The organism is Lysinibacillus sp. NPDC092081 (genome assembly GCF_044755845.1).
Taxonomy (GTDB): domain Bacteria; phylum Bacillota; class Bacilli; order Bacillales_A; family Planococcaceae; genus Lysinibacillus.
The window spans coordinates 460,402-518,072 of record NZ_JBIVRU010000001.1 but is presented as its reverse complement, the minus strand read 5'-3'; the positions used below and the strand labels follow the sequence as shown (position 1 = coordinate 518,072).

Annotated in this window: 56 protein-coding genes, 3 pseudogenes and 2 riboswitches (2 of these 61 only partly in view); of the genes and pseudogenes, 37 read left to right on the top strand and 22 right to left on the bottom strand. The window is 36.3% G+C overall.

From position 1 onward, the window contains the following. From resA to ACIQLB_RS02650, 9 genes are all read left to right on the top strand, one after another. A protein-coding gene (gene resA, locus ACIQLB_RS02690; RefSeq protein WP_400720529.1) for a thiol-disulfide oxidoreductase ResA crosses the window boundary here: on the top strand, positions 1–95 show its 3' end. Its footprint begins 439 nt before the window's first position; only the last 95 of its 534 coding nucleotides appear in the window; the start codon falls outside the window, past its left edge; the stop codon is at positions 93–95. A gap of 13 nt (positions 96–108) precedes the next feature. Further along, on the top strand, positions 109–1,785 hold the full coding sequence (resB, locus tag ACIQLB_RS02685) for a cytochrome c biogenesis protein ResB (protein WP_400720526.1): 1,677 nt from the start codon (positions 109–111) through the stop codon (positions 1,783–1,785). Further along, a complete protein-coding gene (gene ccsB / locus ACIQLB_RS02680) occupies positions 1,782–2,969 on the top strand; it encodes a c-type cytochrome biogenesis protein CcsB (RefSeq protein ID WP_400720523.1) in 1,188 nt (395 codons plus the stop codon). Before resB ends, ccsB begins: the two co-directional genes overlap by 4 nt. 157 nt (positions 2,970–3,126) lie before the next feature. Beyond that, a complete protein-coding gene (locus ACIQLB_RS02675; protein WP_049668637.1) occupies positions 3,127–3,843 on the top strand; it encodes a response regulator transcription factor in 717 nt (238 codons plus the stop codon). Further along, positions 3,836–5,611, top strand: coding sequence for an ATP-binding protein (locus ACIQLB_RS02670; protein ID WP_400720518.1), 1,776 nt, complete (start codon positions 3,836–3,838; stop codon positions 5,609–5,611). Before ACIQLB_RS02675 ends, ACIQLB_RS02670 begins: the two co-directional genes overlap by 8 nt. 83 nt (positions 5,612–5,694) lie before the next feature. Then, positions 5,695–6,228 carry an RNA polymerase sigma factor SigX gene (sigX, locus tag ACIQLB_RS02665; RefSeq protein ID WP_400720515.1) on the top strand — a complete coding sequence of 178 codons (534 nt, stop codon included), beginning with the start codon at positions 5,695–5,697 and terminating at the stop codon, positions 6,226–6,228. Then, complete coding sequence (locus ACIQLB_RS02660) at positions 6,225–7,529, top strand: RNA polymerase subunit sigma (RefSeq protein WP_400720512.1); 1,305 nt, start codon at positions 6,225–6,227, stop codon at positions 7,527–7,529. Before sigX ends, ACIQLB_RS02660 begins: the two co-directional genes overlap by 4 nt. Positions 7,530–7,844: 315 nt before the next feature. After that, a riboswitch (FMN riboswitch) is annotated at positions 7,845–8,042 on the top strand. A 221-nt stretch (positions 8,043–8,263) separates the two neighbouring features. Continuing rightward, positions 8,264–8,851: an ECF transporter S component gene (locus ACIQLB_RS02655; RefSeq protein ID WP_400720509.1), complete on the top strand. Its 588-nt coding sequence runs from the start codon at positions 8,264–8,266 to the stop codon at positions 8,849–8,851. A gap of 153 nt (positions 8,852–9,004) precedes the next feature. After that, on the top strand, positions 9,005–10,351 hold the full coding sequence (locus ACIQLB_RS02650; protein ID WP_400720506.1) for a sodium-dependent transporter: 1,347 nt from the start codon (positions 9,005–9,007) through the stop codon (positions 10,349–10,351). Between the two features lie 65 nt (positions 10,352–10,416). On the opposite strand, the gene ACIQLB_RS02645 is transcribed toward ACIQLB_RS02650, so the two are convergent. Genes ACIQLB_RS02645 through ACIQLB_RS02630 form a run of 4 tightly spaced genes read right to left on the bottom strand, consistent with a single transcriptional unit; the run spans position 10,417 to position 14,131 of the window. Continuing rightward, the gene (locus ACIQLB_RS02645; protein WP_387080283.1) at positions 10,417–10,803 is read right to left on the bottom strand and encodes an STAS domain-containing protein; all 387 of its coding nucleotides are present in this window, start codon (positions 10,801–10,803) and stop codon (positions 10,417–10,419) included. A 49-nt stretch (positions 10,804–10,852) separates the two neighbouring features. Beyond that, positions 10,853–12,547, bottom strand: a complete 1,695-nt coding sequence (locus ACIQLB_RS02640) for a methyl-accepting chemotaxis protein (RefSeq protein WP_400720503.1) — start codon at positions 12,545–12,547, stop codon at positions 10,853–10,855. Positions 12,548–12,574: 27 nt separating this feature from the next. Further along, positions 12,575–12,997: an ATP-binding protein gene (locus ACIQLB_RS02635; protein WP_400720501.1), complete on the bottom strand. Its 423-nt coding sequence runs from the start codon at positions 12,995–12,997 to the stop codon at positions 12,575–12,577. Between the two features lie 3 nt (positions 12,998–13,000). After that, a complete protein-coding gene (locus ACIQLB_RS02630; RefSeq protein WP_400720499.1) occupies positions 13,001–14,131 on the bottom strand; it encodes a SpoIIE family protein phosphatase in 1,131 nt (376 codons plus the stop codon). 457 nt (positions 14,132–14,588) lie between these two features. Between ACIQLB_RS02630 and glnA the strand changes: the two genes are divergently transcribed. Further along, positions 14,589–15,923 (top strand): type I glutamate--ammonia ligase, encoded by a 1,335-nt coding sequence (glnA, locus tag ACIQLB_RS02625; RefSeq protein WP_400720497.1) that lies wholly within the window; start codon positions 14,589–14,591, stop codon positions 15,921–15,923. Between the two features lie 111 nt (positions 15,924–16,034). On the opposite strand, the gene ACIQLB_RS02620 is transcribed toward glnA, so the two are convergent. Then, positions 16,035–17,156, bottom strand: coding sequence for a TolB-like translocation protein (locus ACIQLB_RS02620; RefSeq protein ID WP_400720494.1), 1,122 nt, complete (start codon positions 17,154–17,156; stop codon positions 16,035–16,037). Positions 17,157–17,511: 355 nt separating this feature from the next. On the opposite strand from ACIQLB_RS02620, the gene ACIQLB_RS02615 reads away from it, so the two are divergent. Both ACIQLB_RS02615 and ACIQLB_RS02610 read left to right on the top strand, forming a co-directional pair. Next, positions 17,512–17,688, top strand: a complete 177-nt coding sequence (locus tag ACIQLB_RS02615; RefSeq protein ID WP_400720491.1) for a sporulation protein Cse60 — start codon at positions 17,512–17,514, stop codon at positions 17,686–17,688. A gap of 22 nt (positions 17,689–17,710) precedes the next feature. Then, positions 17,711–17,920 carry a hypothetical protein gene (locus ACIQLB_RS02610; protein ID WP_400720488.1) on the top strand — a complete coding sequence of 70 codons (210 nt, stop codon included), beginning with the start codon at positions 17,711–17,713 and terminating at the stop codon, positions 17,918–17,920. 127 nt (positions 17,921–18,047) lie between these two features. On the opposite strand, the gene ACIQLB_RS02605 is transcribed toward ACIQLB_RS02610, so the two are convergent. Beyond that, a complete protein-coding gene (locus tag ACIQLB_RS02605; RefSeq protein ID WP_400720485.1) occupies positions 18,048–18,437 on the bottom strand; it encodes an NUDIX hydrolase in 390 nt (129 codons plus the stop codon). Between the two features lie 354 nt (positions 18,438–18,791). On the opposite strand from ACIQLB_RS02605, the gene ACIQLB_RS02600 reads away from it, so the two are divergent. Then, on the top strand, positions 18,792–19,655 hold the full coding sequence (locus tag ACIQLB_RS02600) for an AraC family transcriptional regulator (RefSeq protein ID WP_400720482.1): 864 nt from the start codon (positions 18,792–18,794) through the stop codon (positions 19,653–19,655). 179 nt (positions 19,656–19,834) lie between these two features. Further along, complete coding sequence (locus ACIQLB_RS02595) at positions 19,835–20,458, top strand: HAD family hydrolase (protein ID WP_400720480.1); 624 nt, start codon at positions 19,835–19,837, stop codon at positions 20,456–20,458. A gap of 231 nt (positions 20,459–20,689) precedes the next feature. Here ACIQLB_RS02595 and ACIQLB_RS02590 read toward each other — a convergent pair whose 3' ends face one another. Then, complete coding sequence (locus ACIQLB_RS02590; RefSeq protein ID WP_400720477.1) at positions 20,690–21,214, bottom strand: GNAT family N-acetyltransferase; 525 nt, start codon at positions 21,212–21,214, stop codon at positions 20,690–20,692. Between the two features lie 179 nt (positions 21,215–21,393). On the opposite strand from ACIQLB_RS02590, the gene ACIQLB_RS02585 reads away from it, so the two are divergent. After that, positions 21,394–22,164, top strand: a complete 771-nt coding sequence (locus tag ACIQLB_RS02585) for a GNAT family N-acetyltransferase (protein WP_400720474.1) — start codon at positions 21,394–21,396, stop codon at positions 22,162–22,164. A gap of 52 nt (positions 22,165–22,216) precedes the next feature. On the opposite strand, the gene ACIQLB_RS02580 is transcribed toward ACIQLB_RS02585, so the two are convergent. After that, positions 22,217–22,480, bottom strand: coding sequence for a phospholipase A2 family protein (locus ACIQLB_RS02580; RefSeq protein ID WP_400720471.1), 264 nt, complete (start codon positions 22,478–22,480; stop codon positions 22,217–22,219). Positions 22,481–22,701: 221 nt separating this feature from the next. Between ACIQLB_RS02580 and ACIQLB_RS02575 the strand changes: the two genes are divergently transcribed. After that, positions 22,702–23,748 carry a DUF418 domain-containing protein gene (locus tag ACIQLB_RS02575; RefSeq protein WP_400720468.1) on the top strand — a complete coding sequence of 349 codons (1,047 nt, stop codon included), beginning with the start codon at positions 22,702–22,704 and terminating at the stop codon, positions 23,746–23,748. A 591-nt stretch (positions 23,749–24,339) separates the two neighbouring features. Here the strand turns inward: ACIQLB_RS02575 and ACIQLB_RS02570 are convergent. Together ACIQLB_RS02570 and ACIQLB_RS02565 are read right to left on the bottom strand one after the other, a co-directional pair. After that, the gene (locus tag ACIQLB_RS02570) at positions 24,340–24,804 is read right to left on the bottom strand and encodes a hypothetical protein (RefSeq protein WP_400720465.1); all 465 of its coding nucleotides are present in this window, start codon (positions 24,802–24,804) and stop codon (positions 24,340–24,342) included. Positions 24,805–24,818: 14 nt separating this feature from the next. Next, a complete protein-coding gene (locus ACIQLB_RS02565; RefSeq protein WP_400720462.1) occupies positions 24,819–25,124 on the bottom strand; it encodes a hypothetical protein in 306 nt (101 codons plus the stop codon). A 1,199-nt stretch (positions 25,125–26,323) separates the two neighbouring features. Here ACIQLB_RS02565 and ACIQLB_RS02560 point away from each other — a divergent pair. From ACIQLB_RS02560 to ACIQLB_RS02540, 5 genes are all read left to right on the top strand, one after another. Then, positions 26,324–26,959 (top strand): hypothetical protein, encoded by a 636-nt coding sequence (locus tag ACIQLB_RS02560; RefSeq protein WP_400720459.1) that lies wholly within the window; start codon positions 26,324–26,326, stop codon positions 26,957–26,959. A 32-nt stretch (positions 26,960–26,991) separates the two neighbouring features. Then, on the top strand, positions 26,992–27,357 hold the full coding sequence (locus ACIQLB_RS02555) for an asparagine synthase-related protein (protein WP_483869697.1): 366 nt from the start codon (positions 26,992–26,994) through the stop codon (positions 27,355–27,357). 176 nt (positions 27,358–27,533) lie between these two features. Next, positions 27,534–28,133 (top strand): arylamine N-acetyltransferase family protein, encoded by a 600-nt coding sequence (locus ACIQLB_RS02550; protein ID WP_400721669.1) that lies wholly within the window; start codon positions 27,534–27,536, stop codon positions 28,131–28,133. 107 nt (positions 28,134–28,240) lie between these two features. Continuing rightward, the gene (locus ACIQLB_RS02545; RefSeq protein ID WP_400720456.1) at positions 28,241–28,621 is read left to right on the top strand and encodes a MerR family transcriptional regulator; all 381 of its coding nucleotides are present in this window, start codon (positions 28,241–28,243) and stop codon (positions 28,619–28,621) included. Then, complete coding sequence (locus tag ACIQLB_RS02540) at positions 28,622–29,821, top strand: MFS transporter (protein WP_400720453.1); 1,200 nt, start codon at positions 28,622–28,624, stop codon at positions 29,819–29,821. Between the two features lie 131 nt (positions 29,822–29,952). Here ACIQLB_RS02540 and ACIQLB_RS24620 read toward each other — a convergent pair. Both ACIQLB_RS24620 and ACIQLB_RS02525 read right to left on the bottom strand, forming a co-directional pair. After that, positions 29,953–30,366, bottom strand: a pseudogene (locus ACIQLB_RS24620) (IS66 family transposase); the annotation flags it as partial. A gap of 28 nt (positions 30,367–30,394) precedes the next feature. Then, positions 30,395–31,501: pseudogene (locus tag ACIQLB_RS02525) on the bottom strand (IS3 family transposase). Positions 31,502–32,303: 802 nt separating this feature from the next. Here ACIQLB_RS02525 and ACIQLB_RS02520 point away from each other — a divergent pair. The 6 genes and pseudogenes from ACIQLB_RS02520 to ACIQLB_RS02500 all read left to right on the top strand — a co-directional run bounded on the left by ACIQLB_RS02520 (position 32,304) and on the right by ACIQLB_RS02500 (position 36,688). Then, complete coding sequence (locus ACIQLB_RS02520; protein ID WP_400720450.1) at positions 32,304–33,218, top strand: metal ABC transporter solute-binding protein, Zn/Mn family; 915 nt, start codon at positions 32,304–32,306, stop codon at positions 33,216–33,218. A gap of 9 nt (positions 33,219–33,227) precedes the next feature. After that, on the top strand, positions 33,228–33,956 hold the full coding sequence (locus tag ACIQLB_RS02515; protein WP_400720448.1) for a metal ABC transporter ATP-binding protein: 729 nt from the start codon (positions 33,228–33,230) through the stop codon (positions 33,954–33,956). Between the two features lie 11 nt (positions 33,957–33,967). Next, entirely contained in the window at positions 33,968–34,840 is an 873-nt protein-coding gene (locus ACIQLB_RS02510) for a metal ABC transporter permease (RefSeq protein ID WP_400720446.1), read from the top strand. Then, entirely contained in the window at positions 34,837–35,706 is an 870-nt protein-coding gene (locus ACIQLB_RS02505) for a metal ABC transporter permease (protein ID WP_400720443.1), read from the top strand. Before ACIQLB_RS02510 ends, ACIQLB_RS02505 begins: the two co-directional genes overlap by 4 nt. 78 nt (positions 35,707–35,784) lie before the next feature. Further along, positions 35,785–36,203, top strand: a pseudogene (locus ACIQLB_RS24615) (IS30 family transposase); the annotation flags it as partial. A gap of 131 nt (positions 36,204–36,334) precedes the next feature. Continuing rightward, positions 36,335–36,688 carry a glutathionylspermidine synthase family protein gene (locus tag ACIQLB_RS02500; protein ID WP_400721663.1) on the top strand — a complete coding sequence of 118 codons (354 nt, stop codon included), beginning with the start codon at positions 36,335–36,337 and terminating at the stop codon, positions 36,686–36,688. A gap of 50 nt (positions 36,689–36,738) precedes the next feature. Here the strand turns inward: ACIQLB_RS02500 and ACIQLB_RS02495 are convergent, their stop codons facing one another. Continuing rightward, complete coding sequence (locus ACIQLB_RS02495; RefSeq protein ID WP_400720440.1) at positions 36,739–37,212, bottom strand: YbaK/EbsC family protein; 474 nt, start codon at positions 37,210–37,212, stop codon at positions 36,739–36,741. A gap of 329 nt (positions 37,213–37,541) precedes the next feature. On the opposite strand from ACIQLB_RS02495, the gene ACIQLB_RS02490 reads away from it, so the two are divergent. From ACIQLB_RS02490 to ACIQLB_RS02480, 3 genes are all read left to right on the top strand, one after another. Continuing rightward, a complete protein-coding gene (locus tag ACIQLB_RS02490) occupies positions 37,542–38,432 on the top strand; it encodes a PstS family phosphate ABC transporter substrate-binding protein (protein ID WP_400720437.1) in 891 nt (296 codons plus the stop codon). 31 nt (positions 38,433–38,463) lie between these two features. After that, a riboswitch (guanidine-I (ykkC/yxkD leader) is annotated at positions 38,464–38,559 on the top strand. A gap of 233 nt (positions 38,560–38,792) precedes the next feature. Continuing rightward, entirely contained in the window at positions 38,793–39,134 is a 342-nt protein-coding gene (locus ACIQLB_RS02485; RefSeq protein WP_400720434.1) for a DMT family transporter, read from the top strand. Next, positions 39,134–39,448, top strand: a complete 315-nt coding sequence (locus ACIQLB_RS02480; protein WP_400720431.1) for a DMT family transporter — start codon at positions 39,134–39,136, stop codon at positions 39,446–39,448. The genes ACIQLB_RS02485 and ACIQLB_RS02480 overlap by 1 nt, the downstream gene beginning before the upstream one ends. A gap of 163 nt (positions 39,449–39,611) precedes the next feature. On the opposite strand, the gene ACIQLB_RS02475 is transcribed toward ACIQLB_RS02480, so the two are convergent. From ACIQLB_RS02475 to ACIQLB_RS02460, 4 genes are all read right to left on the bottom strand, one after another. Next, complete coding sequence (locus ACIQLB_RS02475; RefSeq protein ID WP_400720428.1) at positions 39,612–40,487, bottom strand: glycine betaine ABC transporter substrate-binding protein; 876 nt, start codon at positions 40,485–40,487, stop codon at positions 39,612–39,614. A gap of 99 nt (positions 40,488–40,586) precedes the next feature. Further along, entirely contained in the window at positions 40,587–41,441 is an 855-nt protein-coding gene (locus ACIQLB_RS02470; RefSeq protein WP_400720425.1) for an ABC transporter permease, read from the bottom strand. Continuing rightward, complete coding sequence (locus tag ACIQLB_RS02465) at positions 41,434–42,633, bottom strand: quaternary amine ABC transporter ATP-binding protein (RefSeq protein ID WP_400720423.1); 1,200 nt, start codon at positions 42,631–42,633, stop codon at positions 41,434–41,436. Before ACIQLB_RS02465 ends, ACIQLB_RS02470 begins: the two co-directional genes overlap by 8 nt. A 283-nt stretch (positions 42,634–42,916) precedes the next feature. Further along, positions 42,917–43,552 carry a GntR family transcriptional regulator gene (locus tag ACIQLB_RS02460; RefSeq protein WP_400720420.1) on the bottom strand — a complete coding sequence of 212 codons (636 nt, stop codon included), beginning with the start codon at positions 43,550–43,552 and terminating at the stop codon, positions 42,917–42,919. Positions 43,553–43,823: 271 nt separating this feature from the next. Here ACIQLB_RS02460 and ACIQLB_RS02455 point away from each other — a divergent pair, with 271 nt between their 5' ends. From ACIQLB_RS02455 to ACIQLB_RS02440, 4 genes are read left to right on the top strand one after another with little or no spacing between them, the layout of a single operon-like run. Then, a complete protein-coding gene (locus tag ACIQLB_RS02455; protein ID WP_400720417.1) occupies positions 43,824–44,555 on the top strand; it encodes a GTP cyclohydrolase II in 732 nt (243 codons plus the stop codon). Positions 44,556–44,569: 14 nt separating this feature from the next. Further along, positions 44,570–45,679, top strand: coding sequence for a bifunctional diaminohydroxyphosphoribosylaminopyrimidine deaminase/5-amino-6-(5-phosphoribosylamino)uracil reductase RibD (ribD, locus tag ACIQLB_RS02450; protein WP_400720415.1), 1,110 nt, complete (start codon positions 44,570–44,572; stop codon positions 45,677–45,679). Then, positions 45,676–46,761 (top strand): FAD-dependent monooxygenase, encoded by a 1,086-nt coding sequence (locus tag ACIQLB_RS02445; RefSeq protein WP_400720412.1) that lies wholly within the window; start codon positions 45,676–45,678, stop codon positions 46,759–46,761. The genes ribD and ACIQLB_RS02445 overlap by 4 nt, the downstream gene beginning before the upstream one ends. 16 nt (positions 46,762–46,777) lie before the next feature. Next, positions 46,778–47,341: a 5' nucleotidase, NT5C type gene (locus tag ACIQLB_RS02440; protein WP_400720409.1), complete on the top strand. Its 564-nt coding sequence runs from the start codon at positions 46,778–46,780 to the stop codon at positions 47,339–47,341. Positions 47,342–47,793: 452 nt separating this feature from the next. Here the strand turns inward: ACIQLB_RS02440 and ACIQLB_RS02435 are convergent, their stop codons facing one another. The 5 genes from ACIQLB_RS02435 to ACIQLB_RS02415 form a co-directional block, all read right to left on the bottom strand. Beyond that, positions 47,794–48,561 (bottom strand): IclR family transcriptional regulator, encoded by a 768-nt coding sequence (locus ACIQLB_RS02435; protein ID WP_400720406.1) that lies wholly within the window; start codon positions 48,559–48,561, stop codon positions 47,794–47,796. Positions 48,562–48,641: 80 nt separating this feature from the next. Further along, positions 48,642–49,784: a CaiB/BaiF CoA transferase family protein gene (locus tag ACIQLB_RS02430; protein ID WP_400720403.1), complete on the bottom strand. Its 1,143-nt coding sequence runs from the start codon at positions 49,782–49,784 to the stop codon at positions 48,642–48,644. A 20-nt stretch (positions 49,785–49,804) separates the two neighbouring features. Beyond that, positions 49,805–50,611, bottom strand: a complete 807-nt coding sequence (locus ACIQLB_RS02425; protein WP_400720400.1) for an enoyl-CoA hydratase/isomerase family protein — start codon at positions 50,609–50,611, stop codon at positions 49,805–49,807. A gap of 54 nt (positions 50,612–50,665) precedes the next feature. Further along, complete coding sequence (locus ACIQLB_RS02420; RefSeq protein WP_400720397.1) at positions 50,666–51,742, bottom strand: acyl-CoA dehydrogenase family protein; 1,077 nt, start codon at positions 51,740–51,742, stop codon at positions 50,666–50,668. Continuing rightward, positions 51,739–52,893, bottom strand: a complete 1,155-nt coding sequence (locus tag ACIQLB_RS02415; RefSeq protein ID WP_400720394.1) for an acyl-CoA dehydrogenase family protein — start codon at positions 52,891–52,893, stop codon at positions 51,739–51,741. Before ACIQLB_RS02415 ends, ACIQLB_RS02420 begins: the two co-directional genes overlap by 4 nt. Positions 52,894–53,115: 222 nt before the next feature. Here ACIQLB_RS02415 and rpoN point away from each other — a divergent pair, with 222 nt between their 5' ends. From rpoN to ACIQLB_RS02400, 3 genes are all read left to right on the top strand, one after another. Continuing rightward, a complete protein-coding gene (gene rpoN, locus ACIQLB_RS02410; protein ID WP_400720391.1) occupies positions 53,116–54,456 on the top strand; it encodes an RNA polymerase factor sigma-54 in 1,341 nt (446 codons plus the stop codon). Between the two features lie 291 nt (positions 54,457–54,747). Then, entirely contained in the window at positions 54,748–56,163 is a 1,416-nt protein-coding gene (locus ACIQLB_RS02405) for an amino acid permease (RefSeq protein WP_400720388.1), read from the top strand. A 161-nt stretch (positions 56,164–56,324) separates the two neighbouring features. Continuing rightward, positions 56,325–57,671, top strand: partial view of a sigma-54 interaction domain-containing protein gene (locus tag ACIQLB_RS02400; RefSeq protein WP_400720385.1) — the 5' portion only. The gene runs 300 nt beyond the window's last position; the window shows 1,347 of its 1,647 coding nt (coding positions 1–1,347); the start codon lies at positions 56,325–56,327; its stop codon lies off the right edge, out of view.

The window sequence follows — 57,671 nt, the reverse complement described above, 5'->3', positions numbered from 1 at the left end:
TTATTGATCCAGATGGTAAAGTAGTCAAAATTACTACTGGTGAAATGACGGAGGAACAAATTGCTGAGTACATGGAGTTAGTGAAGCCAAAATAAGGAGTAAATGACTATGGAAAACATCATTTGTGCTTGTGGTCATAGTAACCCATATGGCACGAAGCTTTGTGAGAAATGTGGTCGTCCTTTAACTGAGGAAGGTAAACAAACAAAAGTTGTTGATATGCGCTACGATGGAATGGCTATTCGTTCAAAAACGTATAATAAAACAGCGATCGACAAAATTTGGAATTTCTTCTCGAATGTAAAAGTGGGGATTGCTCTCATTATTATAACGTTGGTCTCAGCGTCAATCGGAACGATACTACCGCAATCGATGTATGTAAATGCCCCTGAGCCTAGTAAAGCACAGTATTATGAGAAAGTGTATGGTTTCTTTGGCAAACTCTATAATAATTTAGGACTTTCTAATTTATATAGCACTTGGTGGTTCCAGATTTTAGTGGGCATGCTTGCGATATCCATTATTGTTGCGAGTTTAGACCGTGGTATACCATTGCATAAGTCTCTAAAAAATCAACGCGTTAAACGTCATGAAAGTTTCATGAAGCGTCAACGGATCGTTGCAGAAGGACGAGTGTCAAATCCTGATGAAACGCTAGATAAAGTTGAGCGAAAAATGACTGAATTAAAATATCATGTTCGTCGTGATGGAAGTGCATTGCTAGCAGAGCGCGGTCGTTTTGCTCGATATGGCCCATACATAAATCATGTCGGTCTCATTATCTTTTTAGCAGGTGTTATGTTGCGTTTAGTACCTGGTTTTTATGTGGATGAGACGATTTGGATACGTGAAGGTGAGACACGAGCTATACCAGGGATGGACGGCTATTTTATTAAAAATAATAAATTTATTTTAGAAACCCATGGCGATAAGCCGCAGGACGAGCAAATGAACCAAGGTGTCAATGCTATGGCGAAGAACTATCAAACAGACGTCACATTATACAAACAACCTGAGGGAGCTCTACCTGGAGATATAGACAATCTTGAAAAATTGAGAGATTACTCTATTCGTGTCAATCATCCGTTAAAAGAAAGCGGTTTTGCGCTGTATCAAATGAATTATCGTCTTAACGAGTTGAGACAGATGAATTTTAATTTAGTAGATAAAGCAACAGAAGAAGATTCGTTAGGCCAAATTGAAATTGATTTAACGAATCCTAAAAAAGAATATGATTTAGGAAATGGTTCTACAGTACAGATTCTTGTTTATACACCAGATTTTGATGGTTTTAAAAACGGTGAACCACAGACAAAATCATCAATACCAAATAATCCAGCATTTTTATTTAAAATGACAACACCAGAAACGCCAAAAGGTGAAGTAAGCTTTGTAGAAATCAGGAAGCCACCACTTGAACCACTTGGTGAAAACAAATATAGAATGAAATTCGCAGGAGCGGAGATGCGTAATTCATCAAACTTTATAATTCGTAAGGATAGTACGATACCGATTTTATTTGTCGGCGGTATTATTTTCATGATTGGTGTAGTAATTGGCTCGTATTGGAACCACCGACGTTTATGGTTACAGGTGGAGCCGGATGGTCGAGTGTTAATAGCTGCCCATGTGAATAAAAATATGTTCAGTATGAAAAAGGATTTAGATATAGTCACTACATTTGCTGGTCTACCGCCATATGAAGATCAGTTAGATAAGGCTGAAGATGTCAAGAAATCCACAAAGCCAGGCACTAAAGAAAAGGAAGGTGACAACACCTTATGAGTTTGATTGACATAAGTGGAAACCTATTATTTGTAGCATTCATAGCTTATTTAGTTGCAACTTTATTGTTTGGTGGTTCGATAAAGCAATCGAATGCAACAGGCAAAAATACCGAAAAATGGGGCAAAGCGGCAATTATTGTCACGATTATAGGTCTACTTTCGCAGCTTGGTTATTTTGTCACTCGTTGGATTTATGCAGGGCATGCACCTGTTAGTAATATGTTTGAATTTACGACTGCGTTCGGAATGTTCATTGTTGGGGCATTCATTCTGATTTATTTTATTTATCGCGTGCCAGCTCTAGGCTTAGTAGCATTACCAGTGGCGCTATTAATAATTGCCTATGCCGCGATGTTCCCGAAAGAGGTTAGTCCTTTAGTGCCGTCTTTACAAAGTTACTGGTTAACAATTCATGTTATTACAGCTGCTTTAGGGCAATCAATTTTAGCAATTAGTGCGGTAGCAGGACTAATTTATTTATTAAAAGTAGTTGATTTAAAGAAACCTTCTAAACAACGTTTCTGGTTAGAAGCGGTAATGTTCTTCCTTGTGGTAGTCGTGGGTTTCGTAGTTGCTACATCCGTATTTAATTTGATGGGTTACGATTCAACATATACTTATGTTGATAAAGAGGGAAATGAACGTCAAATTGAATACAAAATGCCGCCAGTATTTGGTATGAATGAATATAAGGCAGTGGAAGAACATGGCATGTCTCCGTTAGTAGAAATGCCTGCGCTCATTAATGCGAAGAAATTAACAACAGTTGTTTGGTCATTATTAGTAGGATCTGTATTATACTTATTAATTCGATTAATTGCACGACGTCGAATTAGTGCGATTTTCCAACCTTTTGTCAAACGAGTAAATTTACAATTAGTTGATGAAATTGGTTATCGCTCAGTGATAATTGGTTTCCCAGTATTTACGTTAGGTGCTTTAATCTTTGCAATGATTTGGGCACAACTTGCGTGGAGTCGTTTCTGGGGATGGGATCCGAAGGAAGTGTGGGCACTTATTACATGGTTATTCTATGCAGCATTCTTACACTTACGTTTATCGAAAGGCTGGGAAGGTGAAAAATCTGCATGGTTAGCTTTAATTGGTTTCGCAATTATATTATTTAACTTAATTGCTGTTAACTTGATTCTTGCAGGTTTACACTCATACGCATCAGCGTAAACTAAATTGATTTTGAGCACATATGAGATTTTTACGTCGCTAGTATTGGAAAGAAGAGCCTTCTTGCTGTGGCAAGAAGGCTTTCTTTTCTTTTCAATATGTGCTATACCATGTACAATGGTAGGTAGAGAAAGATTAGAAGAGAGGGATCGTGAAAGTGTCAGAAAATATTTCAGTATTAGTTGTAGATGACGAGGATCGTATTCGACGCTTATTAAAAATGTATTTGGAGCGAGAAGGGTACCTTGTTGACGAAGCAGAAAATGGTGAACAAGCGATCGAAAAATCTTTAGAAAAAGAGTATCACTGTATTTTATTAGATATTATGATGCCTGAAAAAGACGGGCTTGAAGTTTGTGCGGAAATCCGTGAACGAGCAGCAACACCGATTATTTTATTAACTGCAAAAGGCGAGGAAGCGAATCGCGTACAAGGCTTTGAGCTTGGAGCAGATGATTATATTGTAAAACCATTTAGTCCTCGTGAGGTTGTGTTACGTGTGAAGGCTATATTACGCCGTTCACAAGCATTCTCACCTTCGACAAATGCTTCTTCTTCAAAAGATTTAGTTGTGTTCCAACATCTAATGATCGATCATGATGCGCACCGTGTAACAGCAGAGGGTATTGAAGTTAATTTAACGCCTAAAGAGTATGAATTGCTTTATTTCCTAGCTAAATCACCAGACAAAGTATTTGACCGTGAACAATTACTAAAAGAAGTTTGGCATTATGATTTCTTTGGCGACTTACGTACAGTTGACACACATGTAAAACGTTTACGCGAAAAGCTCAACCGTGTCTCTGAAAACGCTGCAAAAATGATTGTTACTGTATGGGGCGTTGGCTACAAATTTGAGGTTGTCAATGAATAGAATATGGAACAGTGTTGTCGGGAAGCTATGGGTAACCATATTGCTTCTCGTTTCATTTGTATTATTTGTTTTCACGATTTTAATGCTTGAGTTTCTTCAGAATTACCATATGCAACAGGCAGAAAGCTCCTTGCGCCAAACTGCAGCAACAGTTGCGAGTATAGTAGATGATAAAGAAACAGCAGAGTCGACTTCGGAATTATTAAAAGATATTTTACCTGAAAGTACAAATGCGCTTATTGCTATTAACCATGACAGAGTTTCTTTTGCTATGCAGGAAGGTGTAAATAAAAAAGAAATTCAGGATATGATTTTAGCTAATAAATCGTTCCAAGAAGTTTTTCAATCAGATAAACCGATTATTAAGGAAATGATGATGCCGTCTTCCACAGACGAAGAAAAAATGGAATCGTATGTTGTGCTAGGTTTCCCACTAAATGTGGAAAATGCAGTGCACGGGGCTGTCTTTATTTATCAAAGTCCAGATGCGCTGCATAAAACATCGAAAGAGACAACGAAAATTGTCTTTTTATCTGCGTTCATTGCCTTTGTGCTGACGACATTTTTTGCGTTTTTCCTTTCATCACGTATTACATCACCATTACGTAAAATGCGAGAGTTGGCGTTTGAAATTTCTAAAGGGAATTTTGAAGCGAAGATGCCGACTACACAAAATGATGAAATTGGCCAGCTTGCAGTTGCCTTTAATCAAATGGGACGTCAATTGAAACACAATCTAGAAGTGATCAATCAAGAAAATGAACAGCTTTCAAATATTTTGACATCGATGACCGACGCAGTTATTACGTTTAATCGTGACCGTACAATATTATTAAGTAATCCGCCAGCTGACCGTTTAATGCAAAAATGGTTTGTCAATAAAGGCTCACAAAGTGCGAAGCCAATTCCGCCAGAGCTTTATCATATGCTCGATCATGTACTGATGTTTGAGGATAAGCTTGAAGAAGAAATTGAGATGGATGGAAATTACTATACGTTTACAATTAGCCCTCTTTATAGTGAGGAATCGATACGTGGAGCGGTTGCGGTTATTCGTGATATGACGGAGCAGCATCGCTTAGAGAAACTGCGTTCAGACTTTATTGCTAATGTGTCTCATGAGCTACGGACGCCAATCTCGATGCTTCAAGGTTATTCAGAGGCCCTAATGGATGATGACTTTATTCAGGATCAAGAAGAACGAAATGAGATTACAAAAATTATTTATGATGAATCGAAACGTATGGGGCGCCTCGTAACAGATTTATTAGACCTTGCACGTATGGAATCGGGGCATATGACACTCTACAAGGATGAACTCCCAATTAATTCAACATTTGAACGTATTACGCAAAAATTTGCACAGGTTGCAAAAGAGAAACATGTTCGTCTGATATTTGACAGTGAATTTAATGACGAAGCTACGATTAGGATAGATGAGGATCGGATTGAACAAGTACTAACGAATTTAGTTGATAATGCTCTCCGTCATACTGCTGAAGGTTCAGTAACAGTGAAGGTTGAGCAGGAGCCAACCTTTGCCAAGATTTCTGTTCAGGATACAGGGCATGGTATTCCGCAAGAGGACTTACCATATGTCTTTGAACGTTTCTATAAAGCAGATAAGGCCCGTACGCGTTCTAAGGGCGGAACTGGCCTAGGTTTAGCTATTGCTAGAAATATTGTCAAGGCACATTCAGGCAATATTATGGTAGATAGTGTGCTGAAAGAGGGGACTACCTTCACGTTTTATTTACCTTTTGATTAATCCAATTAATGAGTGGCATTAATTGGATGTAACTTCTGTGAACGTTTAGACGACAAATATAAATAGAACGGGGGTGGAGTGCTTTGAATGACTCCGTGTTCCATCGATTATACGATGCATATCATCAAGACGTGTTCCAGTTTCTTATTTATTTAGTAAAAAACCGTACACTTGCTGAGGATTTAGCGCATGAGGTTTATGTTCGCGTATTGCGCTCATATGATCAGTTCGCAGGAAATAGCAGTGAAAAGACATGGCTTTTTGCTATTGCTAAAAATGTCGCTATTGATCATTTTAGAAAGCAGGCTGTACGCCAAAAACATTCACTTGATTTTTTTGACTGGGAAACGGAACAGCTACATTCAACCACACCATCACCGGAAGGCGTGTTGCTGGCCAGTGATGAATTTATGCAGATGCAATCAGCACTTGAACACTGTACAGGTGACCAAAAAATGGTCATTATTATGCGTTATTTTCAAGATTTATCGATTGCAGAAACAGCGCAAATACTAGATTGGACAGAAGCGAAGGTAAAAACTACTCAGCATCGTGCCATTAAATTTTTAAGGCAACAGCTCAAACAGGTTAGAGAACAGGAGGCGAAACGGCAATGACACATAATCAATTTGATGATGACCAACTTGAACATGTATTAAATAATGCCCCTAAGCTTTCTGACCGCCGTTCGAAAGAAGAAATATTAAATCGATTATTGGCAGATGCTCGCTTGCAGGATAATGTCCATCTTCAAGAAGCTATACAACAACCAATAGATGATGAAATAACATCGCAAGAGCAACAACACAGTATGCATACGCAACAAGAAAGTACCGAGACAGCAACAACAAAAAAGAAAGTTCGTAAATGGCCAATCTTTATGAGTGTTGCAGCAATTTTCGCTTTAACAGTACTTACAGGCTCCATGTTCATGAATCATAATGATACAAAGATGAACCAGGCTAATGCTCCTGAACCTTCTCAATATTCAACATTGCAGGATAATCGTGCAGCAAAAAGCTCTGTCAACCAAGATAAAATTATGGAATCCAACATAGTAGCAGACCATGCACGGATCATGTCACTACGATCATCTGTTTATGAGGAAGATTTAACAGACGCAATAGTGTTCCGTATTGGTTTGGCAAATCGTGATAAGAAAAGTGTACCGATGACGTATATCATTCCAAATGAACGAGTTACTACTGATTTTGGGAAGAAAAAGCCCACAACACTACAAATGTATGAAAAGTATGCGCCACAAATTGATGAGAAAGCAAATGGTTTTACTAACTATCATCCATATAAAGGGGAAATAAAGGAGAAGGGCGATAAACTAGTCCATGTATTACCGAAGAAAAATGACTTTGATGTCGCTTCAGCAGATACAGACGAATATTTAGGGACAATACAAGATACATTCTCAGATTCCGAGTATAAAGATATTGAATTTGAAAATCCTGATGGTACAGTCCACGAGTTTCCCAAGGAAGAAGATTCAAGTAAACCCATGGCATTAACAAGCTCAAATCATTTTAATTATTATTTATATAAAGATGAAAATGGGGCTGAATATTTATCACCCGATTCCCGTAAAACTTTTTCCACTGTAACAGAAGCTCTTGCTGTTATGCGAAATAATAATGATGATGCATACTTTCCTGTCGTACCGGAAAATATCACATATACTGTGAAAGAGGTGGCAGAAGGTGTTATTGTTACATTTGATGAGCCACTTGATTTAACGACAATGGACGCGGTTCGTGCAACTCAATTGATAGAAGCTATGATGCTCACCGCTGCAAGCTTTGATAAACAAGTACGTCTAGACAATGTTGTACAGGAGAGCTGGGAAGGATTTGATTTAAAAAATTTCTTGCCAAAGCCTGTAGGAGCCAATAAACGATATATGCCATAAAAAGCATAACAACAAATAGACTTACGGAACTTAAATAATTTTTTTGGAGCATTCTCGCCGTTGTATGTGCGTGAATGCTCTTGGCATTTTATAACACCAAGAGCAAAGAAGTTAAGGGAACGATAAATTGCCTGATTGGTGAATATTAAAAAGCAATTGGGATGCGGAAAACCCATACTGATTACAGTTTCACTTTATAAGGAGATTAACCGAGTGTCTGTAAAACATACAAGTTTAATCGGAATTTTTCAAGCAAAGCTATTTACTTTTCTCTAATAATTCATTATAGTAAGGCTATGAAACAAAAAAATAATGATTCATCTTCGGGGCAGGGTGAAAATCCCGACCGGCGGTAATAGAGTTGTAAATCGCTAATGTTTCCTTTAAAACACATTAGCTCGAATGATTTATTAAAAGCTCTTCAGCCCGCGACCTGTGCAAATAATTTTTTGCATGGCTGACTTGGTGCGATTCCAAGGCCGACAGTTAAAGTCTGGATGGGAGAAGATGGAGGTACGATCGTCATTCATTGTTATGAATTTAGCTATGTACGAGCGTTTTTTCGATGTGGCTTCACACAGCGTATGCTCAAAAATAGTTAATTAATGGCGTTCTTTAATCATGCCTATTCTCCCTTATGCTCTTTTGCATAAGGGTTTTTTCATGATAATAATTGATTAGGTCGTAACCTTTCTTCTTGCGAGATTGAATCAGCAAAGAGGAGAGAGTTTTCTATGAAGAAAAATGTTAAACTTCAATCGTTTATAACGATTGGCATGCTGAGCAGTATTTCGTTTTTATTAATGCTTTTTAATTTCCCTATTCCGCCATTTCCGGCGTTTTTGGAAGTGGACTTCAGTGATTTGCCAGCATTACTAGCGGCGATCACTATGGGACCTGTAGCCGGTATTTTAGTAGAATTCTTTAAAAATGTGTTGGACTGGATTTTCTCAGGCACGCCAACGGGAGTACCAGTAGGACATATCGCGAACTTTGTAACAGGTATTTTATTTATTTTACCAGTTAGCTTTGTTTTTAATCGCGTCAAAACAGTTCAAGGACTTATCGGAGGTTTAGCTGTTGGAACAATCATAATGGCAGTGGGAATGAGCATTCTTAACTATGCAGTATTTTTACCTATGTACACTTACTTTTTAGGTATGGAGCCTGTTGTAGGTGATTCACTATATAAAATGATCGTAGCTGGTATTTTGCCATTTAACGTGGTGAAAGGTATTTTAATTACTATCATCATGGCATTACTATTCACAACAATGCGTAAATGGATTCATCAGCAGCGTTCTATGTATTTAACAAAATAATTGGAATGAAACCTCGAGCTGTTAAATGCTCGAGGTTTTTTTATGTAGGTTGGATAATATTGTGCAAAAGTAACATATAGAATTAATCTAGTCGGGTTTAGTATTTTAATGTAGAATAAGGAAGAGCTTAGAATGTTAGAGGAGTTTGAAGAGATGAGTGAAAAAAAGAGTCAGTGGTCTAGTAAACTAGGCTTTATTTTAGCATCGGCAGGAGCTGCGATCGGACTAGGGGCAATTTGGAAGCTTCCATATGTTACTGGACAAAGTGGTGGGGGAGCGTTCTTCCTTATTTTTGTTCTATTTACATTGTTGATTGGTTTACCGATGTTATTATCAGAATATATTTTAGGTCGTGGTACACAGTCCGAGGCTGTGACTGCCTATAAAAAAATTGCACCTACGAAAACAGGCTGGGCTTGGGTTGGTCGTATGGGTGTACTTGGTTGTTTTTTATTGTTAAGTTTTTATAGTGTTGTGGGAGGTTGGATTTTTATCTATAGTGGCCTTGGTGTGACTGGGGCTGTTATTGATTCTGCCAATGATCCTAGTGAACTATTTGGAAAGATTGTAGGAACACCTTGGATTACATTACTAGGTTTAGGATTGTTTACGCTAGTAAATGTGCTAGTCATTTCACTTGGTGTGCAAAATGGTATAGAGAAGGCTAATAAGTGGATGATGCCTTTATTGTTTATTATGTTTATTGTGCTTGTTGTGCGGGCTTTGACATTAGATGGAGCAATGGAAGGGGTTAAATTCTTCTTGTGGCCGGACTTTTCCAATATAACTGGAAAGGCTATATTAGAAGCGTTGGGGCAGTCCTTCTTTGGCTTAGCGGTAGGGTTTTCTTGTCTTGTGACGTACAGCTCCTATTTAAAGAAGGATGTGAGCTTACCGAATTCTGCAGGCTCCGTTGTTCTTCTCACTGTGCTTGTATCTTTCTTAGCGGGATTGGCGATTTTCCCTGTTGTATTTGCTTTTAATTTAGAACCAGCATCTGGACCAGGCTTACTATTTATGGTTCTGCCAACAGCATTTAGCCAAATGCCCTTTGGTGAAATATTCTTAGCGATGTTTTTAATATTATTTTTATTTGCAACGTTAACCTCTTCTTTCAGTTTATATGAAATTATCGTAGCGGCATTTATGGAGAAAGGGCGTATGTCTCGTCCTGCATTGACAATGCTACTTGGTGTAGTAGTCTTTGTTGCGGCTATTCCTGCAGCTCTTTCATCGAGTACATTGGCGGACGTATCAATCTTTGGAAAAACAATTTTTGATGCAACTGACTTTTTAGTATCTAATTTAATGCTTCCGTTAGGTAACTTGTTGATTGCTATCTTTATTGCGTATGTAGTGGATAAAGAATTTGTGAAGAAAGAATTATTGATAGGAAGTCAAATGGGACAGGGGTTCTATTCAACATATCATCTATTGATGTTAATAGTAGTACCTCTTGTCATTATCGTTGTGTTCGTAAATATGCTTTTACAATATTAAAAAGAGTAGGTTGCGTTCCGTTTAATAGGAATGCAACCTTCTTGAATGATGGGGGCAACAATAGGTTAATATTCGCTAAGCGATAGCTCACCTAGCCAGCCTTCTTTAATGATTTGTCTCGCTTTCTCTTCGCTTTTCGTAATAGGGAATACTTTATCGACTTGCGAAATAGCAAACAAGTTGCGAATGAAATCATCGACGACAATAATGGCGATTTTCTTTTCTTTTACAGATACTTTCTTGGCGAAATTGACGATCATGCCAAAGCCGGTACTATCAATGTTTGTAACCTTTTGCATATCGATAATGTATCCATGCTTTGTTTCCAAGCTTAACGATTGAAGCTCTTTTTTTATCTCTTCAATCATCCCGTATTCTAAATCGCCAGTAAACGCAATCAAAATATAATCAGCCTTTGTGTCAATATCCATCGCAATTTTTTTCTGATTCATACTATAGCGCCTCCATTTTCTTTTCATGTAAGGGAATTCTTTTTAGAAATTAAAACTTGAATTTATTGACTTCATTTTGTAATTTATCAGCAATTGATGCTAATTCATCTGAACTTTGAGTAATTTCTGCAACAGTTGCATATTGTTCTTCTGATGTTGCGGCAATTTCTTCTGTTGCTGCTGCGGAATCTTCAATGATACGAGAAATATCTTGAATGGCTTGTTGAACACCTAATGAGTTATTGTTTACATGCGTAAATGCAGCCTTCATTTGCTCAACGCCTTTTTCTGTTGCTTCAACCTTTTCAACAATTTCCTTTAAAGCCGTTCCTCCTTTATTGATAATTGTTACTTGCTCCTCTACAGCTAGCAAATTACTTTCCATCGTGCGAACTGTCACAGAAGTTTCAGCCTGAATATCATTAATGAGATTTGTAATTTGTCCTGATGCTAAGCTTGATTGTTCGGCTAGCTGGCGCACCTCTGATGCGACAACGGCGAACCCTTTTCCTTGCTCGCCTGCCCGTGCTGCTTCGATGGCTGCATTGAGGGCGAGTAGATTTGTTTGCTCTGCAATACCAGTAATAACGGTAATAATACCACCAATTTCTTCAGAGCGTTTACCGAGTTTTTGGATAGAATCTGTCGCATAAGACACTGTTTGCGTGACGTCGCTTAAATGTTTAATAGCCTCATTAATAGCCTCTTCACCTTTACGTGCAATTTTGGTCGAATCTATAGCGCTATTTAACGTGTTCTCGGCCTTTTGTAAACTGCTCGATACTTCTTCAATTGATTTTTGCATCATGGACACTATTTGTTCAGCCTGATCAGATTGAGTCGTAGTGCCAACGGCAATTTCATTCATCGTAAGTGCAATTTGACTAGAAGCCTCACTGGTTTGGTGTGATGATTCTGCTAATGAGTGAGATGAGTTAGCTATTTGGTTAGCACTACCAGCTACGATTGTCATCGTCTCTGTTAAGCGATTTTTCATATCACTAAAGGCATTTGCTAAAACAGCAATCTCATCTTTACCTTTAGGATTTAATAACTTAACATTTAAGTTTAAATCAGCTAACTCTTTGGCATTTGTACTTAAAATATTAATAGGGGTGATGATTTGTCGCTGTAAAAACCAACTGATCCCAACAATCATTAATATGGCAATTCCTAATGAAATCGCTACATTTTCCAGTGCAGACTTTGTAGCAATGCTTATATATGGAGCGGTAGGTACAGCTGTTGCCCATACGCCAATAACATCTCCTTGGCTGTTTACAATGGGGTCATAGGCTCCTTGATGCATACTACCCAAGACATTTGCTGATCCGATAAAACGTTTTTTTTCTCCTAACACAACTTTTGCAACTTCATCAGAGACCTTTGTATTTAATGCACGTTCTCCATTTTCGACTATATTTGTACTAATACGAGTATCGTTTTGGAAGATTGAGACGACATTTCCGTTTGTTAGCTCTCCCACTTTATCAGCTACGTCAAAATTGTCTACCATTTTGACGTCACCTTTATACAATTGATTGTTTTTAATGGACCATTCTCCAGGGAATTTAGCATCTAAATATTCATAGCTCAATTGAATATCTGATAAAAGTTTTGTATTTGCGCTTTCTAAAAGATTTTTTTTGGCAACATAAAAATTTATTCCTGCTAAAAGTGTAGTGAGTAGCAAAATACACCCGAATATTAACAGGCTCATTTTTTTTCGGATTGATAGCTTCATGAAAACTCCTCCAATTTTACGTTTACTTTATACATGAATCTTTTTTGAAATACCAACTAAAAATTTTGTTTCAGAAATATTTTCAAACCAAATATGGTCTACCATATTTTTAACAAAAAATAAACCTCGCCCACGATCTGAATAATCCATTTCGTTTAAATCAAATTGTAGAGCCTTATCCCAATCCTTTTCAGCGATTCCTTTCGCTTCATCAGTAACTGTTATTTTTATTTCTTCATTAGAGTGGTATACATGTACTTGAATTGCCTTTTGGGAGTATGGCTCAATCTTTTCTACAGCTTCCACAGCATTAATAACTAATTCATGTACGACAAATCGTAATTCTCTTTTAAAAGGTAAATTATATACATTTGTATAATTCTCTATAACTTGATCTACATAAGCTATAGCTTGTGTATCAGGATTTACATTGAGTATGAATTCCATCATCAATCACCGACCCTGTAATGTAATTGTTATTGAAACTACTGTTATATCATCGCTATAATCATTGTCTAATAAATCATATTTTTGAGAAAATTTTTGCAAGGCATAGCCATTATCTTGTGAAGCATAGGAATGGAAAAAGTCCATATCAACAACATGTTGATCATTTATTGTCAATAATCCATCTGTATAAAGTATTATGCGATGCCATCCGGATAAGGGTATCGTTTTTTTATTAATAGGAATGGTTGGGAATAGCCCTAAAATAGGTGTATTTGCTGGAAGGAACACCGTCTCTCCGTATTTTCCAAATAAGAAACCAGATGGATGAGCCGCATTAACATAGTGTGCAGTTCCGTTTTTCGTATCAATGAGTATGTAGATAGCCGTCATTAAAAAACGGTCCATATCTTCATCAGAAAATAGCTCGTAAATTTGGCGGTTAAGTTCTCGAATTACCAAAACTGGATCGATTAATTTCGTAATCATTCCTTTTAACAAAGATCTAATGGACATTGTGACGAGTGATGCGGCGATGCCATGTCCCATTGCGTCGTAAAGAAGAATGGCAGTTAAATGTTCATTAATCTTAAACCAGCAGTACATGTCACCTCCTAAGGTGTTGGACGTAACATAAAGCCCATCAATCTGAATATGCTCAAGATTCAATGGTGGAGATAGTGCATTTTTTTGGAATTTCTTCGCGACGATTAAATCTTTTTGAATAATACTTTCTTGCTGCTTTCGTAGCTTGGTTTCCTTTTGATATTTAAGGGCCACTTGAATCCGAGTTTTAAACTGAGTAAAATCAAATGGTTTTAAAATAAAGTCGAAAATCCCGGCTTCAAAAACCCTATCAATTGTAATACTTTTTTCGTAAGTAGTAGAAAGGAGGATAGGGGCATCAATCCAGTTTTTTAGTTCTTCAATTTGTTGACAAATGTTCTCGCAATTTTTAAGCGTCATTTTTGCATCGAGAATAATTAATTCTAGCTCTTCTTTCAAAGAATCTGATAAATAATTCATTGCTACGTCAGTCATTGTAAAGCAATGAATATTTTTGATGTCGATACGATGAAAATATTTTTGCAGACGCAATACATCATTACTTACGCTGCCAATAACTAATACTGACATGCTTCTTACATTCACCGCCTTATGTATCTTTAACAGAAGATAAAGCCACGGACGAAATTACGCCAAGGCAAAATTGATATAATAATTTCCGACTATTATATATACGCCATATTTACTTATCTGATGAATAATACAGAAATTCTAATTTGCTATAAATTTACCAATAAATATGACATTACACAAGACTAATGTGATATAAAATATGGAAAAAAAGTTCTTGCTTCAAGCAATAAAGTCAAAAATATTTCAGTTAAACAATCGTATGATGAGTCAAAAGACCTTAAATGATAAGCGGGAAGGGAGGATGATTCTATCCATCTGTAAAAAAGATTAATATATTCGACAAAAAGCATGTAATAAAACCTTACATAGATATTGTGTTTTGCATCCTTTTAATGTATTTTAAAAACAGTTATAAAAATCTGTGTTAATTAAAATTACATTGGAGTGGTGAAAAATGAAACGTTATACAAAAGAGGATATTAAACGCCATGTCAAAGAAGAAAATGTGAAATTTATTCGCCTACAATTTACTGATATATTAGGAACAATAAAAAACGTTGAAGTACCAGTTAGCCAATTAGAAAAAGCATTGGACAATAAAATTATGTTTGATGGTTCATCAATTGAAGGTTTTGTACGTATTGAAGAATCAGATATGTATTTGCGTCCCGACCGTGATACATTCGTGATTTTTCCTTGGACTGCTGAAAAAGGCAAAGTGGCTCGTTTGATCTGTGATATTGATAGACCAGATGGTACACCATTTGAAGGTGATCCACGCTCCAATCTGAAGAGGATGTTAAAGGAGATGGAGGAGTTAGGGTTTAGCTCATTTAATTTAGGACCAGAGCCAGAATTTTTCTTATTTAAGTTAGATGAAAAAGGGCATCCAACACTCGAGTTAAATGATAGCGGTGGGTATTTCGACTTAGCTCCAACTGACTTAGGGGAGAACTGTCGACGTGATATCGTATTAGAGTTAGAAGAAATGGGCTTTGAAATTGAGGCATCACATCATGAGGTTGCACCTGGTCAACATGAAATCGACTTTAAGTATGCAAATGCGATCGAAGCATGTGATAATATTCAAACGTTTAAGCTTGTTGTAAAAACGATAGCTGCACAGCATGGACTACACGCAACCTTTATGCCAAAACCACTATTTGGTGTTAACGGTTCTGGTATGCATTTCAATTTATCATTATTTGAAGGGGATAACAATGCGTTTTATGATGAAAGCGCAGAATTGCAATTAAGCCAAACAGCGCGTAGCTTTATGGCAGGAATATTAAAACATGTACACGGCTTTACAGCTATAACAAACCCACTTGTTAATTCCTATAAACGATTAGTGCCTGGCTATGAGGCCCCTTGCTATGTGGCATGGTCTGCACAAAACCGTTCACCACTTATTCGAATTCCAGCTTCACGAGGACTATCAACACGTATCGAGCTGCGTTCTGTCGATCCAGCAGCAAACCCTTATTTAGCGATGGCCGTTATTTTGGCATCAGGGCTCGATGGCATTCGCAAAGATCTCACACCACCGGATGCTGTAGATCGCAATATTTATAAAATGTCACGAGCTGAACGTGAATTGAATAGTATTGACAGCCTCCCAGCGTCATTGGAATATGCGCTCCTTGAACTAGAGATGGATCATATCATACGTGAAGCGCTTGGAGATCATATCTTTGAAAAATTCACGGCTGCTAAAGAAATAGAATGGAATAAATACCGCACACGTGTCCATAACTGGGAGCGGGAAGAATATTTGAAAATGTATTAGAAGGGGAGTGTTGGGGCTTGGTGCTCCGACACTTGTTTAATTTAAAATACGAGGAATTGAGTGTCAAAGAAGAAGGCTATCCCTATTTTTCATTGATAGGGATTGCCATTTTTAATTAGGTAGTTCACTTTGGATAATTAATTTGCTTTTACGTTTTTCATCTGAAAGGTCCTGATTAATAATATAGATATTATTATCAGCAGAAAGCCTATAAAAGTTAAGAGTTTCTAATTCCCCATTTAATTCCCTATCTTCAACTAGTAAATTATTCTTCACCTTAAATTTTCTCATACCTTCATCGTTATAAGAAAAAAACACTTGATTATTAAAATCTGTATAATGAGCATTTACAGTTAACACATCCGAAAGAACTTCTTGGGTATGTTTATTAGAAATGTTATAAAAAAGAAGCTTTTGGTCATCGCTTGAAGATTCACTAGGGTCATTAAAGGTTAAATAAATAAATTGTTGGCCATTTAGCAAACTTGCCCAACCAATGTATTCATAGTTAGTTTTTATTTCTTCTATTTCTTTACTTTTTACATCATATAAATACAGATAACCATTATTATTTTTTTTATCAGAAAATAATATTTTTCCATCCTTTGAAGATAAATGCATATTCATAAATGTATAGGTATTTAAATCAAATATACTTTCGGTTTCATTTGTTTTTAGATTCTTTAGCATAACTTCCGCTTTTTCAACTTTTCTATCCGATTTAATCCAAGCTGCATAGTCCCCAATTAGGACAGGGAAGTCATTAAAAACATTTTCTTCATTTTCTTTTGTCAACGGTTGAATTTCTTTCGTCTTTAAATTCATAAAATATGGGTTCAACTGCCATCCACTTTCGTCGGCATCTACCCAAACTAACCAATTATCATTTAATTCAACACCTTGAACAGAGGGCATTTTAAACTTACTGTTAAATATGGATGTGTATTTTTGAGTCTTTCGATTGTATTGAAAAATTTTATTATCGAGACGAGAAGAACTCTCTTGATCTACACTCATATAAATATAGTCAGCATTACCCCTAAATGAGGTAATATCAGTAAAAGGTACGTCTACTGTTTTATTGAAATCCTTATCAATTATTTGGTAATAATCCGAATTTTTAGGTTTAGTTATATAACTATTAATAGGTATATTATTATATACTGCTTTAAAAACAATGAATAGGAATATAGCTGCACATGATAGTATTATTGTTCTCTCTATTATTCTCAATTGAATCTCTCCATTTAGACTAAGGTTTATTTATAAAAACTCGATTTAAAGGGAAGGTCTATCTATAATATTTTTAATCTTGTATTTTTAGTGGAAAATATTCCGGGCATTTCAATAATACATTACCATATAAATGGTTCTTTACCTATTTTTATCAATTGATATAAGGGAGGTAATATAAAATTAAAACAGCTTCTTTTGGATTGTCTGATTTCATATTTATTAGGGGACGATATGAAATACTATTTTAAATGGGCTACGGTACTCTAACTCTTTGGCTTCTCCTATTGAGATAACGTTTTTTTGTGACAAATAATTCCTTTTGATCTATGATTGAAGAAAAGGGGGATAATGTATGGTGCAAGCGACCCAAGTAGTAACGATTCAAAATAATGATATTGTACAATTTGAACATGATATTAATAACACTCTATTAGATTTAAGCGATTATTTAATAGTGGATATTAAATACAATACGTTATATATAGGGGAACATACAGTTATACATTCAGCTCTAATTATTTATAAATAATTGATTCAAAGGGGGAATTATCTTGTCAAAAATATATTGGGTATCAATTGCTAAAAAAACAGATGAAACTGCAGTGGAGCAGAATGTCATTGAAAAAATTTTTGCGAAGAAATCTGAATTAAAGGATTTTTTAAAACAAGAAGGCTATTGTAAGGCAGCAAAAAATCAATATATTAAAATCGATGATAAATTGATATACGAAGCGGCCATTGAAAAAGTAAAAATGAAATGATTAATTTACCCGCGGGTGAAAGGGAAATACCCGCGGTTATGGATATATGCGAGAGGTTATGCCAAGTACTAAGCTTCTGATAGGATCTTCCTAACACCATCCATCCTAATTCATGATAATTCTATTATTAAAATAATGATAATAGAAATTGTCTATCTTCAGGAAAGGTTAAAGTTAAATCTAGTAAATCCTCCTTTGATTTCCACGCGATTTCATAAATTAATTCATCGGGATCATGAATCGTCATTTGTCCACTTTTAATGATTGTTTCGAAATAACGAACTTCTACTACACCATTATTTTTATGTAACACTTCTCTGACGATGTCTACTACAAATCCCGTTTCTTCATACACTTCGCGGATACAACAAGCCTCAAAATTCTCGGTAGCTTCTATTCTGCCTGATGGTACTGCCCATGTTTTTGCTTCTTCTTTAGTACCTTGCAAAACCATTAATAATTGATTGTCTTCGTTTAAACAAATTCCTGCAGCCCCTTGCCATTTAACCAATATCAAAACCTCCAATCTAATTTTTTATTTATACTAATTTTACATATAATATCCAAAAATGGGTATGACGTTTATCGATTCTATGTATATAGGTTGATTGGGATGGAGACTTGGCGACTCCTTGGGGATCAGCAATAGAGGAACGAAGTCTAAAATCAAGTCCTGTGATAACGCCTTCGTGACCAACATCCTGTTGCCCAGACCCCCAGGAAAGCGCCCAGTCGGAACGGAGATCAACCACACGCTATGTTGATGTACCATTAAAAATAAAGCTTTCATTTTTACCTGTCCAAAGTTAGCATAAAAAGACAGGAATAACTATTTTTGATGTTTTAAACTATAAACAAGGAGTGAGAGCAATTGAGTTGGATTGAGTCGATTCAAAAAGCAATAAATTACATCGAAGAGCATTTATTAGATGACATCACAATGGAGCAAATTGCACGAGAGGTAAATTCTTCGGTCTTTCATTTTCAACGGACTTTCTCGATTTTAACGGATATGTCTATTGCTGATTATATAAGACGTAGAAGGCTAACATTAGCTGCACAGGAGTTAATAAATACAGAGAAAAAAGTAATCGATCTCGCCTACAAATATGGCTACGACTCTCCTGAAGCTTTCACAAAGGCATTTCGTAAGCAGCATAATCTAACGCCTAGTGAAGCAAGAAAGAAGCAAGGACAGCTACAATCATACAATCGCCTGGTCATCCAGGTAAGCCTGAAGGGAGCAGAACCAATGAAGTATAAAATCGTAGAAAAAGAAAAGTTTCAAGTGGTAGGGGTAAAAAGAACATATAATTGCCAAAATGGTGAGAACTTGCAAGACATTCCTCATTTTTGGAATGAGATGAATTCGAAAAACTTCGATCATCAACTTATCCAATTAAATAACGGAAGCATCAAAGGGACGCTAGGTGTTTGTGTACCAAATACAGACCAAGGGCAAAATGGTTTCATTGATTACTGGATTGCTACGGATCATGTAGGGGAAGTGGGAGAAAATCTATTAGCGTTGGAGATACCTGCATCAAAGTGGGTTGTCTTTGAGGTGCATGGTCCTATGCCAGATGCGATGCAAAATACTTGGAAACAAATTTATTCAGAGTGGTTCCCATCCAATCCATATAAACCAGCAGGAACAGCTGAACTTGAAGTTTACCCTGATGAAGATGCATATAGCCCTGATTCGTACTCTGAAATTTGGATTCCAATTCAATAAAGATAAAATGGATTTGGTAAACGATTAGTTTGCCAAATCTATTTTTGTAGTAAGGATGTTTTATAGAGTGTAGTCCGACATAAACACTGTATCTCTTAACTAAAATACTCCTCCTTAAGAGAAATTTTCGCGTTTCTCAACATCCTTATTTTGTATAATAATAATGAGGGAGGTTGCATATGGACATAGATAGCATTATTTTCGATTTGGATGGGACACTTTGGGATTCAAGAAAAACAGTAGCGCAATCATGGACGCAGGTAGTTCAGGCGTCTCCTTTCGGTAAAGGAAAGATCACCGAAGAAAATTTATCTAAAACGATGGGGTTACAAATTAGTGAAATAGCCGCTGTATTATTTGATTATCTTGATGAAGAAAAGCAGAAGGAGCTTATTTTAGCATGCTGCCAGCAAGAGCAAGATGATTTATTACGTAATGGCGGTATTTTATATCCGCGGTTAGAAGAAACTTTACTAGCTCTTTCAAAAAAATTCCGCTTGTTCATTGTGAGTAATTGTCAGAAGGGCTACATTGAAACATTTTATGATTATCATAAACTAGAGAAATATTTTCTCGACTTTGAAAATCCGGGGCGTACAGGCTTGTCAAAGGGAGAAAATATTCAATTAATTATGGAAAGAAATCAAATAAAAAATGCTGTGTATGTGGGAGATACACAGGGAGATATGCTTTCTGCAAAGTTTGCAGGGATTCCTTTTGTTTTTGCTTCATATGGTTTTGGTAAGCCGGAGGAGTATGACTATATCATCGAAAAGCCAATAGATTTATTGAAAATATTTTAAACTAGAGAGGGAGTATAGAATCTGTCTCTTCTGACGGTCTCTATACTTTTATTTTTATTAAAAAGAATAGGGGGGGTAACATCCTACTTATTTGGACATACGTACTCAGACGAAGATCCATTTAGTCTTGATCTTTATTGTGAAATTTGGATTCCGATTAAGTAACAGAAATGAAAGCAGCCAAGAATGTTCATAGGTAACATTCTTGGCTATTATAATTTTTACATCAATTTATTTTAATAAAGAATAAACATTAATGTCATAAGAAGATTCTTTTGATTCTTCATTTTCCTGAAATGTTCCTTCAAAAGTAAAATTCAATTTCTCTACTACTTTTATAGAATTTATATTACCAGGCTCAATTTTTGCTTCAATTCTATTTATGTTTAATGTGGTGAAAGCATAATCAATCAAAGCCGAAATACTTTCTGGAGCATAGCCTTTTCCCCAATAAGCTTTAGCAAGATCATATCCGATTTCTGCTGAGGCGTTAACTTCGTCCAATGAATTGAATCCACAAGAGCCGATTATCTCATTTGATTCCTTCTCAATAATAGTAAAGCGAATAGCCTTACGCTCCTTAGTTAATTCATCAAAAAGCTCAATCATTTCCTTTGCTTGTTCTTCATGAGTAAAATTGGTGATATTCATAAATTTTGTAACTTCCGGGTCTGCCCAAATTTTAAATAAACTATGAGCATCAGCCATCTTCATTTTTCTTAAATATAATCTTTTTGTGTAAATTTGTTCTATCAATACTTTTACCTCCAATTATTAATTAAGTTGAGATGAAAAATATTGCTATCTGCGCATAATTCAGTCCCTTCAATTTTATGTACCCATTATACAATATTTAAATATTAAACAAAAACCCCAGTAATTTCTATAGGCGTTATAATGAATGAAGATATATCAAAAGAATAGGGGAAATGATAATGATCAAGGTTACAGCCGAGAAATTTTCGATTATCAAAGAAACTATAGAAAGGGCGCCAACATTTGTCTATAGCATACTAGATCAGGTAATAGAGGGCACTGTCTACGCCGACAATGAAAGCTTCCATTCATTACTATTTCAAACTAAATCAGGGATTTACTTTGTTTATGGTGATTCTTCCAGCGAGCAAATCGTAAATAAACTTGGGTCTTTACTACAAGAATCCATTGAACAAAGTAAACGTTTCACATTATTTTCTTATTCAGATGATTGGAACACAAAAATTGAAAAACGTTTAAATGGTCTTGTGAAAAAGCTAGAAAGATATACTTTTACCTTTGCTATAAATGCTTATAACGATAGAGAAAGGCGAAAGTCGCTTGACTATGAATTCATTAAAATCAAGCAACATCAAATTGAGCATTGTTTAGAATTTAACAATCAATATTATGAGGAATACTGGGATTCTACTAATAATTTCCTTGAAAATGGTTTTGGTTTTTGTCTGCAGCATGGAGATAAGATTATTAGCGAAGCGGTCTCTATTTTTAAATCGCAGCAATTTGCAGAGATTGATATAGTTACTGATTCGAATTATAGAGGAAAAGGATTAGCAAGCTTCATTGCAGAGAAATTTATTGATTTTTGTATTTTAAATGGTATACAGCCTTGTTGGGATTGTGATGTTCATAATCATGCATCTTATCATTTAGGCACTAATCTTGGCTTTAATAATCCGCAAAAATATGCAATTTATATAAAATCTTGACTCATAAAAAAGCTCACGGTGTAAAAATAACATCGTGAGCTTTCTTTATTATTTAAAAGAATCTATTACGCATTTCAAAGATATTGTAAAACAATTTAGCATCTTTTGCCATTTTAGTATTAGCGTTCATTTGTCGTCGTAAGCAATTTTGGAACATTTCATCGCAAAATCTTGTACTACCATATCGAGCATAACATTCGTCGTGTAATTTGCAGCATGAATCTACGGCATTGATAGGTCTACCTGGTCCAGAACATCCTGGTCCACAGTATTTATAACCAGGGTAGCAAAAACCAAATCTGCGGTGTCCGTACATCATCTATTCTCCTTTTTAAAAAAATAATTGTTACTATAAAATATGAAAATTTTGTTTTTAGAAGGGGATTAAAAACTAATGTAAGTGAAAAAAGGTAATAACTGATGGCTAAGCATCTATAAATGTAAGGTTCCTGTAAGCTTTTCAAAAAACTACTGTAAGGATGGAAGGCTATGATAGCCATAGCGCAGTAAAGTATGAAAGATAAGGAGTTTTTAAGAATGAATCCATCTGTTACTCAAAAAGAAAGAATCGTTTCCTTAGATATTATTCGTGGGCTAGCGTTATTTGGCATTTTGTTTATAAATGTAGCCGCCTATCAGGTAATAGTAGAGGGAGGACCGATGCCTGACTATAGTGGAATTAATGGTATTATTGATACGCTTATTGATATTTTTATTGAGAAGAAATTCTTTTCAATTTTTTCATTCCTCTTTGGTGTAGGTTTTTATATTTTTGCTTCACGTGCAGAAGCGCGTGGCGATAAGCCAAGATGGCGTTTTGCAAGACGTTTACTAGCTTTATTGTTAATTGGCATTGTTCATATTTTTGTTTTCTGGGGATCAATCCTTGCTATTTATGCAGTAATAGGTTTCTTACTGATACCTTTTTATCATGCAAAGATTTCAACAATTAGTAGATGGTTATTTGCGATTATTACTGTTCATATCCTGTGTATTCTTGGACAAATATTAATGCCAAATCAAGAAGCCTTTTCAACTGTTTTTGGTTTATTAGGAAATGATGCAATTACTATTTTTATCATGTTTTTAAGTGGTTTTTTAGTAGCAAAAGCTGATTGGATTAGTCATGTAAGTGAATACTCAAAACAAATAAAGTGGCTACAATTTGTGACGTTCCCACTTTTTGTTGGCATTTCAATATGGATTTGGTTTGCAGCTCAAGGTGGATACGAAAATCTAAATTCCGTTATTAGTTTAGGGGTAATTCCGACAACGTATTTTTACTTAGCTTGTCTATTTGTTTTGTTAGAAAATAAGAAAATTGCGAAGCTGCTTAAGCCAATTGGACGAGTTGGGCAAATGGCATTTACAAACTATTTAGCTCAAAGCTTTATTGGCCTAGCTCTTATGTCGTTAATGGGGCTTGAAGTTGTTTCACCTTCTGATGCGGTGATTATTGCAATCTTAATTTTTATCATTCAAATTATCTTTAGTGTCATCTGGTTCAAATTCTTTAAAATGGGGCCATTTGAAAAGCTATGGCGCTTTATGACATATGGAAGAAAAGCAGTACCGACTAAATAAATATCTTTGCGCGAAACTCCCTGGAGATGAATGATTCCAATCCACCAGGGAGTTTTTAGTGCTATGATAATATGTATGAATTTGTAAAAAATGAAACCTAAAGAAGGAGGCATCCGTAAAATAGGTATCGAAATAAAGGAGAACAAAACAAATGAAAAAATACATAGCAGTCACAACAGCGTCATTTATGGCTAGACAATTAGCCGCTAAATTCACCTATTGAACGCAGTGGAACCATGACCCTATTTTCAATAAATCGTTTTTCTTCACTTGAAAAGTTTTTTATTCTCCATGCAGCAGAATTTTAATTTATTATAATCGAATTTTTTAATTACTGTATCGTCATTTAGGAATCCCTGCTAATCTCATTTCAATTGCTTTCATTTTCACTTCTACTGGATAACTAAGTCATTTCCCTATAGAAAAACACCTTCACGTTGATTTGATGAGGTACAATACCTGTCTTTCAACGAAAGGTGTTTTTATTTGTCTCATTTTTTAGGACAGTGCGTAGTTATCTGTTTTAAATATTAGTGTTTTATATTATTTTTATGTTTAGGAAAAATACTGCATTATAATTAATTTATTGCATTAATTTATTGCTTGTAATGAGTCTAATCCTTCTTGTAGATATATAAAACTTTTATATTTAATTACATTACTATCAACTGCCACCAAGGCATTTAAGTATCGTTTTAATTCATTAATATATGCGGTTGTAAAATCAAATAAGTCGAAAGTATGTATCCATTCATTGTTACTAGATAATTGACTAAAGTTTGTAATAATGAGATTATGCCCTTTCCTTTCAAAGCTAATAATATTAGCGTTTCCAAATGGGTCTAATTTTTGTACTTCGTTTGCTTGATGAAGTCTTATTAATAACTCGTTAAATTCAATTACAATAGTACTGTGCATAGTTGTAGAAAAGAGTACTTCCTCAATATCTCCATCACTAACAAATACTTCTAAAAAACTATCGAAATAGTAATCATAACCAAGGTCCTCATTTTTTAAAACGAATATATCTTCATCGACTTTAAATTTTATTTGCATTTAGTGCTCTCCTCTTATTTTTTTTTAGTGATGACTGATTTTCCACTAGTTGGGTAAGAAGTTTTTATAACGTATTTATCTGTCACAACTGTTGTCATTTCATCAATACCATATTTTCCGGGTTTATATTTATACACCATAGTACCATCTTTTGGATTAACACTTGCTAAATGACCTTTTTCTAAAGACTCCATAATTAAATTTTTGATTTTTGCCTCACCAAGGTTTTTCGGAAATAGTGTTGTTCCTTTTGTAGCAGCAGTTCCTGACACATGCCTTTTGTTAATGTGTTCCCATCCAGTCTTAGAATTCCCATTCATCAAAATTCCTCTGTTATTAAACTTTTGAACTTTCCCTAAGCCCGTTTTATATATTTTTCCTGATTTTACAACTTTACCTGCTGGGAATAATGAAATTATAGCAAGCCCTTTATCAACTACTCCAGCATCTGGATTGAAAAGTTTTTACGTCGTCCAGTACAAGGAAGTCTATACCTGCTTTTACTGCATCCTTTACAAAATTCCCTGCATCTTTGAGCCATTGAACTCCAGAACTTAAGTATTTAATACTTACGAAAAGTGAAAAGCTTTAATAAAAGAGTCTAGAAACATTGTTGTAACCACTCAATCGAGTGGTATATTTTTTATGCATTTTCGCTTCGTATTGTGAAATAGGAAGTAGAAGTACGATAGGTTTTTCTATTACAAAATGGTTATTACAACATTTGGAAGAGTTTCGGAGTAACCAATGTCTTCAAAGATTTACAGTAAATTGAGAATAGTACACTAGAAAATTAGCACTTCGCTTAAATCAGCGTGTGCACTAGCTGTTTATCTTATTGTCTATTCTGATTCAGTAATGAGATAGATGAATACATTAAAAAGTATCAAAAATTTGTACCTAAATCGTTAACGTAGATACCCCACTTTTACCAAAGTGGAGGCGTTTATGAGATCAACATGCACCGATACAATAAATGATGTCGCTTTTTTAAATTTTTATAATCAGGACCTAGAAAAAGCTCTAGAGGAGTCAGCAAATAGAATATTGCCACTTTTGTAGGAAGAATAGATATCGTACTTATTTAGAATTTATTATTCTGAAGGAATAAAACTTGGCTAGTCAGAAGAACCAATACATTGTCTTTTCGACATGTATTGGTGTTTTTTTATTTATTATTGAAGTAATTTCTTTTGACTATAAATTTACTGCGAAACGTAATATATACAATTATCACCATCTCTTCTTTTCTATGATAATCCATTTATGGAGGAGAACACTTTATAAACCAAATTGGAGAACAAGAAACCAAAAAAGTTTTCTTGGCTTATAAAAAACTTTTTTTCAAAACATCGCTTTCTTTTTTGTAATTTATAAAAGTATTAATTCTATCAAACCTTATTTCATTTGGTGAATTATTGCGAAATATCAATAAAAATAGTAAAATTTATCTATAAATGTAAATATATCTCATTTTGTAATAATGGATCTATAAATTTGAAATGCATAAGGAGGAAAAATGAACAAGCTCATTCTTTGTACCAATATAAATGATATTGCAAATAATTTTTCATATTTATTAGAAGGAAAAGCGGAAGTACATGTGTTTCCTAGGTATAATGCAGTACAAGTCATGCGTTTATTGAAAGAAGGATTTCAAGACTATTCTTATTTCGTTTTAGGAGTTAATGTCTTGACTGAAGAAGACTGGACTATTTTCAGTCAGATAAAACATATTCCTATTGATAAATTGTTATTAGTAAGACAGTTAGGATCTAAAGGCGATATACAAATTGCTCGTGAATTTGGAGTAAAGAAAGTGTTAATTGACCCCTTAGAAAAAGTGAAATACGCAATGGATAATTGTGATAACGTTATTGACTATTTATGTCATAGTACCGATGGAGAGGAATGTCATCATTATAAGGGAGATGATCTTTTAAAAATAGAGAATGGTCTATACTTTCATACAAAAGAGCTTTGGGTTGGTAATTTTGCAAATAAATCATATTTATCGGATTTAGAATGTAATCTATTAAAGCTCTTTATTGAATATGAAGGAGAAGTAGTCTTAGCACCAACAATCGCAAATACACTATGGGACGGTCAAATTGAATTGAGTTCAATCCGGAAACTTGTTAAACGCTTACCTTAGAGGTTAGAGTTCCATTTTGTGATGCTGATTTGGTGCAGTATGTCTGGAATATTCCTTGGAGTATGAAAAACTATGGGGGTATGGAGAAGGGTATATTGAGGTTAGCTTTTGAGGGATTACTTCCGCACGATGTAATTTACAGAAAAAAAAGTGCATATCCCTTTATACAAGATCCTCAATACTTAACAGCTATTAGAAACGCAGTTTTAGAGGTTGTTAATAATAACAACTCAGCAATTTCAGAATTTATTAGCACAAAAGCAGTGTATGCATACCTTGAACAGCATCAAACAGTTGATTCACACCCTCTAGGCATTACAGGAATTATAAGAACTTTAGATAGTATATTACAACTTAATCGATGGTTTGAAGGAGTAAAATTTGAAGTAAAAGTTTAAGAGAGTGGGTGAGTGACGAATATGAATGACTATATTGATGAATATCTTAGTGGAATTGGGTTTTCAAAAAATAGTTTACGAGAAGATAAGTTAGAGACGTTAGGTCTGCTTCAGAGGCAACATCTATATAGTATTCCCTTTGAAAACATTGAATTTAATGAAGGTAAAAGAAAAAAATAGATGAAGAGACTATACATCAAAATCTAATTAAGCGTAAATTAGGGGGAATGTGCACAGAACTTAACTATAGCTTTTATTGTTTGTTACGCTCCCTGAATTTCAACGTTAAAATAATTTCTGGTTATGTCAAAAGGTCTTATTTCGATCACATGATACTCTTAGTGAAACTTGATAAAGAATACTTAGTAGATGTAGGGTTTGGTGCTTACTTCTTTCGAACACCGATTCCTTTAGATGGCAATCCAGTGAACGATATTAGCGGTTCATTTAGAGTTCATCGTACAGAACAAGAACATTTTGAGTTACAAAAAAAGGTAGGTAGTGATTGGGTAAGGCAATATTCATTTTATACTACTGCTAGGGAATTTGATGAATTTCTTGAGGCTTGGGAATGGTTTAATACTAGCCCTAATCCATTTAGTTTGAATACTATTTGTAGAATTGACACACCACAAGGGAACATAAGTCTTTATAATGATGAATTGACTATTATCAAGAATCAACACAATAACCAAAAGAAACTAAATACTCAAAATTCAGATGGACTTCTTAAGGAATACTTCGGGTTAGACTATATTATTAATAATTCTAAGTGAAGGAAGTATTCCTTCATTTTTTCTTGTAAAAAAATAAAAGTCATTGACCCTGACATGGTGTAATACTTTATTATTGCAGTAACAACACTAAAAAAGGAGGAATAACAATGATGATAGGGGAGCTTTCAAAGAGAACGGGGGTGAGCGAACGTTCGTTACGATATTATGAAAAAAAGAGACTAATTAGTCCATCTAGATTAAAAAACGGTTATCGTGAATTTAAAGAATCAGATATCGAGAAAGTGCAAGCTGTTCAGCTGTTTTTAGAATTAGGGTTAAACACTGACGAAATTTACCCCATTATTTCTTGTAACAATTTCCAAGCAACCAAAAATAATGGATGTACAGATTCAGCCATCGAACTTTACTCAGAAAAGTTAAAGAGTGTACGTGAACAAATCCAACATCTCAGGGACACTGAACAGCATTTAGAGATACTTCTTAAATTTTGGCGAGAAGAAAAGAAAAAAGAGGAAAGAAGGGATTAATTGAACTATCGTCTACTTATATTAGTACTCGGAACTTTTATTATAGGAACAGATGATTTTGTTATTGCAGGTTTGTTACCAAGTATTGCGAATGATATGAATGTATCAATTGCAACAGCCGGACAATTGGTCACTGCATTTGCAATTGCGTATGCAGTCGGTGCACCTGTTTTGGGAACCCTAACTTTAAATATACCTGTAAAAACTTTATTGGTCGTATCGATGATTGTATTTACGATCGCAAATTGTCTTTCTGCAGTTGTGACTTCTTTAGAGTTATTATTTATAACAAGAATATTGGCTTCATTAGCAGCCGCAGTGTTTACGCCTTTAGCTATGGCTGCATCTACAAGTTTAGTTCCAGACACAATGAGAGGAAAAGCTTTGTCATTTGTTATTGCTGGGATAACAGTAGGATTAATTTTAGGGGCTCCCATTGGTACATCAATTGGAAATACTTTGACTTGGCGATATTCATTTGTATTTGTAGCAGTAATTTCTTTAATAACAGTTATAGGAGTTATGATTTTCTTACCTAAAATAGAACGGGAAGTATCATTGAGCATTAAAGAAAGATTAAAAAGCTTCAATAAGATTATTATTCTAACATTAAGCGTTAGCATTATTAGTACAACAGGTGGTTTCATGACTTACACATATATAGCACCAATAATTACAGAAATTACAAGTGTTGAAAATATAAGCATTTTCTTATTTTTATTAGGAATAGGTGCTTTATTCGGTAATTTGGTCGGGGGATACTTAACTGATCGAATTGGTGCTCCAAAAACACTTAAATTATCACTTTTTGGATTTTCAATTTTATTAGCGGTGTTCTCATTGTTAATGTTACTAACTCCATCCACATTATCAATAATTCTTGTAGGACTTGTTAGTTTATTATGGGGGATTCCTGGTTTCGGAATGAATCCAGCCCTAAATTCATTCCTGATTTCTTTAAATCCTTCACAAGCTTCAATGATTTTATCCTTTAGCGCTTCAGCTCTATACATGGGGATAGGTCTAGGTGCAATAGTAGGTGGAGGAGTAATTAGTATTAGTTCAATTAAGTATGTTGGTATTGGTAGTGCCATTTTAGTAATCGTAGCATTAATTATTTTTGTTTTCGTTAATAGAGCAACAGACAAAAAAGCTAGTATTAGTAATCAAAATTATTCAGGACAGTTTGATACTCCATAGTAGTTTTAAAGTAGTTAGTTTAATAGGGAGATTCACTAGAATAAATACTGTAAGCCCGAAATATAAAAAGCTAACCTTTTCGGTACGCACAACGAATAGCCATTTATCTGAAAAAAATTTCAGATAAATGGCTATTTTGCACATGTCACTTGGATATTTTTCGACCTAGGCATGTAATCGTTTAAAATCTCTGGCTGCTGATGGAACGGTAAATTCGGCAACTCTGTTATTAACGTTACTAGGTATTGATAAAAGTCGATACCATTTGCTTTTGCTGTTTCAGCCAAACTTAAACAGATGGCATTCGCTTTAGCACCAGCTTCACTAACAGAGAAAAGCCAGTTCTTACGACTAATCACATTAGGACGTATCGCATTTTCAGCTGGATTATTATCGATTTCCATTCGACCATCGAATAGAAAAGCCTTTAATCCGCGTACACGATTTAATGTGTATTCTGCAGCTTTTGAGAGCGCATTTTTCCCGAAGAAAGGCGATTCGTCTACCCATTTTAGAAACTTCTCTACAATCGGCTTTGAATGTTTGGTATGTCAACACTAAACTGGACAAAAATTATAAGGGCTGTTGCTTGAATTCTACTGGTGTTAAATAGCCTAGTGTTCCGTGAATTCGAATGTTATTGAACCAATGAACATAATCATCAAGTTCAAGGGCGAGCTGTTCAAGAGAAGAGAAATGAGCTCCGTTAGCGAATTCTGTTTTAAATACCTTAAACATCGCTTCAGCCACAGCGTTGTCATAAGGGCAACCTTTCATGCTTAGTGACCGTTGGATACCGAATGTTTCAAGACTCTCTGAAATTAGTTTATTATCAAACTCTTTTCCTCGGTCAGTATGAAACATTTTGACATCATTCAAATTGGCATGTATGTTCACAATCGCTTGATACACAAGTTCTGCAGTTTTATTCGCGCCAGCACTATGACCAATAATCTCACGATTAAAAAGGTCGACAAATAAGCATACATAGTGCCACTTTTTTCCGACAAGAACGTATGTTAAATCGCTGACGATGACAGCCAATGGCTCTTCTTGCTCAAACTGACGCTTTATTACATGTTGATTTATGCGGCTTATACTGTGCTACTGTATAGTTTGATACGAGTCCAAGATCTTTCATTAAACGGCCAATTCGACGACGTGATACGTGTTTTGGCTCTGGTAATTTACTCAGTTCTTTCTTGATTTTACGCGTACCATAATTATTACGGCTTTCTTTGAAAATACGGGCAATCTCTTTGGAAATCTCTTTATCTTCAGTTTTTAGCGTACGTTTATTACACAAATCGGCATGATAGTAATACGTACTTTTGGGAATATCGAGGACGTCACACATTGCTGATACCGAATATTTGTGAGCATTATTTCGAATCACATCTATTTTCGTCCCATGATCAGCGCCGCCTGCTTTAAAATATCATTTTCCATCATTAATCGTTGGTTTTCCTTGCGTAATCGAGCCAGTTCATTTTCTTCTTCTGATCGATTATCTTTGGCGGCAAAAGAACCTGTTTCTTTATGATTTTTTATCCAACGATCTAACGCAGAAGGTGTAATATCATATTCTCTAGTAATGTCTGCACGAGATTTACCATTTTCATAAAGTTTCACTAATTGCAGTTTAAATTCGGGTGTAAAAGTTCGACGTTGACGTGTCATAGCAGCACGCTCCCTTTTATTAGTCTAAGTTTACAACCCCTTATTTTATCTGTCCAATTTAGTGTAGCCTATCCAAACATTCGATAGATTAGAATAAGGATTGATAGTTACTTTACCATATTTAGATAATTTCAATTCAAGTGTTACACAATAATGAAAGAAATATAAAAGAGGCTGGAACTTAAGTGTTTTCAAAATGAAAAATTTTCACATTCGTAAAGCGCGAAAAATCAATGTTTCTAAAATTGATTTCTCGCGTTTTTTAATGTTTTGAGCAGTTATATATCACCCTCGTCGTTTTTGTGCTAGGCAAAAGTAAAATATGTATAAATTTTCAGAAGAAAAAAACTTCTTTCGGGAAATTTTTGTAAAGGGGTTGATTTTTTTTCGTATTGGGCATATATTTTTCTTTAGGGAAACAAAATATCGTTAGGGAAATAAAAATGTGTGAATGAAAGAGTCTGGTAATTTGAAACTGACGTTTTTTTTTGTGAGATATTTCACTGATTTTTACATTTTGCGGAAAACGTTCAAGTCTGTCGAAGCGGGAATGATGATAATTGTTTTCTGAATAAGTGGGCGACAGCTTGTAAAAAAATCAGATAAAATAGGCTACTGGTGATATGAACTAGATGTTGACAGCATTCGATTTGGGGGGTATAGCAAACAATTGACCTTCTGAAAAAAGTGATAACAGGAAGTAGCGCGATATTGCCCGTAAAAGATGTCTAGTTATCAGAATGATCATATCAACTACGGATTATGCCTAAAATATAAAGAGAAAGAAGAGGTATTGAAATTCATGAAACGCTTTTTAGGAGTACTTGTTTTATCATTTTCACTATTGCTATTTGGTTGTTCTACTGAAGTAGAGGGTGAGAAGAAAGGAGTTGTGGTTGCAACAACTGGTCAAATTGCAGATGCAATTAAAGAAATTAGCGGCGATCATTTAAAGGTAACAGCTTTGATGGGACCAGGGGTAGATCCCCATTTATACAAAGCTACACAAAGTGATTTGTCAAAATTAGATAAAGCAGAAGTTATTTTTTATAACGGATTACATTTAGAGGGGCAAATGCTTGATATTTTTGAGCAAATGTCAAAAAACAAAACTGTGCTCGCTGTAGGTGAAAAATTAAATAAGAAGGATCTACTTGTTAGTGATGATGAAACTTTGATACATGATCCACATATTTGGTTTGATATTGAACTTTGGAAAGGGGTCGTACAGGCAATCGGAGACCAACTTCAGGAAGAATATCCGCAATTTAAAGAGGATTTTGAAAAAAATGAGGAAACTTATTTGAAAAAGCTTGATGAATTACAAACATATGCAAAGGATCGAGTAAACGAAATCCCAGAAAAGCAGCGTATATTAGTAACAGCCCATGACGCGTTTAATTATTTTGGTAGAAGTCAAGGATTTGAAGTGCGTGGCTTACAGGGGCTAAGTACAGATTCAGAATATGGTGTGAAAGATGTGCAAGAAATGGTGAACTTTTTAGTGGTAAACAAAATTAAAGCAATTTTTATTGAATCAAGTGTCTCCGATAAAGCAATGAAAGCTGTTATTGAAGGTGCAAAAGAAAAAGGTCATGACATTGTGATTGGTGGCGAATTGTTCTCGGATGCTATGGGTGCTGAGGGAACAAAAGAAGGTACATATATCGGTATGTATCAACATAACATCGATACAATAGTCGATTCATTGAAGTAGGTGAAAAATATGAACGCATTAACAGTTGAAAATTTATCAGTCGCATATGATAAGAAAACAGTATTAGAAAATGCCAGTGTTTCAGTCCCTACGGGACATCTCTCAGCCATTATAGGTCCAAATGGAGCGGGGAAATCTACATTTTTAAAGGCCATCTTAAATCAACTACCGAATAAGGTAGGAAGAGTTGAAATTCTTGGGAAAATTTTTGAACCAAAAAGCTTAGTAGTTGGGTATGTTCCTCAGCGCAATGCTGTAGATTGGGATTTTCCAACTAATGCTCTTGATATTGTACTAATGGGACGTTACGGACATACTGGATTATTTAAAAGACCAACTAAGAAGGATAAAACTTTAGCACAACAGGCTCTTGCTAGTGTAGGCATGCAAGATTTCGCTGACCGTTCTATCGGTCAACTTTCTGGCGGACAACAGCAACGGGTGTTCTTAGCAAGAGCGCTAGCCCAAAATGCAGATATTTATTTCTTAGATGAACCATTTGCAGGGGTAGATGCTGCTACAGAAAAAACGATAATCGATATTTTAAAAGATTTAAAAGCTCAAGGCAAAAGTATTTTTGTCGTACATCATGATTTACAAACAGTAAAAGAATACTTTGATTATACAATTCTTTTAAATAAAACAATTTTAGCATCAGGAGCAACAGAAGATGTTTTTACACCGGAGCAATTACAAAAAACATATGGTGGTAAACTATTCATGCTGCAAAATGTATAAGGGGGGAGAATATGTTAAGTGGGAACTTACTGTGGGTACTAGTCGGTACGATGTTACTTGGAATAGCTGCAGGTATAACTGGGACCTTCTCCTTCCTACAAAAACAAAGTTTGGTAGGCGATGCGGCGGCACATGCTACACTGCCAGGAATTGCACTTGCCTTTCTATTAACAGGGCAAAAAGAATTACCTATATTAATGCTTGGAGCTGGCATCACATCTGCTTTGTCTGTGTATTGTATACAATGGATTGTTTCTTTTTCGAAGATAAAGGCAGATGCAGCGATTGGGTTGGTTTTAACTGTATTTTTTGGGATTGGCGTTGTATTTTTAACAGTTGTCAATCGTAGTCCATTAGGCAATCAAAGTGGTCTAAATAATTTTATTTTTGGGAAAGCAGCGACGATGACAAAAGCTGATTTAATGTGGTTGCTTTTAAGTGCAACCATAATTATTGTGGTCAGTCTGTTTCTTTATAAAGAATGGAAGCTCCTTATCTTTGACCCTGTGTATGCCAAGGGAATTGGCTTACCGATTGAAGCTTTAAAAGCTACCCTAACTGTTTTAATTGTCATGACTATCGTCACAGGCATACAGGCAGTGGGTGTAATTTTAATGTCGGCATTATTAATCATTCCAGCCGCTAGTGCTAAATTATGGACAAGAAAGCTGAGCTCAATGCTTGTACTTAGTGCAGCAATTGGTGGAGTGTCAGGTATTACTGGAACCTTTATTAGCTCAATACGAACAGGATTATCGACAGGTCCTATTATTGTATTAGTAGCAGCTGCCATTTTTTTTATTTCCTATTTCATTAGTCCAGCTGGGCAATTTAATAAATTTCGTAGGAAAATGCAGTTTCGAAAGCAAGGTGAGTTAGGTTGATTGAATTTTGGGTTGTTTTTACCGGCATATTAGTCGGCATTACATGCGGGATTGCAGGTGTCTTTCTAATTTTACGAAAAATGTCGATGATAGCAGATGCGATTAGTCATACAGTATTGTTTGGCATCGTCATGGCTTATATTATTACCCAAACATTAAATGGTTTTTGGATGCTTATTGGTGCGGCGATTGCGGGCATACTGACAGCCTACCTTGTACAATTGCTACATTCATCTGGCATTCAAGAGGATGCCGCAATTGGGGTAGTCTTCACTTCTTTGTTTGCTGCAGGTGTTTTACTGATTACATTATTTGCTGGCAATATTCATTTAGATGTTGAACATGTATTGATGGGTGAAATTGCATTTGTACCTTGGGATAAATGGACATTGCTGTCGATTACAATGCCAAAGGCTGTCTGGATGCTACTATTCGTGTTAATGATTAATATAGGTTTTCTTCTTTTATTCTTTAAAGAAATGAAGTTAGCAACATTTGATCCAATTTATGCTGCCTCTATTGGTATTCCAGTTATGTTCCTTCATTATGGATTTATGACCTCTATTTCTTTTACCACAGTTGCTGCATTTGATAGTGTAGGTGCCATTTTAGTTGTAGCGATGTTGATTGGACCAGCAGCAACTTCCTATTTAATTAGCAAAACGATTAAGCAAATGTTTATTTATAGTATGTTCTTTGGTGCTTCAGCATCCATAATAGGATACTATTTAGCTAAGCTTTGGGATACGTCTATTGCAGGAATGATGGCAACAACTGTAGGTTTAATATTTATCTTTACATTAGTCACTCAAAAAATCGTTGAGCGTAATAGAAAATCGCACATAAGTAAATTAGAAGTTATGTAAGAAGGTGTTGGGACAAAACCTCACTAAATAACAAGAAGCCCGGAAAATTTTACGAATAGTAAAGTTATCCGGGCTTTGAAAGGTTGTGTAGCAACATTTATTGAGCGAATGACACGGAGGTATGTTGGCTTATTGATACCAGATCGCTCAGCTCAATCAATGGAAAGAGCAGTACGTCTTCTTTATACTAAATTACCAAAAGGCACTATAAAAACAGCCACAACAGACAGAGGTAAAGAATTTAGCTGATATAAAGTGTTAGAAAAAGACTTGAAAATTGATGTTTATTTTGCGGGCGCATATTCTTCTTGGCAACGCGGAAGTAACGAAAACGGAAATTACTTCACGAATTCTTCCCTAAGCAAACAAATTTCGAAGAAGTATCACCGGAAGAACTAACAGAATCATTAAACTATATCAACAACCGACCAAGAAAATGTCTTGGTTGGAAAACTGCAAACGAGGCTTTTAATGAGCAAGTGTTGCACTTAATTTGACAAATCATCATTTATAATAAAAGAATTTCGCCGTACCCATAACCTTACAATCGAAAATTATTATGGCTGATTTGAGAGCGAAAAGATGATCCTCTTCTTTTTAATGCAGAAGAACGAGCGGCTATTCAAAAATATATGTTGCCAACGTTCTTTCGGCAGAGCCATTTGTTCAAGAAAACTTACCGTTTGTAAAGAAACCTGTCTATTCGCGGGAAGGGAATACTGTAGAAATTTATGCAGGGGATGGAACGAAAACAAATGCCTCTGCGTATACCCATTATGATGATAATTTGTTTATTTATCAGCAGTATGTGGAAATGCCCTCTATAACAATAAAGCTAAAAGATGGATTGCAAACAAAGAAATGGTTAATCGGCTCATTTATCGCAGATAATCGTCCGTGTGGCTTATCTTGTAGAGTAGGCAATCAAATAACAGAATGGGATTCTCACTGGTTAGCCGTTGGATATAGGGAAGAAACCTAAATAAAAAACGGCGAGACTTTTTATAAAGTTTCGCCGTTTTTTGTGCCTTGTTACTCGTTCCAGCCTTTACAGACGTCAATCCATTCTTGATATGAAGTATAGCTTTCTAATTCAGAAATAGTAAGCTCAATGGCAGAGTTGCTGCTACCACATGCAGGGAATACTGTTGCGAAGCGTTTAAGAGATTCATCCAAATAAATAGCAACGCCCTCATTCACGCCAAAAGGACAAACACCACCTACCTCGTGTCCAATTTTTTCAAGCACTTCATCTTTTCCCAGCATTTTTGCCTTTGTACCAAAGACAGCTTTATATTTTGCATTGTCGACTTTGGCATCGCCTGCAGCAACGATTAATATCGCTCCATCGTTCACGAGAAACGATAAGGATTTCGCAATGCGTTCAGGCTCACACCCGAGTGCCTGTGCCGCTAGTTCAACGGTCGCTGAGCTTTCGTTTAGCTCCTGTATTCTGTGTTCCACATTCCATTGCGCTAAATGTTTACGCACTTTTTCAATTGCCATATGTAATACCTCCTTACAATACTACGTTTTATTTTAACATAATTTTCAGAATATACAGTTGTGTTATCTTTCGGAAATAACCTATTATTAAAATGGTTGGTATAAAATCACACTTTTGGAGGTAGAGCTGATGATTATGAAAGTGCTACAGTCTCTTTTTATACTAATAGGATTATTATTTTTCACAGGAGTAGTTGCGCTGTCTGTAATTATTAGTGGTGGGCTACATTTTAGAGGACTACTCTTAACCGTTCCGATATGTTTATTTGTCCTATTTGTTTGTTTAATTTTTGATTGCCTCGATTGCGCCTATTCAACATTACTACAAAATGAGTATTCCAACTGTTGATGCAGAAATTGATGTGTCAGTCTATCAACCATTTACAGAGCAAAATAAAGTAGTAAAGTCAGATACAAAGGCTTCGTTGCAATTAGTTGAGTCACTACCACGCTTAGATGGGGCGACGGCGATGTATCCACTGTATGCAGCCTTTGTAGAAGCGACATATCCAAAGGGTTATTATCCATATGATAAAAGTAGAGTGATGGTGAGTCGTACACCCGAAGCTTATCAAAATTTGATTTCAGGAGATGTTGACCTGATTTTTGTAGCAGCGCCATCAGAATCACAGAAGCGGCAAGCTGAGATGGAAGGTCTTACATTTGACATGACCCCTATTGGACGAGAGGCATTTGTCTTTTTCGTCAATCATAAGAACAGCGTAGAAAATTTATCACTGGAGCAGTTTAAACAAATATACGCTGGAAAAATTACGAATTGGTATGAAGTCGGTGGTGAAAATGCTGCGATTTGTGCCTTTCAACGCCCAGCAGATAGCGGAAGCCAAACAGCACTTGAAAGAATGATGGGAGATACACCAATCATGGAAGCACCTGCTGAAAATGTTGCAACAGGTATGGGGGGTATTATTCATGAGGTATCACAATATCGTAATTATAAAAATGCCATTGGCTACACGTTTAGATTTTACTCAACAGAAATGGTGAATAACAAAGAAATTAAATTATTGTCCATTGATGGGATTGCGCCCACAAAGGAAAATATTTGTAATGGTACATACCCACTCGTATCTGAATTTTATGCTGTTACAGCAGGAACAGATAATCCTAATGTAAAGAAGTTAATCGACTGGATTGTATCAGATGAGGGGCAAGCACTAGTTGAAAAAGTTGGTTATGTACGAGTAGAAAATGACTGAATAGTTTGCTATACTAGTAGCACAATCAAATATGATAGTTTTCTAGGGTTCCGTAGCAATGCTAGTCTGGTCCGAGAGAAAACCACAAATTGATTTTGTGACACGGAAGGATAAAAGCCTGGGAGATACTGCTTACAGCAGTGTTCCTAAGGCTTTTTTTATTTGGCTACTGTGGGAAGTAAGGTAAAAAAAAAGCTCCATTCAGGGTTTAGGTCACCGAACTGCTTGGGTAAGTTGAAGAAGTGATCGAGAAGGTCACTGAACTGCTTAGGTCGCCAGGGAATCACTCACTTTGCTCAACGAGAACCACTCAATAATAGTCATTCATCCGTGTCTAACAATAAAATGGAGGAATTCGCAATGAACAAACAATGGTTAAGTGTCATAATTGCTGCTTTTTTTGAAGTCGGCTGGGTTATTGGCTTAAAGCATGCAGGGAATGCACTCGAATGGGTTGGTACCACGGTTGCAATTTTTGTTAGCTTTTATTTACTAATTAAGGCTGGAGAAAGCTTACCAGTTGGCACTGTTTATGCAGTATTCGTAGGCTTGGGGACAGCGGGTACTGTATGTGCTGATAGCTTACTATTTGGAGAGCCATGGAAATTAGCCAAAATTTTATGTATCGTCGTTTTACTTGCAGGGGTTGTCGGTTTAAAGCTTGTCACAGGGGAGCCTAAAGAGAAAGAGGTGAATGAATAATGGCATGGGTTGCATTAGTAGTTGCGGGGCTATGTGAGATGATGGGTGTTTATATGATTAGTAAATATAATGATGCTAAAAGTATTAAAAATTTAGTGTTATTGATTTTCGCATTTACCTTGAGCTTTGCTGGCCTTGCATATGCCATGGAAACATTACCAATGGGTACAGCCTATGCAATTTGGACAGGAATTGGAGCGGCAGGTGGCGCTTTGCTCGGTATGTTGTTTTTCAATGAATCTAAGGATTGGAGACGTCTTGTTTGCATTGTTCTTGTTTTAGGGGCAGCGATATTTTTGAAATTGTTATCTTAGCTAATAGTTTATATAGTCATCTGGCATCGGTCTAATCGTTGCTAGATGGCTTTTTGTTAGCATACGCAACGATAGATAAAGAATTTTTGCTTAAAAATATTGTAAAAAGCCTTTAAAAAAAGACAGACAACCACTCGTCAGTTGTCCGTCAATTTTTAAAAAATTATTTTTTTACATCCTTCGTCCATTCAGCAACTTTGTCTGCATTCGCTTCTACCCAATCTTTAGCAGCTTGTTTTGGGTCTTTGCCATCCATAATTTCTAGCATAACGCTCTCTAAATCTTCTGATGTCCAGTGGAAGTTATCTAGTACAGAATAGACATCTGGTTGATCTTCTTTTAAACCTTTACGAGCGAATGTGTTAATCGTTTCTTCGCCACCATAAACGCCTTTTGGATCTTCTAAGTATTTAAGATCATATTTAGCGAACATCCAATGAGGAGACCAGCCTGTCACGACAATGTTTTCCTTATTTTTAATTGCTTTAGCAAGAGAAGTTGTCATAGCACCAGATGAAGAAGTTAATAAATTCCAATCTGCTAAATTATCATATTCATCTAAAGCTTTTTCAGTAGCAGCTGTAATCCCAGCACCAGGCTCAATACCCGTAATTGTACGATCTGCTTGCTTTTTTAAATCCTCAATCGAATTAACATCCATATAGCTTGGTACTACTAGACCTATTTTGGCACCAGCAAGGTTTTCACCTAGGCCATCAAGATCGTTCTTATATTTTTCGTACTGTGGGGCATGCGTATTTGGTAACCATGCAGCGACCATACCATCTGCTTCACCTTTTGAAACAGCCTCCCACATAATTGCATTATCAAGTGGTGTTAATGTTACATTGTAGCCTAAATCCTCTAGCACCTGACCAACTACATTAGTTGAAGCAATTTCTGTATCCCATTCAACGTAGGCTAGATTGACGTCCTTTGAGTTACCACTACTCTTACTTGAATCATCACCATTACATGCGGCTAGCAAAAAGCCAAGCCCTAAAGCCATTCCTAATTTAGTTAATGTTTTCAGTTTCATTGAATCTTCCTTTCAAATATTAATAGTTTTATATCAAACTACAAAATGTAAATCTCAGCAGTGTAAGTGAAGAACTAAATTAATAAATTGCCTCTTTTTCTAAACAGTTTTCTTCTTATTAAAACTTTGCGTTAAGCGGTCTATTACAATGGCGAAAATTACTAGACCTAAACCTGCAACAAAGCCATTTCCAACCTGTGTACGTTGTAGTGCAGTTAATACTTCGCGTCCTAGACCAGGCGCACCAATCATTGAGGCAGTTACAACCATTGATAGTGATAGCATAACAGTCTGGTTAATCCCCGCCATTATAGTTGATTTCGCAAGTGGGATTTCTACTTTAAAGAGTTTTTGATTTGAAGTACTACCATATGAATCCGCAGCTTCTACTAATTCTTTTGGTACTTGGCGAATTCCTAGGTTCGTCATACGTACAGTTGGTGGTAAGGCAAAAATAACGGATGCAAATACGCCAGGTACTATCCCGATACCGAAGAAGGCAACGGCAGGAATCAAGTACACGAAGCCAGGCATCGTTTGCATGAAATCGAGTATCGGCTTAATCACATTTTCTGCTACAGTTGACTTGGACATTAGAATGCCAAGAGGAATACCTAAAATGATTGAGATGATACTTGAAAAGAGCACGAGCGTAGTTGTTTCCATAAGATGTGTCCATAAGCCTTGATTATAGATAAATAACAAACCAATTAATGAAAACGTTGCGAGCCCGAATTTCTTGCCGGTAACGAAAAAGGCAAAAATAACAACAAGTAAAATAAGAATAATCGGGGGAATGCTCACTAATAAATCAGTGACCTGATTCATGAGTAGTTTTCCATTTTTTTGAATCAAGTTAAAAAACACTGAAAAATTACTCGTCAACCAGTCCATAACTGATTCTACCCATGGTCCCAGTGGTATAGCTGGGATATTGTCTAAAAATTTATTCATGTTCAGCTGCCCCCTCATCGCTAGTTGAAAGTGCTTCGATGACAACGCCCCGGATGAGAACACCAAGTAAGCGTTCATCTTTTACAACTGCAATAGGAGTAGGACAATTATGAATCATACCTAATATATCTTGTAAAAGCATATCTGGTGGAACGGTTAACATATCTGATTGAACAATTGAATGTACCGTTTGTTCTTGTCTTTTAGCAGCAGCCCGTGCGTCGTCAGCAGTAATATAACCTTTTAAATGTCGATTTTTATCAACGGCCATTAGTAAACTAACCGTTTCTTCGCGCATTCTTTTAAGTGCTACTGTCGGTCCATCTACATCTACATTGACAGATACAGGTCGAACCATGGCATTTTCAGCAGTTAATACTCTAGAGCGATCGACGTCTTCTACGAAGGTTTTAACATAATCATTTGCAGGATTTGTTAAAATTTCTTCTCCAGTACCAATTTGAATGATTGAGCCATCTTTCATAATGGCGATACGATCACCAATACGTAATGCTTCATTCAAATCGTGGGTGATAAATAAAATTGTTTTTTTCAATGTGCTTTGTAAATCGAGTAACTCATCTTGCATTTCTTTACGAATTAATGGATCAAGTGCAGAAAAAGCCTCATCCATTAGTAATATTTCAGGGTCATTTGCAAGTGCCCGTGCTAATCCAACACGCTGTTGCATACCACCTGACAATTGACTCGGATATTGGTCCTTATAAGCAAGTAAGCCTGCATTTTCGAGAGCTTGCTCTGCTTTTACTTGTCGTTCTTCCTTTGTGATGCCCCTGATTTCAAGGCCATATTCAGTATTTTGAAGAAGTGTACGATGGGGGAATAAACCGAAGTTTTGAAAGACCATACTCATTTTGTTTCTTCTTACATTACGTAAACTTTCTTTGCCCATTCTGGAAATATTTTCACCATCGATGTAAATATTTCCACTTGTAGGTTCAATGAGACGGTTTAAAAGTCGGATAAGTGTCGACTTTCCACTTCCTGATAATCCCATAATAACGAAGATTTCTCCTTCATTTACGGTAAAACTTGCATCGTATACACCAACTGTTGCACCTGTTTCTTTTAAGATATCAGTCTTGCTTTTTTGTTGCTTGACGAGTTCTAATGCTTGGGGAATATGTTTCCCGAAAACTTTAGAAACATGTTCCACTTTTATTTTTTCCAATAGAACTACTCCTTTCGTAGATCAATTTCGCCTTGGCGTAATGGGTATTGCTTCAATTACGCACAGAAAAATTACCACTGGACGTGGCGATTTTAGGCTGAGTTCCTCTATTTCAGTAGGTGTTTGGACACTCACTGAATGAAGATGAATACTATTTGAGGATAACGATACCCAAATATGAACAAGTAACAACTTAACCCTAACAAAGAGTTGTTACTTCTGTCAAATCGACAAATAAGAAAAAATCCGCTTAAACGCTGTTATATCAGCGCTTAAGCGGATTTTAATTTGGATATAAAAAGCTCTGAACTCGAGCGAAACTTGCATCATTCCCGACAAAGTAAATGATATCTCCTTCTTCTAAGGACACATATGGACCAGGAGATAGTAATAATTCATTTTTACGACGAATTCCGACAATCGTGCTAGATGTATTTTGCCAAAAATTCAATTCCTGTACTGTTTGGTGGATACAAGGGCTTTCAGCTGTCATCTCTAGTTGATAAGGAATAAACGGATTGACAGATCTGAAATGTTCAGTTCGACTAATAAGTTGTTTGGTCTTTTCCTGTAGATTTATTAATTCTTGTTGCTGCTTCTGAATGCTAGACATAAGCTCATGTTGTAGTTCATGTACTGATTGAACATCATGGAATTGGCGGACAAAATGTGCAGCCTTTTCATATGAGATGATAATAACCCCACTACCTTTAGTGGCCTCCACAATTTCCAAGTCTTGCAAAACAGCAATCGCTCTTCTTGCAGTTTCCGAAGAGACATTGTATTGGCTAGCTAGAGATGATCTTGCGTAAATTTTATCGCCAATTCGATATTTTCTTTCCACGATTTTTGAGGCTAGATCGACAGCGATTTGTTGATATTTTGGCTGTTTCACCTGCACATTTTTTTCTAATTGCATTCTAAACTTCCTTTCGTCATTACAGTTCCCTCAGCTTATTATAGACTAGCCTGCACAGAAAAAATAGCGTCTCCATAAGCTATTAGTATATGATAAAAACGTAATATAGCAGTTTTTGTTTCTAATTCATTTTTTAAATAGAGTAGAAGCTATAGTTTGACAGGTCTTAGTTATTATTATAAACTAAGTTACGTTATGTAAGTGATGTGAAAATACAAGTGCTCAGTTAGTAGGTCTAGCTAGCTGTTAACAATAGAAGGTTGGAGAAAATATGACAATTACTACTAAAGTTTTGGATATAGTGAAAGACAAAATGACGATCGTGAAGCAATCAGAAACTGAAAGTATTTGCCTAGTTGGTCCAGTAAAATTACCAGTAAAACAGGGTGAATTTTCAGCGACATTTCAATGGTATAACTGGTTAAAAGTAGGCTCCAATCCGTCAAAAGAAGAAATTATTGATGGATTAGCATCTGCAAACTTAGCTTTTTTACAACAGTCATCAGTGCTTGTTTATGGGGATTTTGCAAATGCAGAGGAAGCTTTAATTCGTATGCATAGCATTTGTCATACAGGTGATATTTTTGGAAGCCAGCGCTGTGACTGTGGTTATCAATTACATGAATCGATGAAAATGATTGTAGAGCATGGCTGTGGTGCCATTTTCTATTTAGCAGATCATGAAGGTCGTGGCATCGGGTTATTCTCGAAATCTCTTGCTTATTTATTACAAGAAGAGGGGTTAGATACAGTTGAAGCAAACCATGCTCTTGGCTTCCCAGACGATACTCGTTCTTATGAAGATGCCATTACTGTATTAGCTGCACTTCGTTCAAAACCAGTTACACTGATTACTAATAATCCGAAGAAGCTTGCCGCATTACAGGCACACGGTTTAGCAGCAGAAGGACATGTCCCATTATGGGGAGGATTAACGGAGACAAATCGTTTTTATTTAGACACGAAAGTAGAGAAATCTGGACATTTGCGCGAAGAGAAGTGAGTGGAGGAACGAAGATGACAATAGATGAAAAATATATGCAGTTAGCACTTGATTTAGCCGCTAGTGCAAAAGGAAATACGAATCCTAATCCACTAGTGGGGGCTGTAATCGTCAAAGACGGTGTCATTGTTGGAACAGGTTTACACAGAAAAGCAGGGGAACCACATGCAGAGGTGCATGCATTCCGTATGGCTGGAGAACATGCTAAAGGTGCGACACTTTATGTAACTCTTGAGCCATGTTCACATTATGGAAAAACACCTCCTTGTGCGAATTTAGTGAAAGAATCAGCAGTTAGTCGCGTAGTTGTAGCTATGCAAGATCCAAATCCTGCTGTAGCTGGACGTGGTATTCAACTGTTACGAGATGCAGGCATAGAGGTAGAGGTGGGGATTTTAGAAGCTCAAGCTCGCCGTTTAAATGAACGCTTTATTCACAATATGCTTACAAAACGACCATTTATTATTTCAAAATATGCGATGACTTTAGATGGGAAAATAGCTGCCCATACAGGACATTCCAAGTGGGTAACGGGTGAAGCAGCCCGTGAGGATGTTCACCGTATTCGTCATGAGGTGGATGGGATTTTAGTTGGTGTAGGTACTGTGTTAGCTGACAATCCATCCTTAACGACAAGATTAAAAGAAGATTACGGAAAAAATCCAGTACGCATTATTATGGATAGCTCACTTCGTACACCAGCTCATGCCAATGTTTTGAATGTAGAAGAAGCGAAAACAATTATTGTATGTAGTGAGAATGCCAGTCAAGAAAAAATAACAGCATTTGAGGAAAAAGGCTTGACTGTACTGCCAGTTCGACATGATTCTCAGGGGCTTGTTGTAGATGATATGCTTGAAAAACTATATCAAAATGGCATTACGGATATTTTAGTAGAGGGTGGAAGTACGATCAACTCTTCGTTTTTACAGCACGGTGCTATTAACAAATATGTGATTTACATAGCGCCGAAGATTCTCGGTGGTCGTTTATCATTAACACCTTTTGCTGGTCAAAATCCATCTACTATGGATGAAGCATGGGATGTAGAATTTGCTTCGTTTGAGCAGGTTGGGCAAGATTTACGTATTATTGCTTATCCAAAGATAGGTGAAGAAAAGTGAATTATCAAGCAGATGTTTGTATTGTAGGGGCTGGTCCAGGTGGAGCACTTCTTTCGCACTTACTAGCGAAAAAAGGTCTTTCCGTGATACTACTGGAACAAAACGCAGCACTTGGGCAGGCATTTCGCGGTGAGCATTTAAATGAAGAGGGTGAGGCTGTTTTAAAAAGTCATCAACTTTTTGAAGCAGTTGAAGAGCTCGGTATATTACGTATGGGAAAGCTTGAATATTACGCAGACGGTAGAGCAATAAAAACTATTCTCCCTAATGGAGCTATAGGACATTTAGGAATTCATGTTCCGCAAGCAAATCTATTAAAGGGAATTTTACAAGAAACAAAGCATTTTCCGCACTTTTCTTGTTTCCTGAATACGAAGGTGACAAAGCTCATAGTTGATTCTTTGGGCAGATATACGGGTGTCATTGCATCAAGAGATGGGGAAACGATTGAAATTAGTAGTCAGTTAATTATCGGAGCTGACGGTCGTTACTCTACTATTCGTAAGCAGGCGAACATTGAGATTCAAAAGCATAAACATGGCTTTGATTTATTGTGGGCAAAAATTCCTGCCCCTCAAGGATGGGAGCCATCGATTAAAATGGCATTAATAGGTGATAAACAGCTATCCTTATTTACACAGGTAGGTGGGTTCATTCAAATCGGCTGGAATATTGATCAAGGAAGTTTTCCTCAGCTCAGAAAAAAAGCATTTACACCATTTATCCAACAGCTTTTAGAACAATTCCCGGAACTATCTGATACTGTAAACGAACATATCAGATCTTGGCAAGATTTTGTCTTGCTTGATGTATTCAGTAGTCATTGTGATTGCTGGGGGACAAAGGGGCTTGCGTTATTAGGGGATGCTGTTCACACGATGACACCAACTGGAGCATTTGGGCTCAATAGTGCACTAAAGGATGCAGATTGTCTTGCGTCACTATTAAATAAAGAAACGCTTGCTCATTTTAACGTACACGATTTTCAACAAATGCGCGAGCAAGCCATTGAAGAAGTATTAGCGACTCAAATTGAAAAAGAGCAAACATTTGCAGCTAACTTCATCAACAGGGCTTCTTGAAGGGAAGAAACACAACATGAAATTTGGCTTTGATATAGATGACACACTGATAGATTTACGAGCACACGCCTTTGCGCTCTATAATAAAAAACTTAGTAAAAATGTTGCTCTAGAAGCATTTCAAGCTTTGCAAAGAGTTGAAATTCACGAACCTTTTGGTTTAACAGATGCTGAAGGAGCGGCGATGTGGAATAGTTCATTAGAAGAAATTTATTTTACGGATTGTCCTTCTTTTGAGGGAGCGCTAGAGACGCTTCAAGCTTTGGCACAACAGGGACATGACATTTATTATATTACTTCACGTCCTAAACAATATTGTGAGCAAACACGTGAATGGATGAAAGCACAAGGATTTCCAATCACAGAAGGACACTTTTTCTGCGGAATGCAGGATACAGAGAAAGTGGCGATCATCAAAGAACTAGCTTTAGATGTTTATGTAGATGATAAACCAGCTGTATTAGAAACACTGCAAGATGTGAGTACAAAAGTAATTTTAAAAAATCAATCCTATAACAAGCATGTTGAACTGCCACGCTTAAATCATTGGCAAGATTTCTTAAGATTGGTAAATAATTAACTCATCACCATAACGTGTGGTTGATTTCCGTTCCGACCGAGCGCTTTGTTGCTGCCGCTACGCTTTCGCACAGATAAAACATTTGCCGCTGACGCTTCGCTTTCGCGCAGAGCAGAGCTTCTTAGGAGCGTACGATGAGCCGCTTTAGTTGCTGCAGCTACGTTAACACTACGCTTTCGCACAGAAAAAATTCGCTTCGCTGTAGGGTCTCGGGCCAACACGATGTTGGTCACGAAGGCGTTATCACTGGACGTGATGGTTGTAGCCTTCGTTCCTCTATTGCTAATCCCCAAAGAGTCGCCCGGTCTCCATTTCAATCAACTTGTATCAATGGCATACGTTTTAACAAATGTCATCCATAACTTTTGTTGATGAGTCAAATAATTAAAGCACTAAACCCGAATAGAGGGCACTAAAAAAGTGAACCTATTCGGGTTTATTTATTGTTTCAATCAATATAATTGTCTTTCGATTTCTAATGCAACGCTTTGAATAGTTTCAATTAATAAATTTTCATCGTAGTCACTGTAGCGTACTTCTGGTATGACCAGCGTTACGGAAGCGATGATTTGTTGAGAAGCATTTAAAATCGGTGCAGATACAGAGCATGCGCCACGCACACGTTCGCTATTACTTTTCGCAAACCGTTGTAAACGGATATGCTTTAATTCCTTTAACAACTGTTCTTTTGAAAGTATCGTCCTATCAGTGATACGTTCAAGACTTATATTCTCTACATATTCTTCAACATTTGGCATAAATGCGAGCAATATTTTAGATGATGCACCTGCATAAAGGGGAGAGGTGTCACCTACAAACATTTTCGTTGAAAGCGGGTATGTTGAATCATAGTTTAAAATACATCGTCTTTCCAATCCATCAATAATATTCATGGAAACACTTTCGCCGATTTTTTCGTTTAACTTTTTTAAAATAGGTTCGGCGACAATAATAAGACTTGATTCTTCTTTTACTAAATTCCCTAAATACAGAAGTGAATGACCTAATTGATAGCGCTTAGTACGTTCATCTTTGTGTAGAAAGCCTTCGTACACAAAGGTAGAAACGAAGCGTTGTAAACTGGAAATGCTTATCCCTGTTTTTTTACTTAACTCAGTTAGGGAAAGGCTGGGTTCATCTTTTGAGAAAGCTTTTAACACTTTAATAGCTTTGTGCAGCGATGACATTGTATAGTTTTTTTCGAAAATCTCCTGATTCATCCCGTCACCTACGTAATAAAATAATTTTCTTCGACATCCGCCGGAGCATTTATCTTCATAAATTCTATTATAGCGTAATTTTATTTTTGTAGAGAGGACTTTTGGAATTCGTTTGTATGTTCTCCAAGTATCGGTGGTGCTAGTTTATATTGAATAGTTAGATCAGAGAACTTTAACGGGCTTTTGATGAATTTGATTGTACCATATTGTTCGTGCTCTATTTCACCAATCATATCCCGGGCCATAAATTGCGGTTGTTCTAGTGCTTCTGCAATTGTGTTCACACGCCCACCTGGAATTTTGTATTGTTGTAATAAGGTAATCCATTCATCCCGTGTTTTGGTCATTGTCATGTCAGTAATCATCTGAACTAGCTCCGCTTCATGTTGCTTGCGCATCGTATTTGTTATAAAGCGAGGATCATTGGCCCATTCTTCACGTTTCAACATCGTGCAAAACTTTTTAAATTGTCCATCTGTACCAACGCAAATCATTAAGGGGCCATCCGCACAGTGAAATACTTGATACGGCGCAACATTATTATGACGATTACCTTGACGTTCTGAGATAAAACCTGTATTCAAATAAGCGCTTGCTATATTTGCTAAGCTACTCATCTGAACGTCTAATAAAGCTAAGTCAATAAATTGCCCTGTATTTGTTTGATCGCGCATTCGTAAAGCGGCTAAAATACTAATAACGACATAGTTAGAGGTTAAAATATCTGCAATAGGAACACCAACTTTTGTCGCTTCTCCTTCAGGTGACCCAGTGACATGCATTAAACCACTCATTGCTTGAATAACTGGGTCGAAGCCTGGTTCGTGCGCAAGAGGACCAGTTTGACCGAATCCTGTAACTGCACAATAAATGATCCTTGGATTCACTTTTCTTAATTCCTCATAGCTTAGCCCCATCCGCTCCATGTCACCCGTTTTAAAATTTTCGAGGACGACATCGGCATCTTTGACAAGTTCTTTAAATTTTTCTCTGCCATCTATTGTCTTTAAATCTAATGTGATCGATTTTTTATTGCGATTAGCACATAAATAATACGTACTTTGATCATTCACAAATGGCCCCCAATCACGCATACTATCAGAGCCATCTGGATGTTCTACACGGATTACTTCTGCTCCTAAATCGGCCAACATCATGGAGCCAGCAGGGGCAGCATAAACGCGAGATAAATCTAACACTCGAATATTTTCAAGAGGTTGCATTGTTCTTCCTCCTAAATACGTCATTTATAAACAGGCTTACGTTTTTCTACAACTGCGTTTACACCCTCTTTAAAATCATCTAGCTCTGTCACAATAGCCATTTGTGATGAAATGTAATCAAGGGCAGTACGTAAATCCATCCGCTGACTTTGATAAACAGCACGCTTAATGAATTGTAATGTCGTAGTTGGACGACTTGCTAATTCCTTTGCATAAGTCAATGTGTATTCGTCAAGTTCATGGTCTTCTACAACAAATGTCACAACACCTTTGTCTTTTGCTTCATCAGCAGTTAATACACGGGCTGTCCAGAACATGTCCAATGCTTGATCGATGCCGATTAATTTTGGTAAATAATAAGCGCCACCGTCGCCCGGTACGATCGCAACGTTAATGTAGCTTTCTGAAATCTTCGTAGATTTTGCAGCAATCCGTATATCGCACATTAAGGCCATATCAAGTCCTGCCCCCATTGCAAACCCATGTACCTGTGCAATAACGGGCTTATCGATTTCTTCAAGGAGAAGGGGGATACGTTGAATCTTTTTCCAAAGAGAATTTTTTCGTGCTAATCCTGTAGAAGAGATATCGTCCTCGCTTTGGAAAAATCCTTCACCAGCTTGCATCGCCTTAATATCCCCACCAGCGCAAAATGATTTTCCATTACCTTTTACGATGACAACACGAATATCCTCTGAATCACGAACAGTTTCAAGGGCTTCAATCCATTTAGCGATCATCTCTTCACTAAAAGCATTGTACGCCTCAGGTCTATTTAATGTAATTGTGGCAACATGGTCTCGCACTTCAAAAAGTAAATCAGTCATTGAAAACACTCCTTATCATGTCATTAGTAGTTAGTCACAAATTAATTAAAACTCTTATCCTTCTACTTTAAGTAGGGGAGAGCTTGCGCTAAACGAAGTTAAATATTCCCATAGACTATCTCCACTATTTTCCAATAGTTGTGTTGCAACCAAATTAGTCCAATAAGAGGTGCTGGCTCCTTCATCGCGCCATGACCAAAGTCTGCGTGTAAATTGATGCAAACTATGCTCGTGTGTCGTACCAATTGCAGCGTGTACTTGATGCGCAATTGTTGTCACTGCTTGAATAATTTCTTCGAAACGAATGCGGGCGTATGCAACTTCACTATTTTGATTGTTCATCTGAAGGGCTTCGGTTACATTATTAAATGCTGCTAAGGCGATCGCCGTTTCACCTGCTAAATGTACAATATGTTGTTGAACGAGCTGGAAGCGATGAATCGGTCGACCGAATTGCTCACGTTCTTTCGTATATTGAACAGTTAAATCATTTATTTTATCGACGGCACCAGTCATCAGTGCTAATTGAAAAGCTGAATGGAGTGTTGTTATAGCGTGTACCTTGTCAGGAGATAACACAGCAGATATTTGTGAAACTGTAGCGTGATGGAATATTACGGTATCACGCGGTTCTCCTGCTAAATTCGTATCTAACTTAATTTCAGCTTGGCTTAAATCTATTTCTACAAGATGTGTACCTTCCGTGCTATAGGCAAGTGTTACAAGGTGTTTTGTATGACGTGCCCAAGGGATTTGAATCGCCTCTCCCGTTAATTTGCCATTCTCTAACGTAAAGGCATGGTTAGGGCATAGCATATACGTCGCCAAATCCTCAATTACTTGTAAACTAGTAAACTCCAATAAATAATTTGCAAATGTTGTTTCTGCAAATGGGATCGGTGCAGCGTATTTTCCTGTTAAACGAACAATATTCAATAAATCCTCGATGTCGCCACCTGCACCGCCATTTTCTTCTGTAATGGCTACAGCTGTCATACCGTTTTCTTTAAACAAATCCCATAGTTCTGGTGCCCAATGACCTTGTTCCACTGTATCGACTAACTCTTTATCGACTTTTTCTTTTAACATGCGCTCTACAACATCAAGAATCATATCTTTCATTTCACTCATTGTGCTATAACCCCTTTCGCTACAACGCCATACAATACTTCTGAAGTTCCTCCTCGAATAGTAAAACCTGGTGCATGTAAAATAGATTCAGCCATAAAGCGATCGATTTTACGATGCGCGTCAAGTGTAGGATAAGTCTGTACGATTAAGCGTGTGATTTCAGGAATACTTTGCTCAAATTTCGTACCGAGTGCCTTCACAAGCGCAGCAGGAATAGATACGTCTTCACTATTACCAGATTCTAAAAGCTGGGCTACTCCAATTGACAAATTACGTAGACCCCAAAGACGAGCTACTATTTTAGACGCTTGCTGTAATCCTTCTAAATTGTTCTGGCGCTTTAACTCTTGAATAAGCTCATCGATTAATGGGAACGTACTCAATATTCGCTCTGGACCACTGCGCTCAAAGGCAAGCTCTGCTAATCCTTGAGCCCAACCATTACCGATCTCTCCAACAACCAGATTGTCAGGTACAAAAACATTGTCAAAGAACACTTCGTTGTAATGGTGTTCACCAGTTAAAAATTTAATAGGAACAATGGTTACCCCTTCCGCATGTAAATCAACAATCAACTGACTAAGCCCTGCATGTTTACTTTTGCCATCAAAAGGACTAGTCCGTACTAAAGTCACCATATAGTGGCAAAGGTGAGCATTACTCGTCCATATTTTTTGACCGTTGATAATCCATCCTCCCTCTACTTTTTCAGCACGTGTGCTAACCGAAGCGAGGTCAGAGCCACTATTTGGTTCACTTAAACCTATGCCGAAGTAGCATTCACCTTTCACGATTTTCGGTAAGAAATTTTCACGCTGCTCTTCTGTTCCATATCGTAAAAGAAGTGGTCCTGTTTGGCGATCAGCAAACCAATGTGCTGCAACCGGAGCACCAACAGCTAAAAATTCCTCCGTTAAAATATATCGATCAATGGTACTCCTTTCTTGACCGCCATATTTTTTAGGCCATGTTAAGCCAATCCAACCTTTTTGACCAATTAATTTAGAGAATTCAGGATCATCTCCACTTAGCCAAGAGTCACATTTAGGCGTGAAAGTTCCTTTTGCTAATTCATCCTGTAGAAACGTTCGAACATCTAAGCGAAATTGCTCCTGCTCTTGTGTAAATTGCACAGTTGGTAAATGAAACATTTGATCACTCCTTTAATTTTACCGTAATGTGGTAACTATTATTGTATATGTGTATTTTATGATCACTTATAACTGTAGTCAATCACTTTTTTGGAATTATTAGAAAATTTTTATGAGTGGAGTGATAAACTAAGTATTGAAAATGAAAAAACGGTGAAAAAATGGAAAAATACAGAATAAACATGTTACTATGTAGAAAATTCTGTAATGGAGGTGTGGGGTATGCAAATAGCTATCAAAACTTCCCCAAAAATAATGCAAGTGTTATCACCACAATTAGTACAGCATTTAGAAATACTGCAATATTCAACAAATGAGCTAGAGCAATATATTTATGATAAGGCTTACGAAAATCCACTGTTAGTTGTCACGGATGCGACAGTAAAAATGCAATATGAGGAAATTATGCAACTAGCAAGCTATTCCGATAAGCGTTATTCTGCGCAATATTATGGGACGGAAAATAATAATTCATTTAACCCTATTGAAATGAAGCTTGCAGTAAAGGAAAGCTATGAGCAGTTTTTATTGGAACAAGTACCTATGCATAAAAATCTAACTTCTATAGATTTAAAAATCTTAACGTTTTTAATCCAATCTTTAGATGAGCGTCTTTTTTTAGATGTTGATGTAGAAATTGTTGCTAATAAATGTGAAACAAATATTTTGCATGTAGAGGCACTATTGGACTTATTACAAACTTTCGAGCCAGTAGGAGTAGGGTCACGTAATTATAAGGAGTTTTTACTCATTCAGATAGACAGCGATGCGTTTGCACCAAAATTGGCCTCTCGATTTATCGAAACGGATTTAGAGCTAGTGGCTGCACAGGCTATTAAACAGTTAAGTAAAAAGTATAAAACGTCTCTACATGACGTGAAGAAAACTGTCAACTATATAAAAAATTTAAAACCAGTGATCACAGGAGATAAATTCAATGAGATTCCATATGTCATGCCAGAAGTTGAAGTAGAAAGAATAGGAGAGGAATGGTTAATTAAATTAAATCGTGGATATTTACCGATTGTTACTATCGATAAACATTATGTTGAAATGCTAAAAAATGATCCGAATTGTAAAACATATTTTAAAGATACAATGAAAGATGCTCTTTTATTATTACAAGGAATTGAACAACGTGATAAAACACTGTACGAATTAGCTAGAATACTAGTGGAATTGCAAGAGGATTTTTTCCATAAAGGCATGGAGGCATTGAAGCCTATGCGGTTAAAAGATGTAGCGGACATTTTAAATCTACATGTATCAACGATTAGTCGGGCTGTGCGTGGAAAATATATAAAGACCTCTCATGGTGTGTATGCTTTCCAATCGTTATTTACAAAAGGAGTAATGAATATTTCTGGAAAAATGGATTCTATTATGTATATTAAAAAGCGGCTCAAACAGTTGATCGAGGGAGAGGAAAGACAGAAGCCTTTAACTGATCAGCAACTTACACATACTTTAAGTGCTGAAGGTATCCAAATATCCAGACGGACAGTAGCGAAGTACAGGGAAGAGATGAATATTATGAGTTCATTTAATCGAGTATATGAATAAGATAGATGATGTAAATAAACTATTAATGATGCATTTTTACATCAATATTTAAAAACCGCATTTGAAAAGATTCATAGATTTTCTTAACTAAGTAATTTTAATGCTCATCAGCATAGCGTAAGGTGATAAGACAGTTTTTAAATAACAACAATAGATGTACAGATTGGAAATTTTTTGAGATTTTTAATAATTGAATAGGTTTGGCATCAGAATTGCTCATTAAACGCTAGACATTGAAATAGAAGAAAGGGGCTAGTAAATGTCTACATAAAACACTAAAGGGGTGGTTTAATGGGGGCTTTGCAAAAATCATTGAAAACACGGCATATTACAATGATCTCCATTGGGGGGGTTATTGGTACAGGGCTCTTCGTAGGGACAGGAAAAAATATTTTAAGTACCGGTCCAGCGGCGGTGATTTCATATGCGATTGCATGCTTACTTATAGTTCTGATCATGCAAATGGTTGGGGAAATGGCATCAGGAGAAATAGTATTAGGAAAGAAATCAGGAGGTTCGGCAGAGCTAGGTTCATTTGCTTCCTATGCAGGGAAATATATTGGTCCATGGGCAGGGTTTACAGTAGGTTGGCTTTATTGGGCAAGCTGGGTATTTATTGTGGGGTTAGAAGCGGCACTCATAGGGGGAATGCTGCATAATTGGTTTCCGATGATACCAACATGGCTAGGAAGCGTAGGCATCACATTATTGATGACAATTGTTAATATTTATTCAGTAAAATCGTTTGGTGAATTTGAATATTGGCTGTCCTTCGTTAAAGTTACGGCAATTATTGTATTTTTAGTTGTTGGTATAGCTATGATTTTAGGGATTTGGCCAAATTATGAACCGAAGGGGATAGGGATTTTAACGGAATTCGGTGGATTTGCACCAAATGGAATTGTCCCGATTTTTACGGCAATTGTCTTTGTTATATTCTCGATTTGTGGTGCTGAGGTTGCAGCCATCGCGGCAGCAGAGTCTGAAAATCCAGCGAAAAATATTGTCCGCGCCATTCGTAATGTTGTCTTTCGATTAGGTTTATTTTTTGTAGGTTCAGTAGCCATTATGGTTTTAATTATCCCTTGGAATGATACAAAAACGTTGGCAGCGCCTTATGCAAATATTTTATCGATGGCAGGGCTTCCAATTGCTGCACAACTTATTCAAATAGTCATTTTTATTTCACTAATCTCTGTTTTGAATTCTGCTCTTTATACTAGCTCACGTATGTTACTTGAAATGTCACGTCAAGGCGATGCACCTAAAATATTCTCGCAAATTAAAAATCGTCGAGGTGTGCCTGTACCAGCTGTTATTGGTAGTACAGTAGTAGCGTATATTTGTGCGATGCTATACTTCATTTCCCCTGAAGTAATTTTCTACTTTTTGGGTAATTGCGTTGGAGGATTAATGATTGCAGTTTATATTTTTATAGCTATTTCACAAATTCGTTTCCGGCGTTATTATGACAAAGTTTCAGATGAGCCATTATCGATTAGAATGTGGCTGTTTCCATATTTATCGTATGTGACAATTGGTATTTTAACAGTTGTTTATTTATGCCAAGCCCTCATCGAATCTTTACGTTCACAATTCTATTTAAGTACATTTGTATTAATTGGCTCAGTTGTGTTGTTCATGATTATGCGAAAGCTGTCGACAAGACCAGCGGAGCAAATAGAGGAAAAACTAGCCTCAGAGTAGAATACTATAAAATACAAAAAATTCGCGATATTTCTGCGAGAGATCAAGCCATGAAAGAATTAAAAGGTGCTTTAATACCTTTTAGGCTTACAGATGCCCCGTAGAAAGAGCGGATTTTTTTTATGAAAAAGTTCTTTAAAGTTCAAGAGGGAGTGATCTAGATGTCGATAACTCAACTACATAAAGATGAGCATTTTTTTATTGTAAAAAATGATGAGGTAATGATTAAAAGTGATATCCAAATAGAGCTTCTTGAAAAAATAATAATAAAATATAGTGAAGGAATAGAAACCTTTGAGGTTGAAGGGTATTTCGTTCATGTATTAGAGACTTCGCAAGGTAGTTTATTTCATGTCAAACCATACATGCAGTATAGCTATATAGATTTTATGAACCCATTGTCAATTAAAGTATTAAACTCCATATCCGATGGCGTTACAGTATGTGATAGCGATGGCAAAATTTTATTCCAAAACGATATTGATATTGAAATTGTAGGCATTGATTTAATGGGTAGATACGCACAAGACGTCATCGCTGAAGGATTAATGAGTGATTCCATTTCGATGAAAGTAATTGAATCAAAAGAAAAAGTAACTATTTTACAGACGTTCATTAATGGCAAATGCTTTTTAGTTTCGGGTAAGCCAATATTTGATGAAGACGGTGAATTACAATACGTAGTAGCAATTACACGTGATATGACACAATTGAAACTGTTAGAGAAAGAAGTAAAAAAATTAGAAGTTCAAAATGAGAACTTTAAAAATAAGCTACATGCCTTACATAATAAAGAAACAACAAAAAGTAGTTTAATAGCTGTATCTTCAGCAATGATGCAGGTTATAAAGCGAGTTATGAGAGTTGCAGAGGTAGACTCAACTGTGTTAATTGGTGGTGAGTCGGGCGTAGGTAAAGAAGAGATCACAAAGCTTATTCATGCAAATAGCCGACGTCACAATAAGCAAATATTAACGATTAACTGTAGTGCAATCCCTGAGAATTTATTAGAATCTGAACTTTTTGGCTATGAGGCAGGAGCATTTACAGGTGCATTAAGAGGTGGTAAGGCAGGGTTATTTGAGATTGCATCAGGTGGTACAGTGTTTTTAGATGAAATTGGAGAGATGCCCTTATTACTGCAGGCGAAATTATTACGTGTGCTCCAAGAATCAGAGGTTCAGCGTCTAGGTAGTGGAAAGCCTATTCCTATTGATGTACGCATAATCGCTGCGACAAACCGAAATTTAGCGGAGATGGTGAGGCAAGGTAATTTTCGTGAGGATTTATATTATCGGTTAAATATTATCCCGATTGAAATTCCTCCTTTAAGACACCGTCGTCAAGATATCATCCCACTAGTCAACCATTTTTTAGCTATTGTTGAAGAAAAATACGGTATTCATCGGACAATTGAGTCATCGGCCATGAAAATATTAGAGTCTTATGATTGGCCAGGAAATGTACGTCAACTTAAAAATATGGTGGAGCGTATTTGCTTACTAGCA

Coding starts and splice junctions, on each gene's coding strand:
- ACIQLB_RS02415 (WP_400720394.1), bottom strand. CDS start 52,893: ATGTTTCATTTACCAACTGTGCAATTTACACAAGAGCAGGAGCAATTT.
- ACIQLB_RS02585 (WP_400720474.1), top strand. CDS start 21,394: ATGATCAAGGTTACAGCCGAGAAATTTTCGATTATCAAAGAAACTATA.
- ACIQLB_RS02565 (WP_400720462.1), bottom strand. CDS start 25,124: ATGAATGGGAATTCTAAGACTGGATGGGAACACATTAACAAAAGGCAT.
- glnA (WP_400720497.1), top strand. CDS start 14,589: ATGAAACGTTATACAAAAGAGGATATTAAACGCCATGTCAAAGAAGAA.
- ACIQLB_RS02480 (WP_400720431.1), top strand. CDS start 39,134: ATGGCATGGGTTGCATTAGTAGTTGCGGGGCTATGTGAGATGATGGGT.
- rpoN (WP_400720391.1), top strand. CDS start 53,116: ATGCAAATAGCTATCAAAACTTCCCCAAAAATAATGCAAGTGTTATCA.
- ACIQLB_RS02545 (WP_400720456.1), top strand. CDS start 28,241: ATGATGATAGGGGAGCTTTCAAAGAGAACGGGGGTGAGCGAACGTTCG.
- ACIQLB_RS02455 (WP_400720417.1), top strand. CDS start 43,824: ATGACAATTACTACTAAAGTTTTGGATATAGTGAAAGACAAAATGACG.
- ACIQLB_RS02630 (WP_400720499.1), bottom strand. CDS start 14,131: ATGTCAGTATTAGTTATTGGCAGCGTAAGTAATGATGTATTGCGTCTG.
- ACIQLB_RS02440 (WP_400720409.1), top strand. CDS start 46,778: ATGAAATTTGGCTTTGATATAGATGACACACTGATAGATTTACGAGCA.
- ACIQLB_RS02420 (WP_400720397.1), bottom strand. CDS start 51,742: ATGAGTGAAATGAAAGATATGATTCTTGATGTTGTAGAGCGCATGTTA.
- ACIQLB_RS02425 (WP_400720400.1), bottom strand. CDS start 50,611: ATGACTGATTTACTTTTTGAAGTGCGAGACCATGTTGCCACAATTACA.
- ACIQLB_RS02670 (WP_400720518.1), top strand. CDS start 3,836: ATGAATAGAATATGGAACAGTGTTGTCGGGAAGCTATGGGTAACCATA.
- ACIQLB_RS02635 (WP_400720501.1), bottom strand. CDS start 12,997: ATGATGGAATTCATACTCAATGTAAATCCTGATACACAAGCTATAGCT.
- ACIQLB_RS02470 (WP_400720425.1), bottom strand. CDS start 41,441: ATGAATAAATTTTTAGACAATATCCCAGCTATACCACTGGGACCATGG.
- ACIQLB_RS02430 (WP_400720403.1), bottom strand. CDS start 49,784: ATGCAACCTCTTGAAAATATTCGAGTGTTAGATTTATCTCGCGTTTAT.
- ACIQLB_RS02460 (WP_400720420.1), bottom strand. CDS start 43,552: ATGCAATTAGAAAAAAATGTGCAGGTGAAACAGCCAAAATATCAACAA.
- ACIQLB_RS02490 (WP_400720437.1), top strand. CDS start 37,542: ATGAGTATTCCAACTGTTGATGCAGAAATTGATGTGTCAGTCTATCAA.
- ACIQLB_RS02640 (WP_400720503.1), bottom strand. CDS start 12,547: ATGAAGCTATCAATCCGAAAAAAAATGAGCCTGTTAATATTCGGGTGT.
- ACIQLB_RS02405 (WP_400720388.1), top strand. CDS start 54,748: ATGGGGGCTTTGCAAAAATCATTGAAAACACGGCATATTACAATGATC.
- resB (WP_400720526.1), top strand. CDS start 109: ATGGAAAACATCATTTGTGCTTGTGGTCATAGTAACCCATATGGCACG.
- ACIQLB_RS02515 (WP_400720448.1), top strand. CDS start 33,228: ATGAACGCATTAACAGTTGAAAATTTATCAGTCGCATATGATAAGAAA.
- ACIQLB_RS02655 (WP_400720509.1), top strand. CDS start 8,264: ATGAAGAAAAATGTTAAACTTCAATCGTTTATAACGATTGGCATGCTG.
- ACIQLB_RS02520 (WP_400720450.1), top strand. CDS start 32,304: ATGAAACGCTTTTTAGGAGTACTTGTTTTATCATTTTCACTATTGCTA.
- ACIQLB_RS02645 (WP_387080283.1), bottom strand. CDS start 10,803: ATGAATCAGAAAAAAATTGCGATGGATATTGACACAAAGGCTGATTAT.
- ACIQLB_RS02435 (WP_400720406.1), bottom strand. CDS start 48,561: ATGAATCAGGAGATTTTCGAAAAAAACTATACAATGTCATCGCTGCAC.
- ccsB (WP_400720523.1), top strand. CDS start 1,782: ATGAGTTTGATTGACATAAGTGGAAACCTATTATTTGTAGCATTCATA.
- ACIQLB_RS02570 (WP_400720465.1), bottom strand. CDS start 24,804: ATGCAAATAAAATTTAAAGTCGATGAAGATATATTCGTTTTAAAAAAT.
- ACIQLB_RS02560 (WP_400720459.1), top strand. CDS start 26,324: ATGAACAAGCTCATTCTTTGTACCAATATAAATGATATTGCAAATAAT.
- ACIQLB_RS02485 (WP_400720434.1), top strand. CDS start 38,793: ATGAACAAACAATGGTTAAGTGTCATAATTGCTGCTTTTTTTGAAGTC.
- ACIQLB_RS02495 (WP_400720440.1), bottom strand. CDS start 37,212: ATGGCAATTGAAAAAGTGCGTAAACATTTAGCGCAATGGAATGTGGAA.
- ACIQLB_RS02580 (WP_400720471.1), bottom strand. CDS start 22,480: ATGTACGGACACCGCAGATTTGGTTTTTGCTACCCTGGTTATAAATAC.
- ACIQLB_RS02595 (WP_400720480.1), top strand. CDS start 19,835: ATGGACATAGATAGCATTATTTTCGATTTGGATGGGACACTTTGGGAT.
- ACIQLB_RS02575 (WP_400720468.1), top strand. CDS start 22,702: ATGAATCCATCTGTTACTCAAAAAGAAAGAATCGTTTCCTTAGATATT.
- ACIQLB_RS02615 (WP_400720491.1), top strand. CDS start 17,512: ATGGTGCAAGCGACCCAAGTAGTAACGATTCAAAATAATGATATTGTA.
- ACIQLB_RS02660 (WP_400720512.1), top strand. CDS start 6,225: ATGACACATAATCAATTTGATGATGACCAACTTGAACATGTATTAAAT.
- ACIQLB_RS02475 (WP_400720428.1), bottom strand. CDS start 40,487: ATGAAACTGAAAACATTAACTAAATTAGGAATGGCTTTAGGGCTTGGC.
- ACIQLB_RS02650 (WP_400720506.1), top strand. CDS start 9,005: ATGAGTGAAAAAAAGAGTCAGTGGTCTAGTAAACTAGGCTTTATTTTA.
- ACIQLB_RS02510 (WP_400720446.1), top strand. CDS start 33,968: ATGTTAAGTGGGAACTTACTGTGGGTACTAGTCGGTACGATGTTACTT.
- ribD (WP_400720415.1), top strand. CDS start 44,570: ATGACAATAGATGAAAAATATATGCAGTTAGCACTTGATTTAGCCGCT.